We start from the raw sequence: 49,809 nt of genomic DNA on the forward strand, positions 1-49,809 counted from the left end.
TAACCACTTGATTGTCCAATGCCATCGGGTTGATCATTTCTGTCTCCTTTTGTCCTTCGTTTGTTTGGTCTCGCTCACCATCGGATCACTCAGGTGGTCACGACGGTGGTGCGAGCCGCTTGATCACGGCATCGCCATGGGCCAGATGGTGCCCGTCCTGATTGAAGATCTCGCCCTGTACAAAAACCAGTTTGCGTCCGCCCCCGACAATGCGCGCGCGGGCCGTCAGCGTGTCTCCTTCGGCCGCCGGGGCGACGAAACTGGTGGTAAGCGAAAGCGTAAGGCAGCGATGACCGGGGCGGCCATCCCCCGCGTAGGACGCGCAAAAGGTGACCGCGTTGTCCAGCATGGTCGCGTAGACACCGCCATGCACCGAAAAAGCGCCGTTCAGGTGATCGCGTCCGATGGGCAACCGCAACTCGGCTTTGCCACCGGACCACGAGACGAAGCGCACGCCGAGCAATGCGTTGAACGGGGCGGGGATGTCCGGTCTGCCGTCTTGTGCGCTCATATTACGCTTTCTCCTGCTTGGCCGAGACCATCACCAAAGCGACCGCCACTGCCGCCATAGCGGCACCTGCGCCCACCGCGCCGAGGATCGGAACCGCCAGACCCGCGTTCGAGGGAAAGGCGAAGGCCAGACCGGCAATACCAAGAAGGACGCGGGCGATTGTTCCTGGCAGCCCGGTTTCGATCCGCCCGACGCCAAACAGATACCCCTGAATACCGGCGCAGATCAGCAGAATGCCGAGACCGGCGCGCAGAACCGTAAGCAGGCTTTCGAGTGGACCGGCTTGCAGGATGAACGCCGGATCAAGGACGAAGAAGAAGGGAATTATATAGACGATGCCTCCAAGCTTCATCGCTTCGAAGGCAGACGCAAAGGGTTTGGCCTGGGCGATGGCCGCCGCGGCAAAAGCCGCCAGCGCGACCGGGGGAGTGATATAGCTCAGCATGCTCCAGTAAAGGATAAATAAATGGACGCCGATCGGATCGAGTCCGCCGGCGACCAGGGCGGGTGCCAGCGACACCGCGAGAATCACATAGGCGGCGGTCACGGTCATGCCCATTCCAAGAATGAAACTGGTCAATGCCCCGAGCAGCAGAAGCAGAAAGATGTTGCCGCCCGCGATGAACAGCAGATCGTTCGAGATTGTCCCGGACATCCCGGTCACCGCCAGCCCGCCGACGATCAGCCCAACCGCCGCAAGAATGGCAACCAGTTCGACGAACAAACGTCCCGTGGCTATCAGAAAGTTCATCAGCTCTTTTCGCCCCCAGCGTGATTTTGAGAGCAGCTGGTTCAGGAAAAGAAGCAGCGCGGTCGCATAGAATGGAGCGATCGCCTCGCGCTTGAGGTAGAGCAGCATCCAGATCAGCAGCCCGAAGACGGCGAGAAAGTACCAGCCTTCGCGCAGCACCTTGCCGATCCTGGGAAGGTCGGCGCGCGGAACGCCTTTCAGTCCGTTGCGCGCGGAGTATGCGTCGATTTGTGCGAACAGGCCGAAAAAGTAGAACAGCGAAGGAAGCACCGCCGCCAAAACGATGTTGGTGTAGTCGGTCGCCAGGAATGTCGCCATGACAAAGGCCGTGGCGCCCATGATAGGGGGCATCAGCACCGCCCCCGTCGACGCCGCCGCTTCGATCCCTGCCGCATAAGTGGGCCTGAACCCCACCTTTTTCATCGCTGGAATGGTAATTGATCCGGTCGTCAGCACATTGGTGATCACGCTGCCGCTCATCGAACCGGTCAGCCCGCTGGTCAGAACTCCTACCTTGGCCGGCCCGCCCCGGACATGTCCGAGCGCGGCAAAGGCGATGTCGATAAAAAACGGACCTGCGCCGGTATGTTGCATCGCGACCCCGAAGATCATGAACCCCACGACAAGATTGACAAAGCTGCGCATCGGTATGCCCAGCACACTTTCGCCGCTCATCGCGTGGAAAATCGCCGTCTCGACGGGTGAGCGCTGGAAGCCCTGGATCGGGCCGGGCGCATAGCTGGCGACCATGGGGTAGATGGAAAACACTAGAATTACCGCGAAGAGCATCCAGCCGCCGGTGCGGCGCGCGGCCACGAGCAGCAGGAACCAGAAGGCGAAGCTGGCGATCACGGCATTAAGAGGAGCGGCGAAATCCCACCCTTTGTTCACCACGCTGCGCCCGTAGTAGGCAAAGAAGGCGCAGGTGATCAGGGCCAGCAGGGCCAGAAAGTAATCCCACCACCGCGTCGATCCGTAGGAATCTGACTTTGAACAGGGAAAGACAAGAAACACCAGCGGCAGCGTCAGCAGAAGCATCACATAGAGGTAGTGAATTTCAAGCAACCGGACGTTCATGAAGAACCCCAGATTGAAGAGGTGATTGACCGAGGCCGCGGTCAACAGCACTGCCGAGACGACGAGCAACCAGCGAACGAAGGCGGGCAGCGTGCCCATTTCGGTCGGTTGCGCCGGCGTGTCCTGCGATTTTGGTGTCATGCCCGTACTCCCGTTCTGTGCTGCGTTTCATCCGGCGCGGCGCCCCTGGACGCCGCGCTGTGTCGCATCAGCGAAAGAAGACTTCGTGGCCGGCCTCTTCCAGTGCGGCGGCACGGGCTTCCATCCATGCAGGGGCAAATTCTTCTTCACCCTCGGGAGCGCCGTCGACAAATGCGTTCCAGGCCTGGAGGAGCACCTCTTGCCGTTCCACCAACTTGTCTTGGTTGGCCTGGGCCTCCGGGGTCCAGAGGCCCTTTTCCTTGAAATACGCAACGCTGCCATCGCTCCACGGCATCACCCAAGACAGGATCTGGCGATCGATCGCATATGCATTGGCACCGGGGGCGGCATCCTTGTAATCGTCGAACCCGGCGTCAAGCGCGGCGACGATGTTGCGCACCTCGCTGGTATTCTGATCGGTTTCAGTGACGAGAAGCGGATAGGGATACAGCGCCATGGGCAGAGGCGAGTCGGGGTCGATGGCGGGTCCCACCGACACCATGTGCGGTGTCACGAAGGGCGTCACGCTGGTATAACGCTGCCACGCTTCGTCTTGGTCCGCGGGTGTTTCAAGCCATTTGAGACCGCGCGGGCTCGATTCGATCTGATAATTCACGGTCGTCGTCGTCAGGGCAAACGCCGCATCCACGCGATTTTCGAGAATACCCTTGAGAGAGTTCACATAGCCCGAAAACTCCACGGTTTCTACGTCGTCCCATGTCAGGTCGCCAAAGGCCAGCAGTCCCTCCATGTTGTTGCCAATCGCGGGAGAACTGACGGCACGAGCGACCCGTTTCCCCTTGAGATCCGCGATGGTTTCGATGCCTGCATCGGCGGCGACAGCGACACCCAGTCCGTAATCGCCGACGGCCTGAAGAACTGCCCGGATTGGCTGCGGCCCCCATTCAGGCGCAGCAAAAAGGAAAACCCCTTCGGCGGCGAAATATGAGGCAATGCCGCACAGGCAGTAATCGACCGTCCCGTTTTTGAGCGGGGTCATCCGCGAGACGTCGTTTCGCCCCGGAAGCACGCGGACCGTCGATCCGTATTTGCTGCGCATCATGTTACCGATGGCTATGGAATGTGCATGACCGGCTGATCCCGTGTCATAGGCCGACCAAGCGATCACGTCAGGCAATTCGATTTCCTGGGCATTGGCCGACGCGGCAATCGCCAGAAAGGCAGCAGCGATACCAGTTGACTTGAAGTTCATGATTTTCTACTCCTTGTTGGTTCTTACTCCGGGAATTCGCATTTTCGGATCAAAGCTCCGAAAATGCGACATCCTTGTCGACGCGTACTTCGGGCGGCAGCCCGAGAATGCGTTCTCCGATGATGGTGCGCTGGATTTCGTCCGACCCCCCGGCAATCCGGTTGCCGGGCGCGGTCAGGTATTCGTTGCGCCAGCGCGCCACGTCATCCCCGACCTTGGCCGATATGCCCGCCGAAGTTCCCGCCAGATCCATCCCGAAAGCGCCCATTTCCTGCCGCAGCTTGCCCAGCAACAGCTTGCCGATCGAGCCCTCTTCACCCGGTGCCTGGCCGCGCGAAAGCGACGTCATGACCCGGTAAGAGGTGAATTCCAGTCCGCGTTGACGCGCGATGAAATCGGCAATGCGCGCGCGCACCTCGTCGTCCTCGATGGCCGGGCGACCGTTCCGTTCGACACGGGTAGCCAGATCAATCAATTCCTCGGCCCGCGCACCGCCACTGGCCCGGCCGACGGAAATACTGAACCGTTCGTTCATGAGTGTGGTCAGCGCCACCTTCCACCCTTCGGATACACCGCCCAAGCGGGCGCTGTCTGGCACGCGCAGGTTGTCGATGAACACTTCGTTGAAACTGGAGCTGCCCGAAATCTGGCGAATAGGACGGGTTTCGATGGCCGGGTCGGACATGTCCACAAGGAACATGGTCATTCCCTTGTGCTTGGGCACCTGTGGATCGGTGCGCGCCAGCAGGATGCCGTGAGTGGAATATTGCGCCCCCGAGGTCCAAACCTTCTGACCGGAGATCACCCATTCGTCGTCTTCGCGGCGTGCACGGGTGCGGATACCGGCCAAATCGGACCCGGCGGCGGGTTCGGAAAAAAGCTGGCACCAGATGTCTTCGCCCGTGAGAGCCCGGGGCAAGAATCTTGTTTTCTGGTCTTCGGTGCCGTGGATCATGACCGTAGGCCCAACCAGCCCGATCCCGATCAGAAAGACGTTGGGCGGGACGGCGTAGCGCCCTTCCTCTTGATTCCAGATCACTTGCTCGATCGGAGTGGCGTCACGCCCACCGAAAGCACGGGGCCATGTCAGCCCCGCCCAGCCTGCGTCGGCCTTTCGTGCCTGCCAGTCGCGCGCACGGGCAACTTCGTCGGCGTCGCGGGCCATGAAATGGTCCTGGGCCTTTTCGCTTCCATTGCGGCGGGTCGTGTTGGCATCAAGCCAGTCGCGCGCCTTGGCGCGGAACGCGGCTTCTTCCGGGCTGTCGCTGAAATCCATCTGCACTTTGTCCTTGTCAGTTCGCGGCCCTTTGGCCGTCCGCCAGATTGCAAAGCAGCCGCTCGCGCCACAAATCGGCCAGGCCGAGTTCGGCCTTCAACTGCCATCCTCGCCGCAGAAACAAATGCGGGTCGGCCGCCCAGGTGAACCCGATCCCACCGTGAAGCTGCACCGATTCCTCAGTGGTGAATTGCACTGCATCGAGAGCCGCGAGGCGTGCTACCGCCGCCGCTTCGGACAGCCGTTCATCCCCGCTCGCCAGCGCCCAGGCGCCGAAAAAAGCATTGGACCGTGCCAGCTCGATCTTGGCGAACATGTCCGCGAGCCGGTGCTTGACCGCCTGAAAACTGCCGATCTGGCGTCCGAACGCCTGCCGCTCGCAGGCATAGTCTCTGGTCAGGAAAAGCGCCCGCTCGGCCAGGCCGATCTGTTCGAAGGCGGCCAACACTGCGGCGCCATCCAAAAGAGTCCGGATCGCTGCGGGATCGGAACCGGGAAGCAGTTCAACCGGCGTGTCGTGAAAGACAATCTCGGACGTCGGACGGGTGCGGTCGATCGCATCCAGCGCGCTGATCGACACCGAGGGGTCCGAAAGATCCGCCAGATAAAAGCGCGCGGTGCCGCCTTCGTCCAGGGCGGCGACGATCGCGAATGACGCATCGGATGCGAACGAAACTGGCGATTTCCTTCCCGAAAGGCGATCCTGCAGTACTTTTGCCGAGACCCGTTCCGGTGCAGACCCTCCATCCTCGGCAAGCGCGGCGGTAACGATCATGCGGCCTTCGGCGATCCGGGGAAGCAGATTTTCCCTTTGGCTTTGCGTGCCCAAGTCCTGAATCGCGGGGATCGCCAGGCCAAGAACCGGGCCAAAAGGTATGGCGGCCAGGCTACGGCCGATCTCTTCGGCGACAATGGCCAGTTCGATCGCCCCCATCGCCGCCCCCCCGTAGTCTTCGGCAATTGCAAGGCCCAGCCATCCGCCGTCCGCCAAGGCGGTCCAGGTTGCGGAATCGAACCCGTCGGCAGCCTCAAGACAGTCATGCGCCACCGCGAGAGTGGCGTGATCTCTCAGCATTCGTGCCAGCGTGTCGCGTATGGCATCGTGTTCGTCGGAAAAGCCGAAATTCATGCTGGTCCTCTTCGGGTCATGGCATTTGGCGCCTGTTCACAAAAGGTAAGGCCCGCGTTCGGTATGTCCCAACCGCTATCCGGCCCCAGCCGCGTAAAACCACATATGTGCTGCGGCGTGGAAAAAGGGGCCAATGGAGCTAAGAATGCGATTCATCAAGAATGTGCTCAATCGACGTGAAAGCCGCAAAAACGAGGCAGTCGATTGATTGCTGCGGAGCTTGCCGCCTAGCGTGAAGGAACCGGGGCGTGTTCCGGGCGCAGGACATGTGGCCGAACCCTCTCAGAAAATGGAACTGATCAAGGGATTTTTGCGGAATGGAAACTGTAGGACTCGGGTTTTGTTACGAAGATTTGCCTGTGGGGCGCAGGTTTCGGACCATTGGGCGCACCGTGACCGAAACCGATATCACGAATTTTGTCAGCGTCACCGGCATGCTTGAGGTCTTGTTCATCAATCGTGACTTCCAGGAGAAGGAATCCAATATCCCCGGTTTCGCCGCGCCCGGTGCGCTGGTCTATACCTTCATGGAAGGGCTCTTGACCCAATCCACAATGCAACATACAGGCTTTGCCTTTCTGGACATGGAACTGAAGGTCATGGGACCCACATTTGCCGGGGACACCATCCATTGTGAGGTCGAGGTAACAGAATCGCGCCGGTCGAAGAGCCGTCCGAACCGCGGATTGGTGCGGACGCGAAACAAGGTGTTCAAGCAAACCGGAGAACAGGTATTGGAGTATACGCCGCTGCGGATGATCAAGGCCCGCACGACGGATAAAGAGCCAGGAAAGGCATAGGCCTGTTCCGGATAGCGGCACTGGAGACATGACTATGAAAACCGCGCAATCTGACCCAGCCGAAGCCGCCGGGCGCACATCGGAAGGGCCCCGGTCCTTGACGCGTATCCTTGCGTTGTTCGATCTTTTGGCGCGCTGCAAACGTCACATGTCTCTTTCGGAACTCAGTATCGCGATTGATTGCCCCAAAAGCAGTTTGCTGGTGCTGCTTCGGCCCCTCACCGAGAAGGGGTATCTGATGCGCGAGGAAGACAATTACTTTCTGGGTCCGAGGATTTTTCAGTTCGCCCAGTCAATTCTGACCAACCATCCGTTCGAATCGGTCCTGCGCGGGGTGATGAATGATGTGGTTAACCAGACCGGTGAAACCATCCTGTTTGCTGTCCGGGACGGCGAGAAAGTCATTTATTCGTCGGTCATCGAAAGCCCCCAGCCCGTTCGGTATGTCGCCCAACAGGGGATCAACCGGCCATTGTTCTGTTCGGCATCGGGGCTGGTCATGCTGGCCTTTGACACGCAGCAGGAACTGGACGATTATTTTCGGCGCACTGAATTAAAGCCGCTGACGCCTAATTCGATCACCGATGAAAATGAACTGCGCGGGTTAATTTCGGAGATTCGCAAGACCGGGTATTCCAGTACAGCTGGAACCGCGCATGTAGATGCAGCGGGGTTCGGGGTTCCGGTCTTTCGCGCCGACGGACACTTGGCAGGGGCATTGGTGATTGGTGCTCCTCTGGAGCGCGCCAAGCGTAACAAGAAGCGATATGTTGCCGCTGCCAAAACGGCCGCTGAACAGCTCTCCCGAGCACTCGGCTATCGTTCGGAGGTTGGGGAAACCGGCCGACACTAGACGTGTGCCGCCCGCCGTTGTTGTCATTCCGCAGGCGGGATCATCTCAGTCCGAGTCCCCGCGCAATGATACCGCGAAGAATTTCGCGTGTGCCGCCGCGCAACGAAAACGACGGAACGGCGAGTTCCGTATACGCCAGAACAGCCGCATAGCTATCGCTCCCGCCAGGCACCGCCGGGCGCGACACAAGACTTCGGGCCAGGCGCGGAATGTCCTTTTCGAAAAGCGCTCCCAGATCTTTGACAATGGCGGCCTGAAGTGACGGGTTCTCTCCTTCGTTCAACATTCCGGCCACCGATCGTGACATCTGCCGCAGCACCATCAGATGCGCGGACAAACGGCCAATCTCGGCCTGCTGCGCTTCGGTTGCGTCGTCGCGCAGCAATCGGATCAGTTCCTCGATAAGGGCAAACGACGACAGGAACCGCTCGGGGCCGCTGCGCTCGAACGCCAGTTCGCTCATGACCTGTGACCAGCCCTCGCCCTTTTCGCCCAGCAGTGCATCGGAGGGCAAAAAGGTATCGTCGAATACCACCTGGTTGAAATGATGCTCGCCGCTCAGGTCGATGATCGGGGTGATCTGAATGTTGTCGGTGGCCTTGAGATCGACCAGAAATTGGCTCATCCCGCCGTGGCGGTCGTCGCTCTTGCCGGTGCGGCAGAACAGGATCATGTAATCGGCGACATGCGCATAGGTCGTCCAGACCTTCGTGCCGTTGATCCGGAACCCCCCTTCGACCTCGGTGGCCATCGTGCGCGTCGCCGCCAGGTCCGAGCCGGAATCCGGCTCGCTCATCCCGATGCAGAAACACAGTTCGCCCGCGGCGATGCGCGGTACGATCCGGCGTTTCTGATCATCGGTGCCCTTGGCAAGTATGAGCGGACCGCTCTGCCGATCTGCGATCCAGTGCGAAATCACCGGGGCACCGGCGGCCAGCAGCTCTTCGGACACGACATAGCGCTCCAACGCATTGCGCGCGTGGCCGCCGTATTCCTTGGGAAAGGTCATGCCGACCCAACCGCGCTGTGCGAGCTTTCGTGAAAAATCGCGGCTGAACCCATTCCACGATTTCGCGCGCTTTTCGGGGGGGAAATCGGCCAGCTCTTCGGCCAGGAACGTGCGGACCTCCTGCCGGAGGTCGTCAAAATCGGTACCGGGCGGGGGTGGCGAAAAGGCGGTGAGTGTCATGCCGGGGCCCCTTTTGCCGCGCTGTCGGTGATGAAATGCCAGAACGTGTCGTGGGGGCTCGACAGGGCGGCGCGCCCAAGTTCCCTGGTCCAGTCAAGCTCGGTACCGAAGTCGTCACGCCATCCCCAGATCCGTTTGGTGAAATGATGAAGCGCGTGTTCCTGCGTATAACCGATGGCCCCGTGAATCTGGTGGGCCAGGGCCCCGACCTTCTCCGCCGCTTCTCCGGCGCGGGCCTTGGCGGCGGCAACGGTCAGCGCAAAGGCCGGTGTGTCATAGCTGCCGGCCGCCATTTCGGCGGCCGTGCGCGAGGCAGCGGTTTCCCCGGCCATGGTCGCCAGATTGTGCTGGATCGCCTGAAACTTGCCGATTGGCCGTCCGAACTGCACCCGGTCGTTGGCGTATTGAATGCTCATCTCCAGGATGGTCTCCATCGCGCCGGCGGCGGCAAGACTGCGGATAAGAGCGCCGAGCTGGCGCATCCCGCCCATGGGTCGTGGTAGGGGCACCGCATCGGTCTCTGCCAGGGTATGATCGAGCTTGATGTCGTCGCGCGGCATCCCGGCGAGATCCTGCGCCGGGGCAACGTTCAGAACCTTCACCGGCAGGGACAGGACGTGATCGGTACCGTCCAGGACGGCAATGGTCACGATGAGGCTCGCCCAGCGGGCAAAGGGCACCAGTGTCAGATGCCCGCTCGCATGGACCCTCTTGCCGCGCTGTTCCAACCGCAGGGCTTCGCCTTCGGCGATGGTCAGCCTGCCACCGGGAAGGGCCATATTCGCGGTCGCCAGCACGGCATTTGCGATCAGGGTTTCAGCCAGAGGCAAGGGGAGGCCATGCGCCCCGGCAATACGCAAAAGTCCGAGCGCCTCGGCGGGTGGCACGCCGAAACCGCCTGCGTCCTCTGGCACCAGCGCCATGGTTAACCCTGCCTCCTCGATCTGCGTCCAGAGCGCCTCGGGGCATTGTCCCGAGGCGGCGTCTTCGCGCATGCGGTGGGTGACATGGTCGCGGAACAGTCGCTCTGCCATGTCATGAATCATCGATTCCATCAGACGGTCCTTTCAGACGGTGTTTGATCGGCGCTGGACATTTCCTTCACGGGCTTGTCCTGCCGCGCATGGTTTTTTTGCCCGTCGGGGGCCGACGCCTCTCGCAGTGGCGGCAGATGCAGCCGCGTGCGCAGATCCCGGCGGAACGCACTGGCAGAGGGCGCCGCGCCCCCGTCCCTGCGATATTTTCCGAGGCAATCGGCGATTTTGTCGCCGATCGCGGCAGGGGTTGCCGGATCCGAGGGAGAGCCGGGGTGCGCCGCGACCGAGGTTTCGGCCAGGGTTACGTTCCCTTTGCGCAGGCGGACATGGACCGTCCCATGGTCCACGCCAGCGTGATCCCGCCCCGATTCCGGTGTTGTTTGGATACTGATCATGTCCATAAGCCGGCGCACCGCGGGGCGATGGGGGTTGTCCCCTTCGAAATCCACCAGCCCGACCTGGCCCTGCTGCAGGGCCACGGCGAGCGTATAGGCGGCACAGAACTTGGCCTGCATTCCATCTTTGGGGTCGGTGACGTGCAACGGGACCATGACGCTTTCGGGCACTGTCATTTCAATCACCGATCCTTCGGGCACCGCCTCGCCGCCGCGTTCGGCGTGAAGGTGCCGCCCGGCGGCGATCATCCTGTGGGTGAGGTAGCAGCAGGGATACAGCTTGCGGGACACCGTGCCCAGATCGATCCGCGGTTCCACCGCTGCGGGGTCGGCCGCAATCCCGTCCGGGCCGGCATAAAGGTCGAAGAAGCCGCGCGCCGCGAAGATATCCGGGGCGCCTGTGATGCCGGCCTCGGCCATCCGGGTGGCCCGCAATCCGACAAGGGCGGCGTTTCCGGCCTGGATCGGTTTCGCCATGGCGCCGAAATTGATCTGCATCCCCCCGGCCAGCGACGCCGCGAGGGACAGAGCGTTGCGAACCGCGTCGTCGCCGAGCCCAAGCTGATGCGCGACCGCTGCCGCCGATGCCAGAACCCCAATGGTCGACGTTGCGTGCCAGCCCTTGTTGTAGTGGTCAAAACCCAGGATCTGACCGAGCGCGACATTGACGGCTGTTCCGACCGCAAGCGCAGGGGCAATGCGATCGACCGTATCCGGCCGGACATCCGCAATGGCCAGCAGCGCCGGCACGATCACAACACTGGGATGAGTGACGCTGACCGTGTGGACATCGTCAAAATCGAGCGCATGCCCGGCAACCGCGTTCAGGAACGCAGCCTGTTCGGGGCTGCCACCTGCAGTATTCCCCGCTGGGACTGCCGGTCCACCTGCGTCGAGCGCGGCCAGCCGGCGAACCACCGGCTCATGCCACCCGCCATAGATGGCGGCTATGGTATCCTCAACGCAAAGCGCGGCCTGCTCGGCGTCCGCATCGCTCAGCCGGTGCGGCGCGGCAACGAACCGCGACAAACGGCTGGTGAAATCGCTGACCATATTGTCCTTCACTGCACTGCACTGCACTGCACATTGCCTGATAAAGGAAGACGCAATCAACTCTCGGCGCAACACTTTCGCACATATGTGTTGGAACAGGATTTCGTATTGTGATACTTGCGGCAGTTGGACATTCTGGATGTCGAACTTCCACCCGTATCGGCGCTGAATCGGAAATTGACCCTGACCAGTAAAGCTTCGGAAAGAATGGCAAATCTGGCTGAGGGTGGTGGCGTATAAGGTCCAGAGGACTAGCGCGCGATTGCGAATAGATATTTCGAGGTGCCGTCGTGTCATTTTTCGCCAGACGATGTATCCTCGAAGACCAAAGAAAAATGCGGTCGGCTCCGACGAGAGTTGTTTCGTGCCATTCCCGCGTTCACGAGATCGACGCCCTGCGTGTCACAGCTTGTAGGGTGCAATAGTCGACCTCGCATTTGCTCCGCGTTCTTGCCTTGAGCGAACTCAGTTGCCGTCGCCTCGCAGACATGAGGGACGCTTTCGGAACGGTGGGGCGAGTTGTTGTCCAATAAATCCGTGAAGCCTTCCGCCACGCGCATTACTGCCCTATGTCTGCTGATTTGTCTCGGCGCAGCCATCGTGCAGGGCGTTTTCTCCTCCAGCATTGCGTCCATTGCAGCCGTGCCGTTCTTCGGACTCTATCTCGTTATTGCATCTCGCTATATCGCCCGCATCGGATGGGTACTGCTTTTCTTTTCCCTCGCGATTGCCCTTCTGGCGCTGGCAGACGGGATCCGAGCCGGCATCTTTGTCGAAGCGGCCGGGCGTGTCGTGTTCCTGTCCGCGCTGCTCACGGCTGTCGCCTTCCTGCGCATCGCGGCCACCCAAGACCCGATCGTCGAGGTTGCCGGTGAATTCCTGACACTGCAGCCGCCGACCCGTCGCTACGCCTCTCTGGGTGCGGGCGGGCATCTGTTCGGGGTGCTTCTAAATCTCGGCGGGCTTGGGGTGATGCTGGAGATCATAATGAAAGGGCTGGCGGCGCATCGGCACGAGATGGACGAATTCGTGTTCCAGGCTCGCAAGCGCAGGATGGTAAGCGCCTGTATGCGGGGGTTTTCCTCGATCGCTTTCTGGACGCCGTTCGGATTCGCTCTCAATCTGATGATTCTCACAATACCGGGGCTCGAATGGACGAAGCTAGCGCCTTACGGGATTGCTCTGGCCGGGATTCTGTTTCTTCTGGGATGGCTGTTCGACACGGTGGAATGGTGGCGCCCGCCCTCGGCGCGCGGCCGGGCACCGGCCCTGACCGGTGACTTGCCGGACTGGAGCCGCTGGGCCGTCCTGATCGTGTCCGGGCATGTGCTTTTTTTGGGCGCCGCCGTGATCACGCTGGACCGGTTGACCCAGTACAGTTTCCAGACCGTCCTGATCACCATCGTGCCGATCTATGCGCTGCTCTGGTCGGTTATGCGCAGCGGCAGTGGCAGCCTTGCCGGTATATCGCGCCGGTTTGTGACCCAGGCACCGGGTTTCGCGACCGAAATGAGCGTGATCGCATCGGCGGGATTCATTGGTCTTGTCGCATTGGAAGTCGCCCCGGTCGAATGGATTGCCGACCATTTGGGCTGGATGGCCACGCGGCCGGTCACGACTGTTGTGCTGTTGATCATGACGGTGTTTCTGACGGGGCTGCTGGGCGTGCATCCGATGATCTCGGTGGTCCTGCTGGCAGAGGTGGTCAACCGCGTCGGCGTGGAAGGTTTGTCGCCGCTTGCTCTGGGCCTTGCGCTGGCTGGTGGCTGGAGCAGCATCATCTGCATGGGACCGGCCATCACGGCGGTGGTCTACGCCTCCTCCATCGTGGGCGAGCGGCCGCTGACCATCGGCTTGCGGTGGAACGGGATCTTCGGTGTTGCGAGCATCCTCCTCATCACGCTCATCGTTGGCGGCGGTGTCGCGGCAGGGTGGTTCTGACCGGTCTCAATTGCCTGTGAGGGACCGGGCGCAAGCATTTCCACATATGTGTTCGATCAGGCTTTGCGCCAGTCGGAAGGTGATGGACCCCATAGCGTCAACTAGGATTGGTCAGCGCAATCACTATCGGAGTGTCACGCCCAACGATGGAAGGCCAAGCGAAACCCACACGTCGCAGCAAGGTCACAGGCCTGCAAGACGCAGCCCGGCTGGCACGAGGCGCTTTGGAAGAACGCCCCGAGCTTTGTCTCGGTGGTCTGTTCAAGCAAAGCCGCCCTGTCGCACTGGTGCGCGCGTTGCTGGCCGCGGGCGCAGATGGTCTGCATGTGTATTCCTCGCCGGGCGCGGGGTATGATGTCGACCTGATGATTGCGGCAGGCGCGGTCGCACAGGTCTTTATTCCCGGCGTTACGCTGGAAAACCGGCTTTGCCCGAACTTCCGCCGCGCGGTCGAGGCAGGGCAGGTGACCGCGCACGCGCTGGATGCGCTGACCGTGGTGGGCGGGCTGATGGCGTCGGCTCATGGCGTGCCGTTCCAGCCAATCGACGCGCTGCGCGGATCGGACGTTCTGAAGCACAACCCGCTTTTGCACGAAATCGACTGCCCGTTCTCCGGCCGCCGTATTCACGCCGTCGGGCCGATCCGCCCCAGAGTGACGTTCTTGCACGCGCAGGAAGCCGACCGTTGGGGAAACCTGCGCCATCTCAGCACGATGGTCTACGCCGATCAGCTGATGGCACGCGCGTCTGACATGGTCATTGCCAGCGTGGACCGGATCGTGCCGGACGAGGTCGTTCTGGACGATCCCTCGCGGGTTACCGTGCCTTCTAATTATGTCGATGCCGTGGTCGAGGTGCCCTATGGCGCGCACCCAACGGCGAGCTTTCCCAACTATGCGATGGACGAGGAACATATTGATGCCTACGCCGATCTGGGGGATGCCGCCCGGACCGGCGACAGCACGGGGCTGGACGCCTATATCACCCGCCACCTGACCGAGCCGAAAAACCAGAGCGACTACATCGAAGCGGTCGGGGGAACCGGGTATTTCGCCGTGCTCGAAGCCGAGGCACGGAACGAATGAGTGCAGCGGTTTCCCCAATTGAACAGATGGTCGTCGTGTTGGCCCGCGATCTGGCCGACGGAGAACTGGGTGCGGCGGGTGCAGCCGCGTTGGTGCCGATGGCGGCCATTGCGCTAGCCCGCGAGCTGCATGCACCGAACCTGACGGTCGGCGGCGAGATGTTCTTCAACCCCGAGCCGGGGCGTTTGTATCCGTCGATGCTGGACGATCGTGCGCTCGGCCGCTGCGAGGCCGCCGAGACCTTTATCGAGTTGTTCGGCCACAGCCATCACGGGCTGGATTTTTTCTTTCACAGTGGTTTGCAGCACGATGTGTACGGCAACATCAACCTGCACCACGTCGGCGGCACACTGCACGCACCAAAGATGCGCGGGCCGGGAGCGGCGAACCTGTCATACTGCCACACCTCGTCGCGGTATTACATTTGCCCCACCGTGCACACGGCGCGAAACTTTGTGGAAACGGTCGATTTCATTACAATACCCGGACATCTGTCCGGGCCTGCCGCGAAACGCGACGCCGGGTTGGTCAATGAAGGGCCGCGCCTGGTGGTGACGCCGCGAGCGGTTATGGAATTCGACAAGACGACGCTGCGAATGCAACTGAAATCGGTGCATGGGGGCAATACGCCCGAAGAGGTCCAGCGTCATACGGGGTTCGATCTGGCGATCAGAGGCGAGGTGCCGCAAACGCGGCCACCAACGGAGGAAGAATTGCGCGTTCTGAGAGAGCGGATCGACATATCGGGGGCCTTGCGTGCTTGAGCGGCCGGGCTGACGATTCTCTTAAAGTCAAAAACGGGAGGATAAAATGTTCCAACACAAGTTGACCGGGTTCCGGGCGGCGATGGGTGCTATTTCGGCTGTGGGGGCGATGGCCCTTGGCGGCGCGGCATCTGCCAAGGATCTCACGATGGGCACGACCAGCCCGACGTCGAGCCATTTCACCATTTCGGTTGCGATGAGCAAGGCAATCGAGACCGGTATGGAAGGCACCAATGTCAGCGTGATCGAAACCGGGGCCAGCGTGGACAATGTGCTGCGGCTGGCGCGCGACGAGATCGACCTTGGGCTTGCCACCACCGACATTCTGATCTCCGCCAGAAACGGGACCGGCAAGTTCGAAGGTAACGCAATCCCAGATACGGTTGCGCTTTATCCTTACAGCGCTTCGATCCTGCTGATCGCGGTCACCGACGAGTCTGGTGTGACGACGCTGGACGAACTGGACGGGAAGAAGTTCAATCCCGGCATCCGCGGATCGGCGGCCGAGACGTTGACGACCGGTGTCCTGTCGATGTTCGATATCAACGCGGACCTGGTGCATGGCGCCGTTGGGGACGCGGTGGAAGGCATCAAGAACCGCCAAATCGTCGGTTACAGTAAATACGGGGCCGCAGACTCCGTCGATGCAAGTCTACAGGAATTGATGACCAGCACCAAGATGCGCTTGATCGGCTTTACCGAAGAGCAGGAGAAAGCGGCGACTGGGGCTATGGAGGGCGTCGGTTTCACAACTCTTCCGGCAGAACTCATTCCCGGCTCCGAAGCAATGCGCGTTCCGAAGCTCAACGTTTTCTTTCTGACCCGCACCGGTGTCATGGATGACCAGACCGCCTACGACATCGCTCGCAGCATCCACCAGAACATGAGCCTGCTGACCGAAGCCTGGCCACAACTGGCGGACTATGACATTGCCGCCGATGCCGTCGCCACGATGGAGGCAGGAATTACCTATCATCCAGGTGCGGAACGTTACTGGAGAGAGGCGGCCGGAAGCTGACCGGAATCGCGGGCCGTCACGACGGCGGCCATAGGCTGATCCAGACGGGGTGCTGCGGGCACCCCGCCGTTACCGCTCTCGGAGAGAACATGACGCAGACATCGACCGCAATACCCAATTGGGAACGGCGCGGAGAGCAGGCGCTTGGCGTATTGTTCGCCGCATTCGTCGCGCTGCATTTCTATAATGCCCTCTTCGGACAGTTCGAACCGCTGGTTCAGCGACCGATTTTTGTCGGTTTCGGTATCGGCTGCGCGTTCTTTCTCTATGCGGCGCGGGCCTCGCGCACCGGTGCGCGAAGCGGGATTGAACGGGCTGTGGACATCATGCTGGGACTACTGGCGTTCGCGGTTTGCCTATATGTAATCGTGAACCGGGATCGCTTTTCGGATATCATGGTGCGCTACGGGCCGCTCGACAAGGCGGCCGGTCTGTTGGCTGTTCTGCTGACTCTTGAAGCGGCGCGCCGGGTGATCGGCTGGTTCCTGCCGCTGCTGGCGCTTTGCACTGTGATCTATTTTTATTTCGGCCATGATCTGATCGAAGGGGCCTGGCGCCCACCGCGTGTGTCGGCCCGTACGGCGGTCGAGACTTTCTACAGCTCGACTACTGGCCTCTTTGGCTACCTTGCGGATATCGGGGCTCGGGTCATCGTGATCTATGTGCTTCTGGGGGCTCTGCTGTTATCCACCGGGTCGACAGATTCCTTTATGAAAATGGCGACCTGGATCGCCGGGCGCTCTTATGGCGGTCCGGCAAAGGTCTGTGCCCTGTCATCGGCGATGTTCGGGACGGTGACCGGCTCGGCGGTGGCCAATGTCATGGCGACCGGGTCGATTACAATCCCCACGATGAAGCGACTGCGCTATCCGCCGGCCTTTGCCGGGGCGGTTGAGGCAGTCGCCTCCTCCGCCGGCCAGCTTACGCCGCCGGTGATGGGGGCGGCGGCTTTTATCATGGCCGAGTTCCTGGCCATTCCCTACACCGATATCGTCATCGCGGCGATCGGTCCGGCGTTTCTCTATTACCTTGCGGTATGGTTCGGCGTGGATCTCTATGCCCGCCGCACAGGGCTTCAGCCGACACCAAGGAGCGAAATGCCCGAACCGGCGGAATTCCTTGCGCCGGACAAGTCGATCCCGCTGTTCCTTCCCATCGCGGCGATGGTCTATTTCCTTTTCAACGGTTACACGCCAAGCTATGCAGGGGCGGGTGCGATCATCGTGCTGGTCGTGGCCTGTGGTCTGGTGCGTCCCTTCGCACGCGACGGAAAAAAGCAGGGTGTGCTGGCCTGTTGGGCCAAGCTGGCCCGCGACATCTATGAGGGGATGGTCGAAGCAGGGCGGGCGCTGGTGATGATCGCGGCGCTGCTTGCCTGCGCCGCCATCGTCGTCAAGGTTCTGACGGCGACGGGTGCCGGGGTCAAAGTCTCGAACCTGTTGTTCTCTGTGTCCGGTCAGGGGTTGATCGTGGCCCTGTTGCTGGCGGCGGTGCTGGCGATCCTGCTGGGCATGGACGTGCCGACGACGGCCTCCTATGTGCTGGCGGCGGCAATCGCCGCGCCCAGTCTCGTGCGGCTTGGCCTACCCGAACTGACGGCTCATCTTTTTGTCTTCTACTATGCGATCCTGTCGGCCATCACGCCACCGGTCTGCGCCAGTGTCTATGCCGCCGCCGCCCTGGCAGGGGCCAATTTCTGGCGGGTGGCGGGTCGCGCGCTGATGCTGGCCGGAGCGATCTATGTGGTGCCATTTCTGTTTGTGTTTCGGCCGGGCATACTGGCCCAGGGCGGCACGGGGCAAATCCTAATGGATATGGGCGTTGCCTCCGCCGCGGTTTTTGCCGTCAGCGTCGGCACAAGCGGCTGGTTTCGTGGAAAGGTGCCGGTCATCGGCCGGTTGCTGTTCCTGTCGGCTGCCGCCTTGCTGTTTTACGCCGCGCCTGCGGCCGACATCATTGGCGGGCTGGCGCTGGCCGGACTCTTGGCGTGGCGGTTTCTGCACGGAGCACCGCAGCCCGGCCGCGCCGGGTGACCTCCGAAAAGCGAAGAGCCACCGCAGATACCCTCTGCGGCGGCTCTCCTACATTCGACCCCGAAGTGGCTATGCCACTGGCCTCAGGTCAATTTGAAGTAGGGAAATGTCACTTCGTCGTTTGCCTTGACGAACGTCACTTCCACCTTGGCCCCGATATGAACCTTCTCGGGATCGCCGGTCTGGATCCGGCTCATCATCCGGGGGCCTTCCTCCAGCTCGATCAATGCCACGACATATGGCACGTCATCAGCGAATGCCGGCCCAGCCGGACGGCGCGCGATGGTGAAGGTATGCACCTCGCCTCGCCCGCTGACGGTATCGAAGTCGAGATTGTCGGAATGGCAATGCGGGCAAACGGATCGCGGATAGAAATGATGCTTGCCGCAATCGCCGCAGAGCGGGATGTCGAGGCGGCCCTGGCGCGCGGCCTCCCAGTAGGGGGTGCTGTCATGGTCGATTACCGGAAGCGGTTTTTCTGTACTCATCGGTTCAGTCCTTTTGCAAAATCACGGTCGCGCCAGAGGACAGCGTGCCCCCGGTTCCGTGTACCAGCGCGGTCTCGGCGCCCTTGACCTGGCGTTCGCCGGCCTCGTCGCGAAGCTGCCGGACCGCCTCAATCAGCAAGAACATTCCGAACATGCCTGGATGCAGCGCCGAAAGGCCGCCGCCACTGGTGTTCATTGGGAACGCTCCGCCCGGTGCAGTGCGCTGGCCCGACACGAAATCCCCGCCCTCGCCGATCTTGCAGAAGCCGAGAGCCTCGAGCGAGAGCAGCACGGTGATGGTAAAGCTGTCATAGATCTCGACCAGGTCGATATCCGAATGGCTCACCCCGGCCATTTTCATTGCGCGTTCCCCGGCCTTTTGCGCGGGAAGCAGGCGGGCGAGGTCCGGCATTTCGCCGATGGCCCAGTGGGTATGCGCCTCGCCATAGCCCTTGACCGCGACGGGACGGGTGTTGAGGTCCTTGGCCCGCTCGGCGGTGGTCATGACGATGGCGCCGGCCCCGTCGGTGACGAGACAGCAATCGAGCAGGTGCAGCGGCTCCGAGATCATCGTGCTGGACAGTACGTCGTCGATCGACAGCGGATCGCGCCGCGTCGCCTCGGGATTCAACTGTGCCCATTTCCGGGTCGCGACGGCGATTTCGGCGAGGTTTTCGGACGTGGTGCCGTATTCGTGCATGTGGCGCTGCGCGGCCATCGCATAGCCGCCCACAGGCGTGGGCATCCCAAAGGGTGTTTCATGTTGCATGGACAGGACCGAGGGCCGGCCCCCCAGGTTGCGGCTGCGCAGGGATTTCTGGTCTGAGCTGTAGACGATCAGCGCAACCTCGCAATAGCCTTCGCGAAGCGCCATGGCAGCATGTGCGACATGGGCCTCGAATGCCGAACCACCAATATTCGTGCCATCGACGAATATCGGCATGATGCCCAGATATTCGCCCAGCGTCACCGTGGCCAGTTGGCCGGGGCCGGGGACACCCCACATGCCGGCGGTCAGCAGGCCGTCGACATCGCTCAGTTTCAGTCCGGCTTCTTCGACGGCGGCTTTTGCCACCAACGCGGCATGACCAAGGACCGAAGCCTTTGTGACGAACTTGCCGTCCTCCAGCGGCGCATCGGCAACGCCGACGACCACCGGTTCTCGTCCGTTCTTCATATGCTCTTTCTCCTTCTTGTCGGGCTGTCCCGCTGCGCCCCGAACTGTCAGCCCGGGCGCATGGTCTTGGCGATGAGGGTGCGCTGAATCTGCGAGGTTCCGCCGCCGATGGTGCTTTGCATCCCTTCGCGGAAATACCGCTCCATATCTGCTTCGGGCAGCATCGAGTGGCCACCCAGGATCTGCATTCCGTTGCGCGTCACCGTCTGCAGCGTCTCGGAGGCATAGAGCTTTGCCATCGAGACCTCTCGCGTGCAGGGCGTCTTGGCTGCGGCCAGGCTGGCGGCGCGATAAACCAACAGCCGGGCGGCATCGACCTGGGTCTGCATGTCGGCCAGCATGTGGCGGATCACCTGAAAGTCGAAGATCGGCTTGTCGAACTGAATCCGTTCGTGGGCGTAGCGCAGAGCATCGTCTAGGGCTGTCTGGGCATTGCCCACATAGGCGGCGGCCACGGCCACGCGTTCCAGTTCCAGATGGTCGGTGATGATCTTCCAGCCATCGTTTTCCGTGCCCAGCAGCGCATCGGCCGGCAGTTTCACGTCGTCCACGAAAATCTCGGTGGTGCCGGTTGCGCGGCGCGCCATGGTCGGCAGCTTGCGGATGTCCAGACCTTCGGTGTCATTGGGGATCAGGAAAACCGACAGCCCCTTGTGTTTGGGCGCGTCGGGGTCGGTCCGGGTCAGCATGGCAAGGATTGCGTTATCGGCCGCAGCGCCCGAGCACCACAGTTTCTGCCCGTTGACGACCCAGCCGTTGCCGTCGCGCCGCGCCCGGGTCTTTGTCGATGCCGCATCCGACCCCGCGCCCGGTTCGGAAATCGAGATCGAAAAGCGGATGTCGCCATCGAGGAAGGGCTGGATGTACCGCTCTTTTTGCTCGGGCGTGCCGAATTTCTCGACATTCATCGCGGTGAACGTCGCCACCATCAACCCGGTCGAGAAGTCAAAGCCGTATTTGGCCAACCCTTCGCACATCAGGGCATAGTCCATGATGTCACCGCCAAGACCGCCGCTCTCTTCTGAAAACAGGATGCCGAGCCAGCCCTGCTTGGCCACTTTTTCATAGGCTTCGTAGGGGTATTCGCGCTCGCGGTCGCAATTGCGGATATAGTCTCGGCCGATCTCTTCCTCGACAAAACGCTCGACGGTCGCGCGCCACATCTCTTGCTCGGGTGTCAGAAAGTTCATGCGCTCTCTCCTTGTGTTTTGTCGCGCGACGCGTGGATTTTGGCCGGCTCTCCGGGGCGATCCAGACGCGACTTGCGGATCAACAGGCTGAACTCGCAGCGCAGGACCGTCTCGTCCCGCTGGTTGATGCCTTCCAGTTTGCTGGTCACGACACCGTGCTTTTTGTCATGGTCCTTCAGGTCGATGATTTCGGTTTGGGCCCAAAGGGTGTCGTTGATAAAAGTGGGCCGCAAAAAGCGCAGCTTGTCACAGCCATAGAAAGCGGCCAGCACAGAACTGTCGAAGGGGATCATCGCATTGACGATCGAGAACACGAGGCTGCCCTGCACGAGGCGCTGGCCATACAGAGACGATTTGGCGTGCTCGACGTTGGAGTGAAGTTCCAGCCAGTTCCCAGTCAACATGCAGAAATTGACGACATCGGTTTCGGTCATCGTCCGACCACTCGAAATGCCGGTCTGGCCAAGTGACAACTCTCCAAAAGGGTGACGTATCACGTTAATTTCTCCTGTTCGTCCGCGTTGGAAGACAAGACGATCAAGGCATCGGCGGCGACCAATCCCTTCCCGTCGGCCCGGACCATCACAGGGTTGATTTCAATTTCCGAGATCAGATCGGCGTTCTCGGCAAAGAAAACAGATATGCGTGAAATCAGGTCTGCCAGGGCACCTTTGTCGGCCGGTTCAGCGCCGCGTAATCCTGTCAGCAACCGCGCCCCCGGACCCGATCGCACCATGGCCTCGGCAGTTTGCGGCGTGGCGGGCGCAAGCCTGATTTCGGCGGCATCAATCAGTTCCACAAGGATGCCGCCAGGACCGGCCAGAACGATCGGACCAAAGGTGTCGTCGCGTTTGCAGCCGATGATCCATTCTGCCACGGACCCTTCTTCCATTTCCTCGATCAGCGCCGTGCCGCCCGCAAAACGTTCCGCCATTTCCGCGGCGGCCTGTTTCGCCTCTTCAGGGGAAAGACCCAAACGGACGAGCCCGTGATCGGACTTATGCGGATAGTCATCGTGGCACAGCTTGGCGGCACAGCGCCCGTGGTCGGGGTCACGTCGGGGCACCGGGATTCCGATCCGTTGCAGCAGATCCTTCGCATCGGCCTCGTGGATCACCGTGCGCCCGGCACGCTGCCAATTTTCCAGTGTTTCTCTTTGGGTCATGCCACTTCTCCTGTCGCGACCGCGAGGGCGGCGAGGCCCGATGCCGCCCGAGCGGGCGAATCATAGACAGGAACGGCTCGTTCGCGCAGCGCCTCGCCCGAGGCATTGCTGCGCGCCGAACCGGTCCAGACGATCAAGATTGGCTTGTCTGTGTTGTCGAACGCCTCGGCCAAGGCCTCGATGAACTGCTGATCTGGCACAAATGTGATAATTGCGATGGCAATATCCACGCCCGGATCGGCGGTAACGGCCTCCAGACAGCGTCCGACATATGTTGGATTCGCCAAAACCACACCGGTCAGATCGACCGGGTTTGTCACTGACCCATAAAAGGGCACATAGCGCGACAGCGCCGTCTGCGTCGTTTCATCCAGCACCGGAACTTCGAAGCCCGCGCTTTCGGCCAGGTCGGTCATTTCGACCCCAAGCCCGCCGGTGACAGAAATGATCCCGACCCTGTTTCCGGCCGGTCGCCGACCCGCGGCGAGCGCCGTTACGGCATCGACGGCTGCCACGGACTCACGGGCACGGATGACACCGGTTTCGCGAAAGACCGCGCTGATCACCCGGTCGTCCCCGGCCATGGCGCCGGTATGAGATTGGACCGCGCGTGACCCGGCGCGGCTGCGCCCGCTCTTGACCGCGACGACATGCTTCCCCGCCCGGGTCAGCCGCTGGGCCGCTTCGGCAAAACGGCGTCCATCACGCAGTTCCTCGACGTAGCAAAGAACGACCCGCGTCTGGGGGTCATTGCCCAGATAATCCAGCAGGTCCGCTGCGGTCAGGTCGGTTTCGTTGCCGCTGGAAACGATGGCGTTGATGCCCACGCCGCGTTCGCCCAGACGCAAAGCCATAAGGCCCGCAAGTGCGCCGGACTGGGAAATCATGGCCACGGGACCAGGCCGAAGATCGTTGAACATCGGGCTGAAAGTCAGTTGCAGGTCCGACGCGGGGCGCACCACACCTTCGCAGTTCGGCCCAACCAGTCGAAAGGGCGCGTCTTGCATGATCCGGCGCAAGCGCTCTTCGTTTTCATGCCCATCTTCGCCGGCTTCGGAAAAGCCCGAGGTGACCCCGACCACGACCTTGACATCGAGCCTGGTGCAGGTCTCCAGAGCGTCCAGCGCGACCCCGACCGGCGTTGCCAGCACAACCACGTCGATCGGGCTGTCGATCTCGTCCAGGCTGCGCACAGCCGGAAGGCCTTCGATCTCGCCGCCCGAAGGGTTCACGGGGATGATCCTGCCGCTGTAACCGTTGCTCTTCAGCAGGGCCAAAACGGCCTGCCCCAACTTGCCCTTGGTGCGGGATGCGCCAACCACCGCGATGGTGCGCGGATCGAACAGCCCGTCCAGAGCTTGGCCAACCGTGGGGCGGGGTGTCGTCATTTGATTCGTGTTCGGCTCTGGCACACTTTCCTCCGTCAAGTGAAAAAACATTGGTCCCTTTCGGAGATCTAACGGCTGTTCGATTATTCTCGCAATAGATTCCGGTTCCGAGCAGACTGAGGCTTTCAGAGCCGCAAACTAGGGCTTGACGTCGGAAAATTCGCAGAACGAGGCAGATACGTGAAAATGGATAATGGACCACTGAGCGATGTCAGGGTGATTGAACTGGGGCATGTGATCGCGGCACCGATGTGCGGCGCATTGCTGTCCGATTTTGGCGCTGACGTGGTCAAGATCGAGCGTCCGGGGATGGGTGACATGCTGCGGGTGCTGAGCGCGCGGACCAGCGATGGCGTGGGCGCCTGGTGGAAGACCCTGGCACGAAACAAGCGTCTGATGGCGCTGGACTGGAAGAGTGAAGATGGCCGCGCCGTTCTGCGGCGGCTGGTCGAAAACGCCCATGTGCTTATCGAGAACTTTCGACCCGGTGTTCTGGAACGGGCAGGGTTGGCCCCAGAGGTCCTGCATGAGTGGAACCCCGATCTGGTGATTGTACGGATATCGGGTTACGGCCAGACCGGACCGCGCGCCTCGTGGCCCGGATTTGGCCGCGCGGGTGAAGCAATGAGCGGGCTGGCCCACATAACAGGCTTTGCCGACAATGCGCCGATGCACCCCGGGTTCCCCGCGGCGGATTCGACCACAGGCCTCATGGCGGCTTACGGCACGATGATGGCGCTGCACGCGGTGCGAAACGGCAGTGCTCGGGGGCAAGTCGTGGACCTGGCCATTTTCGAGCCGCTCTTGCGCTTGATCGACTACCATGTGCCCACGCGCACCGGCGCGGGGATTTCCGTTGACCGAAATGGGCTTCAGGCCCCCAATTCCTACGCCCCTGCGGGGGTGTTCCGCGCCCGCGACGGTAAATGGATCACCGTCAGCGCGGGCAGTGCTGCAACCGGGCGGCGCCTCCTGGAGGCGGCAGTCGGCAAAAAATGGGCGGAGCAGCCGCAGTTCCAGAGCCTCGACGGCTTTGCGAAGCATATGGACGAAATCGTTGACCGGCTCGGGGCATTCGTTGCGCAGCATGACGCGCAGAAGGTTATCGACATTTTTAGCGCCCACGATGCCGTGGCTGCGATGGTCTATGACGTCGATGACATCCTGGCCGATCCTCAGATCGCCGCGCGGGGGGACATTGTCGGGGTGGAGGGCGACGACACCAAGGTCGTCGGGCCGGTACCAAAGCTGGACAAGACGCCGGGGCGGCTGCGCTGGCTTGGGCGCAGCGAACTGGGTGCCGACACCCGCGCAATCTTACAAGAGCTCGCGTACGACACCGGGCAAATCGACACCCTAATCGAACAAGGCACTGTGGCCGAACCGGGCCGCTGAGCCCGGTCTGCAAGACGTGAGGAGAAAATCATGACCTATCAGATGACATCCGAACAGCAGGGAATCCGCGATGCGATCCTGCGGATCTGCGAGGAATTCGACGACGAGTTCTGGCTGACACGCGATCGCGTAGGCGGCTTCCCGCGAGAGCTGCATCAAAAGCTGGCCCGCGATGGTTGGCTGGGGATTGCAATCCCCGAAGAGTACGGAGGTGCCGGTCTTGGCATCGTCGATGCCGCGATTATGATGCAGGCCATTGCGGAATCCGGCGGCGGCAACAGCGCCGCATCGGCGATTCACATGAATATCTTCGGTCTGAACCCAGTCGTGAAGTTCGGCACCGATGACCAGAAACAGAGATACCTTCCGCCTTTGGTGGCAGGCGACGAACGTGCGTGTTTCGGGGTGACCGAGCCGACAACCGGCCTGGACACCACCAAACTGAAAACACGCGCCGTGCGACAGGGTGACCGGTATGTGGTGCACGGCCAGAAAGTCTGGATTTCAACCGCTCAGGAGGCCGACAAGATCCTGTTGCTGGCGCGCACGACCCCGCTTGAGGACGTCAAGAAACCGACAGAAGGATTGAGCCTTTTTTACACCGACCTTGACCGATCTTTCGTCACCGTGCGCGAAATCGAAAAGATGGGCCGCAAATGTGTCGACTCGAACGAACTGTTCATCGACGGGCTTCCGATCCCTGCCGGGGATCTGATCGGCGAAGAAGGCCAGGGATTTCGTCAGATCCTGCACGGGCTGAACCCCGAACGGGTTCTGATTGCCGCTGAAGCAGTCGGAATCGGGCGGAATGCGCTTCGGCGCGCCGCGGATTACGCCAATGAGCGCGTCGTTTTCGGCAGACCAATCGGTCAGAATCAGGGTGTACAGCACCCCCTGGCCGCCAGCTGGGCGGAACTGGAGGCGGCCAACCTGATGGCGATGCACGCCGGCGCACTCTATGACGCTGGCAAGCCCTGCGGTAATGAAGCCAACGCTGGCAAATACCTAGCGGGCGAAGCGGCGGTGAAGGCGACTCAGACCGCGCAGCTGACCTTCGGCGGGTTCGGATACGCCAAGGAATACCATGTCGAGCGTCTTGTTCGGGAAGCCATCCTGTTCCGCATCGCGCCGGTCACCCCGCAACTGGTGCTTTCGTTTATCGCGGAACATGCCCTCGGCCTGCCAAAGTCCTACTAATTACGAACATCAAAGGAAGTCCAATGCGAATTCACGGAATGGATGCCATTTTCAAACCTCGCTCAGTAGCTGTGATTGGCGCCTCAAGCGACCCCAAGCGCATCGGTGGAAGGCCGGTGGATTTTCTCAAACGGCACGGTTTCGACGGCCCGATCCTGCCGATCAACCCAAAATCGCCCGAGGTGCAGGGCCTGACGGCGTATCCGTCGATCTCGGAGGCCCCCACGACACCGGACCTGGCTGTGATCGCGCTGCCCGCGCCGCTGGCCGTTCAGGCGGTCGAACAGTGCGCGGCCCAGGGTGTGCGGGGGGCGGTGATCTTCAGCTCGGGTTTCTCGGAGGTCGATGCTGACGGGGCCGCCCTTCAGGCGCGCATGGTCGACATCGCGCGCGAGGGCGGTATGCGGCTTGTGGGGCCGAACTGCCTTGGTATCGCGAATGTGCGCCATAACCTGTATGCAACATTCACACCCGGGGTCGAGAAGCATCTGCCAAAACCCGGCGGCGTGTCGATTGTCAGCCAGAGCGGCGCGTTCGGCTCGTATTGCATGACGCTCGTTCGAATGCGCGGACTTGGGGTCAATACCTGGGCGACGACGGGCAATTCCTGCGATGTCGATTTTGCTGATGCCGTGGCCTATTGCGCACAAGATGACGATACCCGCGTGATCATGGGATATCTCGAAGGTGCAACCGATCGCGACAGGCTGGTCGAGGCACTGGAGCTGGCGCGTGCCTGCGAAAAGCCGGTGGTCATGATGAAAGTCGGGCGCAGTGCGGTCGGGGCAGAGGCCGCGCAATCGCATACCGCCTCATTGGCTGGGGCAGACTCGGTCTATGACGCGGCTTTCCGGCAGTACGGCGTTTACCGGGCGCAATCGGTCGATGAAATGTTCGATGTGACTTATGCCTGCGCCGAATCCGCGGCGATGATGCAGGGCGACCGGCTGGGCCTTGTGACAGTCTCGGGCGGGGTTGGGGTGCTGATGGCCGACGAAGCCGAAAAGCTGAAACTTGACGTGCCTGCGCTTCCCGATCATGCACAGAAAAAGCTGAAAGAGGTGCTGCCATTTGCCGGTGTCCGAAACCCGGTTGATGTGACGGCGCAGCTGGTCAATCAGATCGACCTTCTGGAAACCAACATGGATGTGTTGTTCGGCGATGGCGACATCCACGGAGCAATCATCTTCATGTCGACGGTCGGTCTGGTCGCCGACCTGAACGAAGCCATTCGAAGCGGTCTTGAGCGCATCCGCGCGAAATATCCCGGTCGGCCAATGCTGTTCTGTTCGCTGACAGAGCCAGAGGGTCGCGCCGCATATGAAAAGTCGGGGTTCATTGTGTTCGAGGAACCGACCCGCGCGGTCCGGGCTATGGCCGCGTTGCGCTATTTTGCCCGTTCCTTCGCGCGGGCAGGAGAAAAGGACCCGATCCCCGAACTGTCCAACCTGTCGCCGTTGCCGGACGGAATGGTGAACGAGATCGAGGCCAAGGCCCTGCTTGCAGAGGCCGGAATCGGGATCGTGCGCGAAACTCTGGCCACCACCCCCGAAGCGGCGGCCCAGGCAGCGCAAGAAATGGGATTCCCGGTCGTGCTGAAGATTGCCTCGCCCGACATACTGCACAAATCCGACATCGGGGGCGTAGCGCTTGATTTGCATTCGGCCGAAGATGTCCGCTCTGCCGGGGCACGAATCCTGGACCTGGCGTCCGAGAAGATGCCCGGTGCGCGGATCGACGGACTGGTCGTGGCGGAACAGGCAGCACCTGGACTGGAGGCTATACTCGGCGTGACCCAGGACCCGGCTTTCGGCCCGGTGGTCATGTTCGGTCTGGGCGGGGTGTTTGTCGAGGCCCTCGAAGACGTGTCTTTCCGCGTCGCACCATTTGGACCTGCCGAAGCGCGCCGTATGATTGACGAAATCCGCAGCCGCAAACTGCTGGACGCATTCCGAGGCGCACCCGAGCGCGACCTCGACGCTCTCGCCAACGCCCTTGCCCGACTGTCTGCATTTGCCGCCCATCACGGGGCCGCGCTTGAGACTATTGATGTCAATCCATTGATCGTCGGGGCAAGCGGGCAGGGTGCCGTCGCCGCTGACGGTGTGATTATACCCGCCATGCGAGGAGACCACTGACAACCGGACCCGAAATCTTCCCTGATCCCCAAGTCGCTTGCGGCGTGCTCCCGGCGTTTTCTAACAGTTGACAGAATTCACAAGCGCGGCCATCCTTTCGCGTGGAACGCTGTGCATATAACTGCACGCGGAGGGAGGAGATCATGGAAACCACGCAACAGATTTCAACAAAATCAGGCGGCGATCACATTGTGAAATCGGTGGCGCGCACCTGTCAGACTTTGGTGTACTTCGATGAAGTTCGGCGACCGCTGTCGGTCGTGGAAGTATCCAAGGAACTGGGGTACCCGCAGTCAAGTACCTCGGCGCTGCTCAAAAGCTTGGTTAAGCTTGGATTTCTGACCCACGATTCCCGAAAGAAGAGCTACTTCCCCACCGAGCGCGTTCCGCTTTTAGGGTCATGGATGAATCCAGATCTGTTCGGCGAAGGCACGATCCACCGGCTGCTCAAAAACATCTCGGAACGCACGCAGCATGTGGTGGTTCTGGCAACCAAGAACGGGGACGAAGCTGAGTACGTCCAAGTTATCCTTCCGAAAGATTCGCCGATCCACCACATATCGCTCGGGACACGTCGTCCGCTGGGGAACTCCGGTGTCGGGCGCGTTCTGATGAGTCGTTTCAGTGACGACGAAGTGCGCAGTTTGTTCCGCAAAATCAACGCCTATCGCGCACCCGACAAACCGGCAGTGGACGTGAAAGCTTTCGTGGCCTCGTTGGCAGAAACCCGTGCCAAGGGCTATTACCTCTCAACCGATCAGGTGGTTCAGGGGAGCGGCTTGATTTCCATGCCGTTTCCTAACCACCTGAGTTCGCGGCTTTTTGCTGTCGGGGTTGGCGCTCCAACCGATGTAATCTTGCGATCCGAAGCAGAGATCGTAGGGATCATGCGCGAAGAAATCGTTCGAAATCTGAAGAAGATGGATCAACAGTCCCTGACTTCCTGATCGTCTGCATCAGCCAGTGCCGTAACAAAATGGCCCGGCTTCATGAAAACGGGACTTGGGGGTCGCGGACCAAACGCGCCATTTGCCGATTTCAGGGTCCATTTTCAGGCGGCGGAAATAGCCTCTTCGCGTCAGGCTCAAGGTTGAGCCTGACCGGCGGGGCGTCGTTAGCACCGGCATCCCCGAAGGCCGGGCGGTGTAGGATGCGCTGCCCAGAGCAGTGCGACCACGGTTTCGGCCCGCCCCAAGAATACCGGCTTGAAGAGAGGCGCCGCGAAAGAGGCCGACCATCATCGTGTTGATCGTAAGCGGCGTCTACGCCCCACCGGAGTTCAGCTCGACGGCTTGAAGTTCCAGGGTAGCAACTCGTCGATCCGGTTCGCGGGATGCCCTGCCGCGATCGCCTCGAGCGTCGCCTTGAGATAGACAAAGGGTTCGATTTCGTTGATCTTTGCTGTGGCGATGAGCGAGGCGATGCGGCCCCAGGTCCGACCACCTTCGTCGTGGCCGGCGAAGAGTGCGTTCTTCCGCGTCAGGGCGATCGGCCTGATGAGATTCTCCACGGCATTGGAGTCGATCTCGACGCGTCCGTCCTGCAGGAAGGTCTGTAGCCCGTCCCACTGCCGGTGGATATAGGCGAGTTTCTCACCGAGGCGGGACTTGGCGGAGATCGGCGGCGCTGGCTCTGCAACCATTCGCCGAACTCGGCCACCAGCGGCGCGGTGCGTGTCTGTCTCGCAAACAGGCGCTGTCCCGGTCCCATGCCGCGGATCTCGGTTTCGATCCGGTAGAACTCGGCGATCCGGCGCAGCCCCTCGGCGGCGATCTCCGATCCATCACGGTCGAAGACTTCCTTCAGCTTCCGGCGGGCATGTGCCCAGCAGTGCGCAACCGTGATCGGCGCGCCGCCCTTGCGCGAGGGGCGCGTCAGCCGATCGTAGCCGGGATAGCCGTCCAGCTGCAGGATGCCGTCGAAGCCCTGCAGGATCTGCTCCGCGTTCACGCCGGCGCGGCTCGGGCGGTAAGTGAAGACCACGCCGGGCGGGTCATCGCCGCCCCAGCCCCGATCATCTCGGGCCAGCGCCCAGAGGAAGCCAGTCTTCGTCCTGCCTCGCCCGGGCTCCAGAACCGGCGCCGTCGTTTCGTCCATGAAGAGTTTGCCCAAGCCCTTCAGGTGCTCGGCGAGCCGGTCGACCACCGGGGCAAGGTGGAAGGCCGCGGTGCCGACCCAATCGGCGGGCGTGCTGCGCCGAAGGTCGATCCCGGAACGCGCGAGGATCTGGCTCTGGCGATAGAGAGGCAAATGGTCGGCGAACTTGGCGACGAGCACATACGCAATGGCGCCCTCGGTCGGCAGCCCGCCCTCGATCAGGAAGGCAGGGGCTGGCGCCTGGGTGACCCCTTCGGCGTAGGCACGGCAGGCATACTTGGGTCGAACCGTCACGATGACGCGGAGCTGGGCCGGCACGATGTCCAGCCGCTCGCTGCGGTCCTCGCCGATCCGGTGCATCGTGCCGCAGCCGCAGGGACACTCCAGGCTGGCCGGCTCGATCATCTGCTCGATCCGGGGGAGGCTCCCAGGCAAATTGCCCCGATTGCGGCGGGCGACCTTGGATCGCCGCGGACCGGACGAGGCCGTGGCGTCTTCATCCTGCTGGGCCTCTGCCTCGACGACGGCAGTTTCCAGATCTTCGAAGGCCAGATGCCGCTCGTCCTCACTCAGTTTCTCGGACCTTTTGCCATGCACGACCTGGTTCAGTTCGGCGACGAGGTGCTCGAGGCGCTTGTTGGCTTCCCTGAGTGCATCACGCTCGCGCAGGACGGCCAGAACAGCGTCACGCTGGTCTTCCGGAATGGCCGACAGGTCGAGGGATAGGGCGCTGGACATGGCGGCATCATATCCCGCTCCTGCGTTTGTCAGGCCGGCTTTCCCCGCCCTGAGTCACTCTGCCACAGCGGGGGCGCGCGTCTCCAGAGACCGCACCCGCCGCCAGTCCAGCCCGGCGAACAGCGCCTCGAACTGGGCGCGATTCAGGGTCATCGCACCATCCCGGATCGCGGGCCAGGTGAAGGTGCTCTCCTCCAGCCGTTTGTAGGCCATGACGAGACCGCTGCCGTCCCAGAACAGGATCTTCATCCGGTCTGCGCGATTCGCCCGAAAGATAAAGACCGTCCCGGTGAACGGATCTTCGGTCAAGGTCGACTGCACCAAGGCTGCCAGTCCATCATGCCCCTTGCGGAAGTCTACCGGCTTCGTCGCCACCAGGATGCGGACCCCTTGAGACGGCATCAGCATGCAGGCGCTTCCAGAGCGCGCACGATCGCGGCGATCTGACCTGCCGACGTGTCAGAAGACAGCTCGATCCGGGTTGTTCCCTTGACGATCCGGATCACCTGCTGGGGCTTCGCGTCGGAAAGCTCGGGCGTCTCAGTCGGATCGCAAATGACCAGAGGCGCGAAGACCGGCTCTCCGAGTTCCGCCGGAGGAAGAACCAGCTGGCCCTGCTTTGCCAGACGCCGCCAAGCCGAGAGCTGGTTTGGGCGGATGTCATATCGCTCGGCAATCGCATTCACGGTCGCTCCCGGCTCCAAAGTCTCTGCCACAGCGCGAGCCTTCACGTCGTCCGGCCAGCGCCGATGACCTGACCCGTAGATCTCGACGCCCAGAGATCTGAGAAACGAATTTGTCGCGCACATTGCGAAACACACTCCCCATCATGAGATGGATATCACCTCGCAGTGCCGGAGCTCATCTACAACGTGGGGCGCAGCCGCCGCTTACTGTTGATCGGCAGGCCACGGAATCCTTTCTTTCGGCCGTGAAAGCGCTGGAGATTCCCACCCACGATTGGCGTTCGATCTTCTCTGTTGCGTCGCCGCGGATTCAGTTCGCGTATTCGCATATATGTGTGATCTCGCGACAGTTGCGCTCCCGGCCACCCATAAACATTGACCGGTTCACCGCACCATGGTGCGCTGATCGACAACGCCACAGGGAGGAAGACTGCCATGACAAGAAACACAAAACTCGATCGGTTTGCCGCAGGGGCGGCGCTGGTGATCGCGGTCGGAACGATGCCGCAAATTGCGGCGGCCGAAGTGACACTCAAGGTTGCAGATACCTTTCCGCCCGGCCACTACATCGTCGAGACCGGCACCACCTACTGGATGGACCGCGTAACCGAGCTGACCGATGGCGAGGTCAAGTTTCAGTATTTCGGTGCCGGTCAGTTGGGTTCGCTGCGCGATATGTTCTCGATGGTGCAGACAGGCGTGGTGGACATCGGCTATGTTCCGCCGGCCTATAACGGGGGCACGATGCCGCTGGCGGGCGTGCACACGCTTCCTGGCCTTTTCTCGCAGAGCGTTGTCGGGACGCCCGCTTTTTTTGAAACGGTGACGTCGGATCCGATCCTGCAAAACGACTTCCTGGCCAACGGGATGCGCCCAGTCTGGGGTGTAATGACCTCGACCTACAACCTGTTCACCCGCGACCAGGATGTTAGCGGCATTGATGACATCAAAGGGCTGAAACTGAAAACCATTGCCGGGAACATGGCGGAGTCGGTCAAGGCCCTGGGGGGCGCGCCGGTTGATATTCCCAGCCCGGAAACCTATCAGGCCATCCGCACCGGCACCGTCGACGGCACGATCTTTCCCACCACCAGCATCTATTCCTACAAGCTGGACGAGGTAATCGATACCGCCGTTCTGGGTCTGGATGTTTTTGTGTATTGGGCGCCCTACGCGATCCGCGAGGAGGTCTGGCAGGATCTGTCGCCAGAGCATCAACAGGCCATTCAACAGGCGTCGCAGGAGGCGATGCAGCGAGTTGCCGAAGAAACCGACCGATCGGCCGCCGAGCTTGAGGACAAGATGCGGGACAGCGGTATCGAGGTCATCGTTCTGGATGAAGCGCAGCGCGAAAAGGTCAAATCGGCCACAGCGCCGGTGTTCGATGCCTGGGTCTCTGGTCTGCAAGAGCGCGGACTGCCTGCGGGCGAAGTGCTGGAGATGTTTCGTGCGAACATCGAAAAGCACCAGACGCAGTAAGGCGCGCAACCGTGTCCCGTCACGATCTTGATCCCCGAGAGGACGCCGTGCCGTCGCCGAGAGTTGGATTGCACGGTCCTCTGGGCCGAGCGATGGACCGGGTGGATACCGGGATGAACTGGCTGTCGCGCGCTGCGATGATGGTCATGCTGGTGCTGATCCTCATACAGGTCTTTACGCGCTATATCCTGAATGACCCGATCGAAGGGGTCATTGGCGCTACAGAGCTATATCTGATGCCCATCATCGTGTTCGGAAGCCTGAGCTATCTGGAAATGTATGATGGCCACGTGCGAGTGGGGATAGTGTTTGATGCTCTGCCCGAAGGGCTGCGGGCCGGTTTCAATGTCGTCTTGCGATTGGCAGCGGCCGCGTTTTTTGCGCTGATCTGTTACGGTGCCTCGCGCGAGGCGCTTAAGGCGTGGGACTTCGGATATCGCACATCCGGCGACATCGACGCGCCTCTCGTCACCACGCTTGTGATTGCGCCGATTGGCTGCGTGCTGATCGTTCTGCGCCTTCTCGTAAATGCGGCGGGTGACGTTCAGCACCTTCGCGGCGCTTCGGATCGGATTGGCTGAGTATGGAATTTCTTGCACCTGTGTCGCTATTGCTGGCGGGGCTTCTCGTCGTCGGGATGCCGATAGGCTTCGCGATGGGCATCGCCGGCACCGTCGGCCTGTATCTGATCGGCGGGCTCAATCTGGCGCTCGGCATCCTGTCGGTGGCCCCGTATCGCAACACCGCCTCTTGGCTGTTGACCGCCATTCCCTTGTTCATCTTGATGGCCGAGATCCTGTCGGCCAGTCGGATTTCGTCGGACATGTTCCGCGCCGCCAACAGGTGGGTGGGCCATTTGCCCGGCGGACTGGCCGTGGCCACGGTCTTTACCAGCGCAGGCTTCGGGGCGGTTTCGGGCTCGTCCACCGCGGCGACGGCCACGATGGCGCGCACCGTCGCGCCCGAGGCTGAGAAATATGGCTATGACCGCGGCATGATCGTAGGCACGGTTGCGGCCGCCGGGACGTTGTCGATCATGATCCCGCCTTCGGTTGTGCTGATGGTTTACGGTATCATCACCGAAACCTCGATCGGCGGGCTGTTCATTGCCGGCATTCTGCCGGGTCTCATTACCGCGCTCAGCTTTGCCGGGATCACGATGGTCTGGGCGACGCTGAACCGCGATCTGGCGCCACCAGTGCAAAGCCATGGGTGGCGTGAGCGCTTCGCGTCACTGCGCGACATCTGGCCGGTGGTTCTGCTGTTCGTCTTTGTCGTGGCCGGGATTTATTCTGGCGCTGTCACCGTGACCGAAGCCGCCGCGGTCGGCTGCTTTGGCGCGATCATGATTGCCGCCGGGTTGCTCAGACGTATGGGCTGGCGCGAATTCATGGGGGCGCTCGAACGTACAACGCGCCCGACTGCAATGATCTTCACCATTATTATCGGGGCGCACATTTTCGGCTATTTTGTCACCCTGACCATGGCACCGCAGGCGCTGGTTTCGTACGTGCAAGGGCTTGAGATCGGGCCGGGCGTGGTGATTTTAATCCTGATCCTGATCTACATCCTGCTGGGCTGCGTGATGGATCAGCTGGCGATCCTGATCCTGACCATGCCGATCGTCTTTCCAATGGTCATGGAGCTTGGCTATTCGCCGATCTGGTTCGGCATCCTGGTGACCAAAACGGTCGAAATCGGGCTGATTACCCCCCCAATCGGAATGAACGTTTTCGTCGCCAGCTCGATCACCGGCGTGCCTCTTAAACGGGTCTTTGTCGGGGTGCTGCCTTTCGTGCTGGCCGAGTTCGCGGTCTTGGCCCTGATCGCATTCTTTCCCGAGATCGTAACCGTGTTCTCGGGCGAATACTGACAACCTGAAGGAGCGTAACTTGGAACTGGGACTAAAGGACAAGGTGGCTATCGTCACCGGATCGGGTCGCGGGATCGGCGCAGTGACCGCCCGCGCGCTGGCCGAAGAGGGGGCGAAGGTGGTGATCACCGATATCGACCCCGAAACCACAGAAGCCACCCGCGCCGCTCTTGAGGCCGACGGATACGACGCGATCGGCGTGGTCTGCGATGTCACGAACGAGGCACAGGTCGAAGCCCTCGTCTCGCGCACGATCGAAGCATTTGGCGCCGTCCACATCCTGGTCAACAATGCCGGATTTCCGCGCGACAACTACATCACCAAGATGCCCGAACAGGACTGGGACGCTGTTGTGGGCGTGATCCTGAAGGGTGCCTATACCTGCTCGCGCGCCGTGGTGCCGTACTTCATGGAACAGAAGTGGGGCCGGGTGATCAACATCTCCTCTCGCGCCTATCTCGGCAATCCGGGACAGACCAACTATGCCGCCGCCAAGGCCGGCATCATCGGCTTCACCCGGGCGCTGGGGATGGAACAGGGGCGCTTCAATGTCACCGTAAATGCCATCGCGCCGGGGTTCATCGCCACCGAGATGATCGAGGCGCTTCCAAACTACGACCGGATAAAGTCGCGCGCTCTGGCAATGAATACCGTGCAGCGCCTTGGCAACGAACGCGACATCGCCAACGGCGTGGTGTTCCTCGCCTCGGATGCGGCGGAATACATCTCGGGCGAGACGCTTCACATCACCGGGGGGCGATATGGCTAAACATGTCCCGGCCTCCGCCTGTGTCGAGGATCAAGAGACGCGGATGCTGCGAGACAGCATCCGGGGCTTCATGGCGCGCGAGCTGACCGAAGAGCGCATCTCGCAATGCGAGGCGACGGGCGATCTGCCCTGGGCGATAATGGGCGAGCTACGCCAGTTCGGCTATCTTGGCGGGCTTCTCTCGGAAGAGGCCGGTGGCTACGGCCTCAGCTATCGCACCTGGGCGATGATGATGGAGGAAGCAGGATACCGCTGGCTTTCACTCCGGGTTCTGCTCAACACCGTGAACATCGTGATCGCACTGTTCCACCACCTGGGCGATGCGCGCCAGAAGGAAAAGTGGCTGAAACCCGTCATGGCTGGCCAGATGCCGGTCTGGGTGGGGATCACCGAACCCGACCACGGCTCTGATGTTGCCTCGGTGCAGACCCGCGCCGAGGACAAGGGCGACCACTGGCTGATCAATGGCGGCAAGCTGTGGACGACGAACGGCGTCAACGGCCGGGTCGGAATCCTGGTGGCACGGACATTCACGGAAGGCTGTGATGGCGATCTGAGTCTGTTCATCGTGGACCTCGAGGAGACCGATTTCGAAGCTTCGCGGGTGGGCACGATGTTCATCAAGGCCACCGCGACATCGCAGCTGGCCTTTCAAGACGCAAAGGTGCCAAAGGAAAACCTGTTGGGTCCTGCGGGAAAGGGCCTCAAGGCGATCCTTACGGGGTTGAATTATGGCCGGCTCAACGTGGCGGCGGGCGCGGTGGGCGCGGCGCAGCGGTCGTTGGACCTGTCCACCGATTACGTCAAGACGCGCAAGCAGTTCGGCAACGTGATCGGAAGCTATCAGCTGGTGCAGAAGCTGATCGTCGACATGACCATCCGCACCGAAGCGGCGCGCGCGTTGACTGACCGTGCCGCCCAAGCGCTGGACGCGGGTCTGCCTGGGCGCAAGGAATGTTCGATCGCCAAGCTCTATGCCAGCGAGGCGGCGCATGAGGTGGCCTCGATGGCGCTGCAGGCGCACGGCGGGCTGGGCTATTCGACCGACTACCCCGTCGAACGGTTGTTCCGCGACACGCGCGGCGGGCTGATCCCCGAAGGCACATCGGAAATCCAGACATTGATCATAGGGCGCGAGGTTCTCGGGATCTCGGCCTTCACCTGAGGAGGCGGCTAAGCCGATGACCTTTCTCTATGCCCTCAGGCTGAATGCGCGGCGGTTTCCGACGAAACCCGCAGTGGTATTTGAGGGACGCAGCCAGACCTACACAGATTTCCTTGACCGGGTGGAACGGATGATGACGGTGCTGGCGCGGCGCGGCATCGGACCGGGCGACAAGGTGGCGGTGATCTCGGAAAATCATCCCGATTTCCTTGCCGCCTATGTGGCGGTGACGGGGCTAGGCGCAATTCCCGCACCGATCAACTATCGCATCGCGCCCGAAGTCATGGCCGATGTGGTTGCCCGCTCGGACAGCAAAACCCTGCTGCTGGGCGATGCGGCGCTGGATCATGCCGATCTGTTCCGGACCGTGGTGGACGACATCGTCACCATCGGCGACGGGGCCCCGCAAGGACTGCCGCGCCTGTCGGACCTTCTGGCAGACACACCGCCCGATCCGCCGCAAGGGCAGGACGGCACCACGATCATGCTGCACACGTCGGGGACCACCGGCAAGCCCAAGGGCGCGCTGCGCAGTCTCTTCGGCATGGAGGAACGCGCCATCGAGCAGCGTTTCCGCCCCGACGACCGGGCGCTGTCGGCGCTGCCGATCTGCCTGTCGGCCGGCTGCACCTATACGCTGCTGCCGCTTTATCTGGGTGCCAGCGTCTATCTGATGCGCCGCTTCGACGGGGCCGCCGCGCTGCGGCTGATCGAAGACGAGCGGCTGACCGCCACCATGCTGCTGCCCGCCATGCTCCAGCGGATGGTCGAGGCCGAGGGGTTCGCGAGCGCCGATCTGTCGTCGCTGCGGACTTTGCAATCTGGCGGCGGCGAGATGTATCTCGACCTCAAGCGTGCCGCGCTCGACAAGTTCGGCGATGCGCTGATGATCTATGCCGCCTCCAGCGAAGCAGGACCCTATGCCAACCTGACCGCTCGGGATCTGCGCCGCAACCTTGCGGGCAACTGCGTCGGCCGCCCCTTCTTCGGGGTGGAACTCAAACTGCTCGACGACGATGGAAACGAGGTGCCGCAGGGCGAGGTCGGCGAGATCTGCACCCGCAGCGAAAGCCGCTACGACGGGTATTACAAGGATGAGGCGCTGACCGCTGAAACCCGGCGCGGCGACTATCTGACCGTGGGCGATCTGGGCCGGATCGACGACGAAGGGCTGCTCTGGTTCACGGGTCGCAAGCGCGACATCATCAAGAGCGGCGGCATCAATGTCTACGCCCCCGAGATCGAGGAGGCGCTGGCCGGCCACCCGGCGATTGCCGAGGCGCATTGCATCGGCCTGCCCGATCCGCACTGGACCGAGGCGATCTGCGCAGTGATCGTGCCCGCGCCGGGCGCGCAGCTGACAGCGGCCGATGTGATCGCCCATGCCGAAACCCGGCTTGACCGATACAAGCGCCCGCGGCGCGTGGTCTTTATGACGGCGGTGCCGCGCAACCTGACCGGCCGCGTTCTCAAGGCTGAACTGAAAGAGGCAGTGCTAGCGCTGCCAGAGGAGGAAACCCAATGACACGGCCCGATCTTTCGGCCCTCAAGGGCCAGCAACTCTACTGGGAGGACCTGAACGAAGGCGACCAGTTCGATAGCCCCACCCGTACCATCACCGAGGCCGACGTGGCGAATTTCGCCTGCCTGTCAGGCGACTTCAACCGGCTGCACGTCGATGCCGAATATGCCGCCGATTCGGCCTTTGGCCAGCGTATCGCGCACGGGCTTCTGGTGGTGTCGGTGATGTCCGGGCTGACCACGCGGATGCTGATGAACACGTTCCTGGAACCCTCGCTTCTGGGGTTGCTCGACATGCAGTGCAGCTTTCCCAACCCCACCTTCATCGGCGACACGATTGGCGTGCGCGTTACCGTAGCCGAGAAGCGCGAGACTTCGAAACCCGAACGCGGCATCCTGTCGTTCCGGCGCGAGGTCATCAACCAGCGTGGCGAAACCGTGGTGGAAGGGGTCTGGAAACTGCTCGTCCGGCGGGCGCCGCAAGGTGGCTAAGCCGGTGGTCGCCCGCGACTTTCCCGATCTTTCGCGGCTCTTGTCGCCACGCAGCGTGGCGATCCTGGGCGCCAGTGAAAGGCCCCGTAGCGTGGGCAGCGACACCTTGCTGAACCTTGCCGAGCATTCCGACTTCGATGGGCAGATCTTTCCGGTCAACCCCGGGCGTGAAAGGGTGCATGGTTTGCGCGCCTATTCTGCAATGTCGGCCTTGCCTGGCCCCGTCGATGTGGCGGTGGTGTGCCTTCCAGCCGATGCGGTGGTGGGCGCCTTGCGCGATTGCGCGGCAGCAGGAACGGGGTTTGCGGTGGTCTTCACCTCTGGCTTTGGCGAAACCGGGGATGAGGGCCGTGCCGTCGAAGCCGAGATGGCTGAAATCGCCCGGCAAAGCGGGATGCGCATCTACGGGCCGAACTCGCCAGGGCTGAGCAACATCAACCGCCGCCTTGGGCTGACCTTTTCACCGGTATTCAAGAACGACACGCTGAGCGGCGGCATTGGGCTTGTCACCCAGGGCGGCGGACTTGGCCGCGCCTTCATCCAGGCAAGCGAACGGGGTATCGGCGTTGGCCTGTGGTGCTCTACCGGCAACGAAGCGGACCTGACCATGGCCGATGTCGTGTACCACATGGTGGGCGATCCCGACATAAAGGTAATCGCCCTTCTCGCCGAAGGCTTCCGCGACGGGCCGCGCTTTCTGGCAGCTGCCCGCGCCGCTGCTCGCGCCGGCAAGCCGGTGGTGGCGATGAAGGTGGGCAAGTCGGACTATGGCGTTGCTGCCACCCGTTCGCACACCGCCGCGCTTGCCGGATCGGCGGCGGTCACCTCGGCACTGTTTCGCCAGCATGGCATCGTCGAGGTGGAGGATCTGGACGAATTGATCGATACGGCGGCGCTGTTCGAGCGCGCCGGCATCGCCCCGCGGCGGGGGATCTGCGTCTATTCCTTCTCGGGTGGCACAGCGGCGCTGGCCGCCGATATGGTGGGCAGCGCCGGGCTGATCCTGTCCGAACTGGCCCCCGGCACCCGCGCGGGGTTGCGTGCGCTGGCCCCGTCTTATGCGGCGGTCGATAACCCGGTGGACCTGACCACCCAGGTCTTCACCCAAGACAAGCTCAACCGCGATTGCCTGTCGCTGGTGGCGCGGGACCCGGCCACCGATGTTGTGCTTCTGCCGATTCCCGCCGACTACGGCCCGATCACCGACCGGTCCGCCGACGACATGGTCGCGCTGGCGCCGGACAGCCCGGCTCTGCTCCTGCCGGTCTGGATGAGCGGGCATCGCGCCGCTGGCTATGCCACGCTGAACGCGGCAGGGCTGGCGCCTTTTCGCAGCCTCGGCAAGGCAGTGACGGCGTTGAAGCGGCTGATCTGGCGCGGCGACTGGAGCCCCTCGGGGACCTCCACGCTTGCTCTACCCGCATTTCCGCCCGGCGAGCTTGACGAGGCTGCCGCCAAGGCGGTGCTGGCCGACCTGGGTCTGACCGTGCCCGAAGGACGGGTCGTGACCAGTGCCAGACAGGCAGGCGAGGCGGCGCGCGGGATCGGCTTTCCGGTGGTGCTCAAGGCGCTGGTGCCCGGTCTTCTGCACAAGACCGAAGCCGGGGCCGTGGCCGTCGGGCTGATGGATGAGCAGGCGCTGGCGGCGGCCTGGGGCGCGATGATGACATCGCTTTCAGCACAGGGGCACAGGCTGGAGCGCGCTCTGGTTGAGCGCATGGAACATGGGCCGGGCGTCGAGGTGATGGCGGGACTGCACCGCGATCCGGTGTTCGGCCCGGTGGTGAGCTTCGGCCTCGGCGGCGTGATGGTCGAGGCGCTTTCTGACGTCACGCACCGCGCCGCGCCCTTTGGGCGGGACGAGGCGCTGGCGATGATCGACGAGATCCGCGGACGCGCACTGCTGGGTCCGCTGCGCGGCCGCCCCGGCGCCGATCTGGGCGCGCTGGCCGATCTTCTCGTGATCCTGGCCGCCCTGGGTGCGCGCGGCGACATCGCGGAGATGGATCTCAATCCGGTGCGCGCCGGTCCGGCGGGTGCGACGGTGCTTGACGCGGTGATCCTGCGCGCTCCGACCGAGATAGAAGGAAAGGCAAGGCAATGACGGCAAAGACGGACATCGGTTTCACCACCCGCGACCGCATCTATGTGCGCGGGCGCGATCTGGCCGATGAGATCCTGGGCAAGATGGATTTCGTCGACATGATCTATTTCACCGCCACGGGGAAAGAGCCGGATGCCCGCACCCGCGCGATGACCAACGCGATCATCGTCACCGCCACCGATCACGGCCTTACCCCCAGCGCCATCGCCGCGCGGATGACCATTCTCGGCGCGCCGGAATCGCTTCAGGGTGCGGTGGCCGCGGGCTTGCTGGGCGCGGGGAACCATTTTCTCGGCACCATGCAGAACGCCGCGGCCTTTACCCGCGACGAGATCGGCGAGCTGTCCGACAGCGACGACGACGCAGCCTATGCCGCCCGCGCGCAAGAGGCCGTGCGCGCCTTTCGCGCGGCGCGCCGGATCGTGCCAGGCCTCGGTCATCCGATCCATGTCGACGGCGACCCCCGCACGCCGGTCCTGCGCCGGATCGCCGGCGAGAATGGGTTCGACGGGCGGCACTGGCGCTTCATGGCGGCCGTCGAGGCCGCCGCCCGCGAGGAATATGGACGTCTGCTGCCCATCAACGCCGCCGGCGCGGTCGGGGCCACCGTTTCGGACATGGGGCTTGCCCCGATCTGGGCGCGGGCCTTCGCCCTGATTGGCCGATCCGCCGGGCTTCTGGCGCATCTGATGGAAGAGCTCGAAAATCCGCAGGGTCAGAAGATCTGGGACATGATCCTGGAACAGGACGACTCGGCGGAATGCGCCGGGATTGCCGACCCGGACCGCGCAGACAGCACGGGAGAGCAAAAATGACTGGCACTGCACCGCTTTCGGGGCTTCGCGTTCTCGATCTGACCGAGCTTCTGCCTGGGCCCTATGCAACGCAGCAACTGGCCGAGATGGGGGCCGAGGTCATCAAGGTCGAACGTCCCGCGGGCGACGCCGCGCGCGCCATGTTCCCCGGCCTCTTTGCCGCCGTGAACCGCGGCAAGAAAAGCATCGCCCTGAACCTAAAGGATGACACAGACCGCGCGGCTTTCCTGCGGCTGGCCAAACGGGCGGACGTCGTGATCGAGGGTTATCGCCCGGGCGTGACCGCGCGGCTGGGCATCGACTATGAGACGCTTTCGGCGCTCAATCCCGGCCTCGTCTACTGTTCGGTCAGCGGCTATGGTCAGACCGGGCCGGCGCGCGACTGGCCGGGGCATGATCTGAACTACGCGGCGATGGCGGGCGCGGTGGCGATCTCGGGCGCGCCCGACGGACCGCCTGAATACACGACGGGCGTGCCGATCGGGGATCTCTCGGCAGCCATGTATGCCATCATCACCATTCTTGCTGCGTTGCGCGGACGCGACGCCACGGGGCGGGGCCAGTATCTGGACGTGGCGATCACCGACGCGCTGGCCAGCTGGGTCGCCCCGCGCTACGGTGTGTGGGACGCCGGACGCCAGGCCGGGCGCGAGATCACAAAGGCCGATATCCTGCGCCGCGCCGCCTATGGTATCTTCGCGACCGCCGACGGTAAATACATCACCATCGGCGCGATCGAGACGCATTTCTTCCGCCGCCTGATCCGTGCCACCGGGATGACGGGCTTCGACGATCCTGCGCTTGACGACTTCGCCGCACGCACCGACCGCACGGATGATATCCGCGCCGCCCTGACCCCGCTGATCGCCGCGCGTCCCTATGCGCATTGGGCGGAGATCTTCGAGGCCGAGGATGTTCCCTTCGCCCCGGTCAACGGGCTGGAGGATCTGGCCCGGGACCCGCAGCTCAAGGCGCGCGGGATGGTGCGCTCAGCCGGCGCGGCCCAGGTGATGGCCTTCCCGGTGCCGATGGCTGGGATGAGTGATCCGGCGGGCCACGTCCCGGCAGTGGGCGAGCATCAGGCCGAAATTCTGGACCAAGCCGAAAAGCTGGAGTGAGGACCGATGCAGTTTGAGCTGGACGACTGGCAGGAAACGGCGCGGCGCAGCTTCCGCAAATACCTTGACGCCGAGGTGGCGCCCCTGGTCGAGGCGCACGAGGATGCCCACCGTCCGCCGCCGCCCGAAGTGTTGCAGAAGATGGGCGAGTTCGGCCTGCTGGGCGGTCTTTTGCCAGAGGCGCAAGGCGGTGCCGGGCTTGATTATCTGACATATTGCGCGCTGCTGTGCGAGCTGTCTCAGGTATGGCCGTCGCTGCGCAGCATCGTCAGCACGTCGAACCTTGTCCTGATGATCGTCGCGCAGCATGGAACGCCGGAGCAACAGGCAATGTGGCTGGGCGATCTGGTTTCGGGTCGCAAGACAGCCTTTTTTGCGCTGACCGAGCCGAACGTCGGCTCGGACGCCAGCAACGTGGAAACACGGGCCCGGCGCGACGGTGATGGCTGGCGGCTGAACGGACGCAAACTGTATATCTCCAACGGGACCGGGGCCGATCTCGGGGTGGTTTTCGCGCGGTCGGGCGACGGCGAACGCGCGGAGGTATCGGCCTTCGTGGTCGAGGCGGGAACAGCAGGGTTTTCAACCCGAGAGGTCCGCAGCATGGGCATGAATTCATGCCCGCTAGGCGAGCTGCTGTTTGAGGACGTATTGCTGCCCGCAGACCACCTGATCGGCGCCGAGGGCGAGGCGTTCGCCATCGCCAAGCATTATCTGAACGTGGGGCGCTGTTTCGTTTCTTTCACCTGCCTGGGCCTGTCAATTGCCGCCTATGAGGCGGCGCTGCGATATGCGGGCGCGCGAGAACAGTTCGGACGCAAGATCGGCGGGTTTCAACTGGTCCAGCAGATGATCGCAGATATGTTGACTGGCGTGGAAACCTCGCGGTTGCTGGCGTGCCGGGCCGCTGACGCGCTGGATCGCGGGGCACCGGATCGCGGCCGGGCCTGTTCCATGGCCAAGCGTCACAACTCCGATACGGCTCTGCGGGTTTGCGAGACTGCCCTGCAAGTGCACGGCGGGGCCGGATACACCCGTGATTTCCCCGTCGAGCGCTATTATCGCGATGTGCGACATCTCACGATCGCTGAAGGCACCAACCAGCTTCAGGCGCTGCTTCTGGCACAGGGGGCCCTGGGCATCTCGGCGCTACGGGGCTGATCGGTCCGCAGTTTGCGCACGGTCTGTCGCCGCTGCCGGTCTGAATGGCAGGCGGAATGCGGGCACAGGGCGGGTCAGATTCCCAAATACGAACGGCGCACGTGATCGTCGTGGCGCAAGACGTCAGAGGCTGCGGCGAGGGCGATTGTCCCGTTTTCCAGAACATAGGCGCGGCTGGCGAAATCCAGCGCCATGTAGACATCCTGTTTCACCAGAAGAATGCTCAGGCCGGTGCGGCGCCGACCGTCGAGGGCCTCGTACATCTGCTCGACCATCAGAGGCGCGGGGCCGAGCGACGGCTCGTCGAGCATGATCATGCTGGGCCGGGCCATAAGCGCGCCCGATCGCCAGCATCTGCTGCTGACCGCCTGAGAGCCCTCCGGCAAGTTCGCGGGCCTTCTGGCTCAGCATCGGAAAGGGCGTCCTTTCGGTCTTTCGCGTCGAGTGCGGCGCTCGCACCCACGATCAGATTTTGCTCGACCGTGAGTGACCCGAAGACGTGCCGCGCCTCAGGAACATGGACGAGGCCGAGGCGCGGAATCTCGCTGGCGGCAAAACCGCCGATTTCCTTGCCATCGTGGCGGATCGCTCTGGAACGGGCGGCCACAAGGCCCGAAATCGTGCGCAGAAGGGTAGATTTGCCCGCGCCGTTCGGTCCGATCACAGCCACGACCTCGCCCTCGGCCGATCTCGATGCTGACGCCGTGGAGCGCGTCGAGCAGACCGTAACCGGAGACGAGAGACTCGATCGACAGCTTCATCTTGGGCCCCGGTTATAGTTTTCGCATCAGTTCAGAGGATTGGGCTCTTCCACAGCCACCTCTGGCGGCCAGATCGTGACCTTTTTCGTGCCGCCGTTCTTCCATTGCGCGATCAGGTTCTGCGATCCGACGTTCCTGCCGTGTTCGTCGAATTTGATCCGCGAGAACGGCGAGATCAGCTGATCGCCGGGGATGTCGATCTTAAGGATGGCGGCGCGAAGGTTCTCGGTCGTCAGTTTCTGGCCGGACTCAAGCGTCTTCTCCAGCACGGCCTTCAGCGTGTAGACACCGCGGTTGCACATCGACGCATAGCTTGACGGCACGATGCCGTGCCGTTACTCGTAAGCCTTCACAAAACGCTGGGCGCGGTCCATGTCGGGATTTTAGTAGTCCACCGTGCTGAGATTGACGTCCTCGACGAAGCCCCTGTCCACCAGTTGCGGGGTGCGCACATCACCCGGACCGCCACTGATTCCGACAATGTAGGGCTTGAAGTCATGCTGCTGCATTGCCTGGAGCTTGGTCACCACATCTTCGGTGTAGCCGGCCCAGATCACCATGTTGGCACTCGATGTCTGCACCCGCTTGACCGGCGGCAGAAGGTTGCGATCGCTGCGCGAATACGGCGCGCTGGCGGCGATCTCGATGCCCCGCTCCTCCAGCAGAACTTCGATCCGCTCGATGGTTCCGGCGCCGCGCGGGCTGTCTTCATAAAGCAACGCCGGGACGACGTCGCCTTGCGTCATCAGGTGTTCGAAGAATTCCACGACCGTGGCCGCCTCGGTATCGGCTGTGATCTGATCGGAGAAATACCATTTGTAACCGCGCTCGAGGAGCTCGGCCGACACCGCCGGCGAGTTCAGGTGAGGAACCCGCGCCTGCTCGGCGAACTGCGCCGCAGCCGATGTGCCTGCGCTGATCTCGCAGCCAAGGATGACCGGAGCCCGCTCGAGGCGGGTCAACCGCTCCATCACCTGGCGCACCACCCCGGGATTGCCCTGTGTGTCGTAAAGTTGGATCTTCAGCGGCCGACCGGCGACGCCGCCATCGGCGTTGATGTGCTCAAGGGCAACTGCGATCCCCTTTTGCGCATCCTGTCCGGTCACGGCGATCGCTCCCGACATGGCGACGATCGCCGGCATCACGATTTCTTCGGCTTAGGTGTTTGATCCCACGGTTTAATGGTGTGATCCTTTCGCAGGAATGGAAGGAGGCCCTATGGGACAAGTTCGTCACGGAAGCGCCACGACCACGCACGCCGTCAGAACAGCAATACAGCGATCGCAAGCTTCGCTCGCGGCGCTGAGCCCTTGGGTCGCGGGTCGACTGACCGCCAGACTACGGCGCGCATTGCTGACTCGAAGGGTGCGATACCGCAAAGGGAAAAGAAAATGGACAGTCAGCCGCAGCAGCCAGCCGAGGGGGACGGACCGCTTGCGGGTTACAGGGTGCTTGATCTTTCGGTCAACGTGCTTGGACCGGTGGCGATCCAGATCCTCGGCGACATGGGGGCCGACGTCATCAAGATCGAGTCACCCGACGGCAACTACACACGCCAGGTGGGACCGTCGCGCAACCCGAAGATGGGGGCACTGTTCCTCAATACAAACCGCAACAAACGCTCGGTCGTGCTCGACCTGAAGAAACCCGACGCGCGGGCCGCGCTCCTTGATCTGGTGCGTTCCGCGGACGTGCTGGTGCATTCGATACGCCCCGGCGCCGCCGAACGGCTGGGCGTCGACTACGAGGCGATCCGCGCGGTCAATCCCCGCATCATTCATGCCTCGTCTTCTGGCTTCCGGCTGGATGGCGAGCGCCGCGACTGGCTTGCTTTCGACGATGTGATCCAGGGCGCCAGCGGCGTAGCCGGGATGATGGCCCGGGCCACCGATGAGCCGCGCTATTACCCACGGTAATCGCCGACAACTATGCGGTTACATCCAGGCATCGTCCATCGCGATGGCCTTCGTCTGGCGCGAGCGCACCGGCCACGGGCAGCAGGTAAACGTGCCGATGATGGATGCGATGGTCAACTTCAATCTGATCGAGCATCTCTGGGGCGCAACGCTCGACCGGCCCGATCTGGGCATGGGTTACAGCCGGGTATTCTCGCCCCATCATCGGCCTTATCCAACGCAGGACGGGCACATCTGTGTGATGGCGGCGATGGACAACCAGTGGCTGCGTCTCTTCGACGCCATAGGCCGGCCCGAGCTGCGCGACGATCCACGATTTGCCACAGCAGAGTTGCGCACCGATCACATTGACTAGTTATATTGGTTCCTCGCCGAGGCAATCGCGGGGAATACAACCGCCGAGTGGCGCCGCCGGTTCGACGCGGCCGACGTGCCGAATGGACCGGCCAACAGCCTGGAGGATCTGCTGGTTGATCCCTATCTGGTTCAAACCGGGTATTTCGAGCGCCACGAGCACCCGACAGAGGGCGCCGTCGTGACGCTCCGGATACCGGTCCAGTTCTCGGACAGCCCCGGCCGGGTGCGCCGGCTGCCACCGCGGCTGGGCGAGCACACGGAGGAGGTTCTGTCCGAAATCCGCCTTCCGCGTGCCGACGCCTGACGGAACCAGGCCAGGCGGGCAGCCGGTGCCCGGCTGGCCAGGATCGGTTCGCGGCCAACCGGACCCGCCTGTCCCAAGCTTCCGGCTCCGCCCATTTTGCTGCGCGGTATAGCCGCCATCGACCACCATTTCGGATCCGGTCATATAGGATGCCTCGTCGGACGCCAGAAACGGCACCGCCCCGGCTACTTCTTCCGGTTGGGCCGGGCGCTGCATGATCGTTGTCCCAAGTATATCCTTCTGACCGTCCGGGTCAGCCAGTCTGAAAGGAACCATCGCCGGAATCAAATGTGCGGAAGATCCTGTACGTTATCCATCCAGGATTTCTTTCGAGATGGTCATTCATGCGTCCTTTCGATGAAGCATGGACCGGATCAGTCATACACAAAAGGTCGGACACTCTCGCTGCCGCCCATCTGCGCCATATCGCCGAAACCCAATTCGCCCGCGCCGTTCGCGCATCAACTCGTCGCCGAGATCGGGACCGGCGAGGCGCATCTACGCCAGATCAATGTGGCCGAACGTATGCACGGCTCGCCCGGACTTCAGCTGCATAACGGACGACCAGGCTGAGTGTCGAAGGGCAGGATTCAGATGCACCCACCGGCTGACTTCTGCGCGTTTTTGGTGGCCTGGCCCGACACAGGAGCCGGGCCGTCCACGATCTGGTATCAGTTCCTTTTCAGCGCGGACCGGAAGGCTTCCAGGATCTCGGTTCCGGGCTTGCCTTGGGCATCGAGTTGCTCGGCCCATTCGGACCCAACCGTCGACAGGATCTGGTTCAGCTTTTCGACATCTCCGGCGGGCAGGTCAACGAAGGTCACGCCCGCCTCGGCGATCTGCTGCTTGACTTCAAGGTTCTGGCGGTCGGCAGTTTCGCATCCTGATCTGCCCCCATCGAGTGGTCCGGTTTGATTGTTAGTGCATGGTCGGCCTCTGGTCTATCGAGACGATGCTCTCGGGAGCTGGTGGACGATACCCAAGAGCGCTGTGCGGCCTGACAGTGTTGTAGTGTCGACGCCATCTCTCGATCAGGATTTGGGCTTCGCGTAGCGTGTAGAAGACCTCGCCGTTCAGCAACTCGTCCCGGAATCTTGCGTTGAAGCTTTCGCAGTAACCGTTCTCCCAAGGTGATCCTGGCGCAATGAAGGCCGTCTTGGCACCGACTGCGCCAATCCAGGCCCGCACCTTCTTGGCAATAAATTCAGCGCCATTGTCGGACCGTATGTATTCCGGCGGACCGCGCAGGATGAACAGGTCAATCAAGGCATCCACCACATCGCCAGAATTGAGCTTGCGTTTGACACGGATCACCAGCGCCTCCTTCGTGAACTCGTCAATGATGTTGAGCGTGCGATATACTCGCCCGTCGTGGGTCCGGTCCTGGACAAAGTCATAGGACCAGACATGGTTCGGGCGTTCCGGCCGGAGCCGAACGCACGAGCCGTCATTCAGCCAAAGCCGACCCTTCTTGGGTTGTTTCAGCGGGACTTTAAGCCCCTCCCGCCGCCAGATCCGTTCGACGCGCTTGTGGTTCACATGCCAGCCGCTGTTGTTCAGCATCCCGGTGATCATGCGATACCCGTAGCGCCCAAACTCTCGCGTCAGCGCGATGATGTCATCGGTCAGCCGTTCTTCATCCGGCAAACCGTTGGGCACCTTGCGCTGTGTCGAGCGATGCTGTCCCAATGTGCGGCAGGCCCGGCGCTCAGATACGCCAAGGGTCTGCCGCACATGGTCGATACATCGACGACGGCGGGCGGGGCTCAGTAGTTTCCCCGGGCGGCCTCGGTCAGGATCATCTTGTCCAACGTCAGATCTGAAACCGCGCGCCTGAGCCGGGCATTCTCAGTCTCGAGCTGCTTCAGACGTTTGAGCTGGTCCCGGCTCATGCCGCCATACTCTTTGCGCCATCGATAGTAAGTCTGCTGCGTCACGCCGATCTGGCGAACTGAGCTACCCCCCGAAATTCGGACACTGACATAAGCTATGATTTGCAGTCTGCTGATCTTCGACGAGAAGGAGATCAGAGATGTCGAAACGGAAGCA

48 protein-coding genes and 1 pseudogene (1 of these 49 only partly in view) are annotated in these 49,809 nt (G+C 62.2%); 24 read left to right on the top strand and 25 right to left on the bottom strand.

Features of this window, described 5'->3' with window-relative positions; all coding sequences use genetic code 11:
• The 6 genes from IEV87_RS21900 to IEV87_RS21925 form a co-directional block, all read right to left on the bottom strand.
• Positions 1-37 carry the 5' portion of an SDR family NAD(P)-dependent oxidoreductase gene (locus IEV87_RS21900; RefSeq protein WP_043753055.1) on the bottom strand. 740 nt of this gene lie to the left of the window's left edge, so the window shows 37 of its 777 coding nt (coding positions 1-37); it begins with the start codon at positions 35-37; the stop codon falls past the left edge of the window.
• A 60-nt stretch (positions 38-97) separates the two neighbouring features.
• Positions 98-511: a PaaI family thioesterase gene (locus tag IEV87_RS21905; RefSeq protein WP_043753053.1), complete on the bottom strand. Its 414-nt coding sequence runs from the start codon at positions 509-511 to the stop codon at positions 98-100.
• Position 512: 1 nt separating this feature from the next.
• The gene (locus IEV87_RS21910; RefSeq protein ID WP_043753051.1) at positions 513-2,480 is read right to left on the bottom strand and encodes a TRAP transporter permease; all 1,968 of its coding nucleotides are present in this window, start codon (positions 2,478-2,480) and stop codon (positions 513-515) included.
• A 67-nt stretch (positions 2,481-2,547) separates the two neighbouring features.
• Positions 2,548-3,693, bottom strand: coding sequence for a TAXI family TRAP transporter solute-binding subunit (locus IEV87_RS21915; RefSeq protein WP_048534165.1), 1,146 nt, complete (start codon positions 3,691-3,693; stop codon positions 2,548-2,550).
• 49 nt (positions 3,694-3,742) lie between these two features.
• Positions 3,743-4,969: an acyl-CoA dehydrogenase family protein gene (locus IEV87_RS21920; RefSeq protein ID WP_043753050.1), complete on the bottom strand. Its 1,227-nt coding sequence runs from the start codon at positions 4,967-4,969 to the stop codon at positions 3,743-3,745.
• Between the two features lie 16 nt (positions 4,970-4,985).
• Positions 4,986-6,098, bottom strand: a complete 1,113-nt coding sequence (locus tag IEV87_RS21925; RefSeq protein WP_043753048.1) for an acyl-CoA dehydrogenase family protein — start codon at positions 6,096-6,098, stop codon at positions 4,986-4,988.
• A 317-nt stretch (positions 6,099-6,415) separates the two neighbouring features.
• Between IEV87_RS21925 and IEV87_RS21930 the strand changes: the two genes are divergently transcribed.
• Together IEV87_RS21930 and IEV87_RS21935 are read left to right on the top strand one after the other, a co-directional pair.
• Positions 6,416-6,898, top strand: a complete 483-nt coding sequence (locus IEV87_RS21930) for a MaoC family dehydratase (protein WP_043753047.1) — start codon at positions 6,416-6,418, stop codon at positions 6,896-6,898.
• Between the two features lie 34 nt (positions 6,899-6,932).
• Positions 6,933-7,751, top strand: a complete 819-nt coding sequence (locus IEV87_RS21935; protein WP_081979669.1) for an IclR family transcriptional regulator — start codon at positions 6,933-6,935, stop codon at positions 7,749-7,751.
• 40 nt (positions 7,752-7,791) lie between these two features.
• On the opposite strand, the gene IEV87_RS21940 is transcribed toward IEV87_RS21935, so the two are convergent.
• Genes IEV87_RS21940 through IEV87_RS21950 form a run of 3 tightly spaced genes read right to left on the bottom strand, consistent with a single transcriptional unit; the run spans position 7,792 to position 11,722 of the window.
• Complete coding sequence (locus IEV87_RS21940) at positions 7,792-8,940, bottom strand: acyl-CoA dehydrogenase family protein (RefSeq protein ID WP_043753043.1); 1,149 nt, start codon at positions 8,938-8,940, stop codon at positions 7,792-7,794.
• Positions 8,937-9,995, bottom strand: a complete 1,059-nt coding sequence (locus IEV87_RS21945) for an acyl-CoA dehydrogenase family protein (protein WP_043753041.1) — start codon at positions 9,993-9,995, stop codon at positions 8,937-8,939. Before IEV87_RS21945 ends, IEV87_RS21940 begins: the two co-directional genes overlap by 4 nt.
• Positions 9,995-11,722, bottom strand: coding sequence for an MmgE/PrpD family protein (locus IEV87_RS21950; RefSeq protein WP_229737785.1), 1,728 nt, complete (start codon positions 11,720-11,722; stop codon positions 9,995-9,997). The genes IEV87_RS21945 and IEV87_RS21950 overlap by 1 nt, the downstream gene beginning before the upstream one ends.
• 225 nt (positions 11,723-11,947) lie before the next feature.
• On the opposite strand from IEV87_RS21950, the gene IEV87_RS21955 reads away from it, so the two are divergent.
• The 5 genes from IEV87_RS21955 to IEV87_RS21975 all read left to right on the top strand — a co-directional run bounded on the left by IEV87_RS21955 (position 11,948) and on the right by IEV87_RS21975 (position 18,266).
• Positions 11,948-13,366, top strand: coding sequence for a hypothetical protein (locus IEV87_RS21955; RefSeq protein ID WP_229737786.1), 1,419 nt, complete (start codon positions 11,948-11,950; stop codon positions 13,364-13,366).
• 146 nt (positions 13,367-13,512) lie between these two features.
• Positions 13,513-14,451 carry a CoA transferase subunit A gene (locus tag IEV87_RS21960; protein ID WP_229737787.1) on the top strand — a complete coding sequence of 313 codons (939 nt, stop codon included), beginning with the start codon at positions 13,513-13,515 and terminating at the stop codon, positions 14,449-14,451.
• Positions 14,448-15,215 carry a CoA-transferase gene (locus IEV87_RS21965; RefSeq protein ID WP_043753031.1) on the top strand — a complete coding sequence of 256 codons (768 nt, stop codon included), beginning with the start codon at positions 14,448-14,450 and terminating at the stop codon, positions 15,213-15,215. Before IEV87_RS21960 ends, IEV87_RS21965 begins: the two co-directional genes overlap by 4 nt.
• A gap of 46 nt (positions 15,216-15,261) precedes the next feature.
• Positions 15,262-16,233, top strand: a complete 972-nt coding sequence (locus IEV87_RS21970) for a TAXI family TRAP transporter solute-binding subunit (protein WP_043753029.1) — start codon at positions 15,262-15,264, stop codon at positions 16,231-16,233.
• Between the two features lie 89 nt (positions 16,234-16,322).
• A complete protein-coding gene (locus IEV87_RS21975) occupies positions 16,323-18,266 on the top strand; it encodes a TRAP transporter permease (protein WP_229737788.1) in 1,944 nt (647 codons plus the stop codon).
• Positions 18,267-18,349: 83 nt separating this feature from the next.
• Here the strand turns inward: IEV87_RS21975 and IEV87_RS21980 are convergent, their stop codons facing one another.
• From IEV87_RS21980 to IEV87_RS22005, 6 genes are read right to left on the bottom strand one after another with little or no spacing between them, the layout of a single operon-like run.
• The gene (locus IEV87_RS21980) at positions 18,350-18,754 is read right to left on the bottom strand and encodes a Zn-ribbon domain-containing OB-fold protein (protein WP_043753026.1); all 405 of its coding nucleotides are present in this window, start codon (positions 18,752-18,754) and stop codon (positions 18,350-18,352) included.
• 4 nt (positions 18,755-18,758) lie between these two features.
• Positions 18,759-19,931 (bottom strand): acetyl-CoA acetyltransferase, encoded by a 1,173-nt coding sequence (locus IEV87_RS21985; protein WP_043753025.1) that lies wholly within the window; start codon positions 19,929-19,931, stop codon positions 18,759-18,761.
• A gap of 47 nt (positions 19,932-19,978) precedes the next feature.
• Complete coding sequence (locus IEV87_RS21990) at positions 19,979-21,121, bottom strand: acyl-CoA dehydrogenase family protein (RefSeq protein ID WP_043753022.1); 1,143 nt, start codon at positions 21,119-21,121, stop codon at positions 19,979-19,981.
• Positions 21,118-21,555 carry a MaoC/PaaZ C-terminal domain-containing protein gene (locus tag IEV87_RS21995; protein ID WP_048534163.1) on the bottom strand — a complete coding sequence of 146 codons (438 nt, stop codon included), beginning with the start codon at positions 21,553-21,555 and terminating at the stop codon, positions 21,118-21,120. Before IEV87_RS21995 ends, IEV87_RS21990 begins: the two co-directional genes overlap by 4 nt.
• Before the next feature lie 59 nt (positions 21,556-21,614).
• A complete protein-coding gene (locus IEV87_RS22000; RefSeq protein WP_043753019.1) occupies positions 21,615-22,286 on the bottom strand; it encodes an acetate--CoA ligase family protein in 672 nt (223 codons plus the stop codon).
• On the bottom strand, positions 22,283-23,674 hold the full coding sequence (locus IEV87_RS22005; protein WP_043753017.1) for an acetate--CoA ligase family protein: 1,392 nt from the start codon (positions 23,672-23,674) through the stop codon (positions 22,283-22,285). The genes IEV87_RS22000 and IEV87_RS22005 overlap by 4 nt, the downstream gene beginning before the upstream one ends.
• 186 nt (positions 23,675-23,860) lie before the next feature.
• Here IEV87_RS22005 and IEV87_RS22010 point away from each other — a divergent pair, with 186 nt between their 5' ends.
• From IEV87_RS22010 to IEV87_RS22025, 4 genes are all read left to right on the top strand, one after another.
• Positions 23,861-25,069, top strand: a complete 1,209-nt coding sequence (locus tag IEV87_RS22010; protein ID WP_043753015.1) for a CaiB/BaiF CoA transferase family protein — start codon at positions 23,861-23,863, stop codon at positions 25,067-25,069.
• A gap of 30 nt (positions 25,070-25,099) precedes the next feature.
• Positions 25,100-26,266, top strand: coding sequence for an acyl-CoA dehydrogenase family protein (locus IEV87_RS22015; RefSeq protein WP_043753010.1), 1,167 nt, complete (start codon positions 25,100-25,102; stop codon positions 26,264-26,266).
• A 38-nt stretch (positions 26,267-26,304) separates the two neighbouring features.
• Positions 26,305-28,404 (top strand): acetate--CoA ligase family protein, encoded by a 2,100-nt coding sequence (locus tag IEV87_RS22020; RefSeq protein ID WP_043753007.1) that lies wholly within the window; start codon positions 26,305-26,307, stop codon positions 28,402-28,404.
• A gap of 143 nt (positions 28,405-28,547) precedes the next feature.
• A complete protein-coding gene (locus IEV87_RS22025) occupies positions 28,548-29,351 on the top strand; it encodes an IclR family transcriptional regulator (protein ID WP_043753004.1) in 804 nt (267 codons plus the stop codon).
• A 332-nt stretch (positions 29,352-29,683) separates the two neighbouring features.
• Here IEV87_RS22025 and tnpC read toward each other — a convergent pair.
• The 3 genes and pseudogenes from tnpC to tnpA form a co-directional block, all read right to left on the bottom strand.
• A pseudogene (gene tnpC, locus IEV87_RS22030) lies at positions 29,684-31,239 on the bottom strand (IS66 family transposase).
• Positions 31,240-31,293: 54 nt separating this feature from the next.
• Positions 31,294-31,647: an IS66 family insertion sequence element accessory protein TnpB gene (tnpB, locus tag IEV87_RS22035; protein ID WP_043753001.1), complete on the bottom strand. Its 354-nt coding sequence runs from the start codon at positions 31,645-31,647 to the stop codon at positions 31,294-31,296.
• A complete protein-coding gene (tnpA, locus tag IEV87_RS22040; protein WP_043752998.1) occupies positions 31,641-32,048 on the bottom strand; it encodes an IS66-like element accessory protein TnpA in 408 nt (135 codons plus the stop codon). The genes tnpB and tnpA overlap by 7 nt, the downstream gene beginning before the upstream one ends.
• 312 nt (positions 32,049-32,360) lie before the next feature.
• Between tnpA and IEV87_RS22045 the strand changes: the two genes are divergently transcribed.
• From IEV87_RS22045 to IEV87_RS22095, 11 genes are all read left to right on the top strand, one after another.
• Complete coding sequence (locus IEV87_RS22045; RefSeq protein ID WP_027264365.1) at positions 32,361-33,404, top strand: TRAP transporter substrate-binding protein; 1,044 nt, start codon at positions 32,361-32,363, stop codon at positions 33,402-33,404.
• A gap of 113 nt (positions 33,405-33,517) precedes the next feature.
• Positions 33,518-33,985, top strand: coding sequence for a TRAP transporter small permease (locus IEV87_RS22050; RefSeq protein ID WP_157815108.1), 468 nt, complete (start codon positions 33,518-33,520; stop codon positions 33,983-33,985).
• Between the two features lie 2 nt (positions 33,986-33,987).
• Positions 33,988-35,277, top strand: a complete 1,290-nt coding sequence (locus IEV87_RS22055) for a TRAP transporter large permease (RefSeq protein ID WP_043752993.1) — start codon at positions 33,988-33,990, stop codon at positions 35,275-35,277.
• Between the two features lie 19 nt (positions 35,278-35,296).
• On the top strand, positions 35,297-36,046 hold the full coding sequence (locus IEV87_RS22060; protein ID WP_027264368.1) for an SDR family NAD(P)-dependent oxidoreductase: 750 nt from the start codon (positions 35,297-35,299) through the stop codon (positions 36,044-36,046).
• Positions 36,039-37,211 (top strand): acyl-CoA dehydrogenase family protein, encoded by a 1,173-nt coding sequence (locus tag IEV87_RS22065; protein ID WP_048534161.1) that lies wholly within the window; start codon positions 36,039-36,041, stop codon positions 37,209-37,211. The genes IEV87_RS22060 and IEV87_RS22065 overlap by 8 nt, the downstream gene beginning before the upstream one ends.
• A 16-nt stretch (positions 37,212-37,227) precedes the next feature.
• Positions 37,228-38,736, top strand: a complete 1,509-nt coding sequence (locus IEV87_RS22070) for a class I adenylate-forming enzyme family protein (protein WP_043752990.1) — start codon at positions 37,228-37,230, stop codon at positions 38,734-38,736.
• Positions 38,733-39,224: a MaoC family dehydratase gene (locus tag IEV87_RS22075; RefSeq protein ID WP_027264371.1), complete on the top strand. Its 492-nt coding sequence runs from the start codon at positions 38,733-38,735 to the stop codon at positions 39,222-39,224. Before IEV87_RS22070 ends, IEV87_RS22075 begins: the two co-directional genes overlap by 4 nt.
• Positions 39,225-39,279: 55 nt before the next feature.
• Positions 39,280-41,328, top strand: a complete 2,049-nt coding sequence (locus IEV87_RS22080) for an acetate--CoA ligase family protein (protein ID WP_269902661.1) — start codon at positions 39,280-39,282, stop codon at positions 41,326-41,328.
• Positions 41,325-42,143 (top strand): citryl-CoA lyase, encoded by an 819-nt coding sequence (locus IEV87_RS22085; RefSeq protein WP_043752984.1) that lies wholly within the window; start codon positions 41,325-41,327, stop codon positions 42,141-42,143. Before IEV87_RS22080 ends, IEV87_RS22085 begins: the two co-directional genes overlap by 4 nt.
• Positions 42,140-43,261, top strand: coding sequence for a CaiB/BaiF CoA transferase family protein (locus IEV87_RS22090; RefSeq protein WP_043752980.1), 1,122 nt, complete (start codon positions 42,140-42,142; stop codon positions 43,259-43,261). The genes IEV87_RS22085 and IEV87_RS22090 overlap by 4 nt, the downstream gene beginning before the upstream one ends.
• A 6-nt stretch (positions 43,262-43,267) precedes the next feature.
• Entirely contained in the window at positions 43,268-44,422 is a 1,155-nt protein-coding gene (locus IEV87_RS22095; RefSeq protein ID WP_048534159.1) for an acyl-CoA dehydrogenase family protein, read from the top strand.
• Between the two features lie 74 nt (positions 44,423-44,496).
• Here the strand turns inward: IEV87_RS22095 and IEV87_RS22930 are convergent, their stop codons facing one another.
• The 4 genes from IEV87_RS22930 to IEV87_RS22110 form a co-directional block, all read right to left on the bottom strand.
• Positions 44,497-44,739, bottom strand: a complete 243-nt coding sequence (locus IEV87_RS22930) for a hypothetical protein (protein WP_229737791.1) — start codon at positions 44,737-44,739, stop codon at positions 44,497-44,499.
• Positions 44,736-45,092 (bottom strand): ATP-binding cassette domain-containing protein, encoded by a 357-nt coding sequence (locus tag IEV87_RS23090; protein ID WP_198952313.1) that lies wholly within the window; start codon positions 45,090-45,092, stop codon positions 44,736-44,738. Before IEV87_RS23090 ends, IEV87_RS22930 begins: the two co-directional genes overlap by 4 nt.
• Positions 45,093-45,209: 117 nt before the next feature.
• Complete coding sequence (locus IEV87_RS22105; protein WP_133119767.1) at positions 45,210-45,506, bottom strand: hypothetical protein; 297 nt, start codon at positions 45,504-45,506, stop codon at positions 45,210-45,212.
• Between the two features lie 60 nt (positions 45,507-45,566).
• Positions 45,567-46,325, bottom strand: a complete 759-nt coding sequence (locus tag IEV87_RS22110) for an ABC transporter substrate-binding protein (protein ID WP_043752970.1) — start codon at positions 46,323-46,325, stop codon at positions 45,567-45,569.
• A 249-nt stretch (positions 46,326-46,574) separates the two neighbouring features.
• Here IEV87_RS22110 and IEV87_RS23015 point away from each other — a divergent pair, with 249 nt between their 5' ends.
• Positions 46,575-47,099, top strand: coding sequence for a CoA transferase (locus IEV87_RS23015; RefSeq protein WP_268892969.1), 525 nt, complete (start codon positions 46,575-46,577; stop codon positions 47,097-47,099).
• Positions 47,074-47,454, top strand: coding sequence for a CoA transferase (locus tag IEV87_RS23100; protein WP_198952311.1), 381 nt, complete (start codon positions 47,074-47,076; stop codon positions 47,452-47,454). The genes IEV87_RS23015 and IEV87_RS23100 overlap by 26 nt, the downstream gene beginning before the upstream one ends.
• Here the strand turns inward: IEV87_RS23100 and IEV87_RS23105 are convergent, their stop codons facing one another.
• The 3 genes from IEV87_RS23105 to IEV87_RS22135 all read right to left on the bottom strand — a co-directional run bounded on the left by IEV87_RS23105 (position 47,455) and on the right by IEV87_RS22135 (position 49,769).
• A complete protein-coding gene (locus IEV87_RS23105) occupies positions 47,455-48,036 on the bottom strand; it encodes an SDR family oxidoreductase (RefSeq protein WP_444544312.1) in 582 nt (193 codons plus the stop codon).
• A 395-nt stretch (positions 48,037-48,431) separates the two neighbouring features.
• Positions 48,432-48,584, bottom strand: coding sequence for a hypothetical protein (locus IEV87_RS22130; RefSeq protein WP_156127913.1), 153 nt, complete (start codon positions 48,582-48,584; stop codon positions 48,432-48,434).
• 94 nt (positions 48,585-48,678) lie between these two features.
• Positions 48,679-49,769 (bottom strand): IS3 family transposase gene (locus IEV87_RS22135; protein ID WP_229737795.1). Its coding sequence is split into 2 segments (ribosomal slippage): positions 48,679-49,541 and positions 49,541-49,769, totalling 1,092 coding nucleotides; the frame shifts between segments, so codons are not numbered across the junction.
• Between the last annotated feature and the right edge of the window lie 40 nt (positions 49,770-49,809).

Origin of the sequence: Primorskyibacter flagellatus (assembly GCF_014638275.1) — a bacterium.
GTDB lineage: Bacteria > Pseudomonadota > Alphaproteobacteria > Rhodobacterales > Rhodobacteraceae > Pseudooceanicola > Pseudooceanicola flagellatus_A.

Coding starts and splice junctions, on each gene's coding strand:
- IEV87_RS21905 (WP_043753053.1), bottom strand. CDS start 511: ATGAGCGCACAAGACGGCAGACCGGACATCCCCGCCCCGTTCAACGCA.
- IEV87_RS21910 (WP_043753051.1), bottom strand. CDS start 2,480: ATGACACCAAAATCGCAGGACACGCCGGCGCAACCGACCGAAATGGGC.
- IEV87_RS21915 (WP_048534165.1), bottom strand. CDS start 3,693: ATGAACTTCAAGTCAACTGGTATCGCTGCTGCCTTTCTGGCGATTGCC.
- IEV87_RS21920 (WP_043753050.1), bottom strand. CDS start 4,969: ATGGATTTCAGCGACAGCCCGGAAGAAGCCGCGTTCCGCGCCAAGGCG.
- IEV87_RS21925 (WP_043753048.1), bottom strand. CDS start 6,098: ATGAATTTCGGCTTTTCCGACGAACACGATGCCATACGCGACACGCTG.
- IEV87_RS21930 (WP_043753047.1), top strand. CDS start 6,416: ATGGAAACTGTAGGACTCGGGTTTTGTTACGAAGATTTGCCTGTGGGG.
- IEV87_RS21935 (WP_081979669.1), top strand. CDS start 6,933: ATGAAAACCGCGCAATCTGACCCAGCCGAAGCCGCCGGGCGCACATCG.
- IEV87_RS21940 (WP_043753043.1), bottom strand. CDS start 8,940: ATGACACTCACCGCCTTTTCGCCACCCCCGCCCGGTACCGATTTTGAC.
- IEV87_RS21945 (WP_043753041.1), bottom strand. CDS start 9,995: ATGGAATCGATGATTCATGACATGGCAGAGCGACTGTTCCGCGACCAT.
- IEV87_RS21950 (WP_229737785.1), bottom strand. CDS start 11,722: ATGACACGACGGCACCTCGAAATATCTATTCGCAATCGCGCGCTAGTC.
- IEV87_RS21960 (WP_229737787.1), top strand. CDS start 13,513: ATGGAAGGCCAAGCGAAACCCACACGTCGCAGCAAGGTCACAGGCCTG.
- IEV87_RS21965 (WP_043753031.1), top strand. CDS start 14,448: ATGAGTGCAGCGGTTTCCCCAATTGAACAGATGGTCGTCGTGTTGGCC.
- IEV87_RS21970 (WP_043753029.1), top strand. CDS start 15,262: ATGTTCCAACACAAGTTGACCGGGTTCCGGGCGGCGATGGGTGCTATT.
- IEV87_RS21975 (WP_229737788.1), top strand. CDS start 16,323: ATGACGCAGACATCGACCGCAATACCCAATTGGGAACGGCGCGGAGAG.
- IEV87_RS21980 (WP_043753026.1), bottom strand. CDS start 18,754: ATGAGTACAGAAAAACCGCTTCCGGTAATCGACCATGACAGCACCCCC.
- IEV87_RS21985 (WP_043753025.1), bottom strand. CDS start 19,931: ATGAAGAACGGACGAGAACCGGTGGTCGTCGGCGTTGCCGATGCGCCG.
- IEV87_RS21990 (WP_043753022.1), bottom strand. CDS start 21,121: ATGAACTTTCTGACACCCGAGCAAGAGATGTGGCGCGCGACCGTCGAG.
- IEV87_RS21995 (WP_048534163.1), bottom strand. CDS start 21,555: ATGACCGAAACCGATGTCGTCAATTTCTGCATGTTGACTGGGAACTGG.
- IEV87_RS22000 (WP_043753019.1), bottom strand. CDS start 22,286: ATGACCCAAAGAGAAACACTGGAAAATTGGCAGCGTGCCGGGCGCACG.
- IEV87_RS22005 (WP_043753017.1), bottom strand. CDS start 23,674: ATGACGACACCCCGCCCCACGGTTGGCCAAGCTCTGGACGGGCTGTTC.
- IEV87_RS22010 (WP_043753015.1), top strand. CDS start 23,861: ATGGATAATGGACCACTGAGCGATGTCAGGGTGATTGAACTGGGGCAT.
- IEV87_RS22015 (WP_043753010.1), top strand. CDS start 25,100: ATGACCTATCAGATGACATCCGAACAGCAGGGAATCCGCGATGCGATC.
- IEV87_RS22020 (WP_043753007.1), top strand. CDS start 26,305: ATGGATGCCATTTTCAAACCTCGCTCAGTAGCTGTGATTGGCGCCTCA.
- IEV87_RS22025 (WP_043753004.1), top strand. CDS start 28,548: ATGGAAACCACGCAACAGATTTCAACAAAATCAGGCGGCGATCACATT.
- tnpB (WP_043753001.1), bottom strand. CDS start 31,647: ATGCTGATGCCGTCTCAAGGGGTCCGCATCCTGGTGGCGACGAAGCCG.
- tnpA (WP_043752998.1), bottom strand. CDS start 32,048: ATGTGCGCGACAAATTCGTTTCTCAGATCTCTGGGCGTCGAGATCTAC.
- IEV87_RS22045 (WP_027264365.1), top strand. CDS start 32,361: ATGACAAGAAACACAAAACTCGATCGGTTTGCCGCAGGGGCGGCGCTG.
- IEV87_RS22050 (WP_157815108.1), top strand. CDS start 33,518: ATGAACTGGCTGTCGCGCGCTGCGATGATGGTCATGCTGGTGCTGATC.
- IEV87_RS22055 (WP_043752993.1), top strand. CDS start 33,988: ATGGAATTTCTTGCACCTGTGTCGCTATTGCTGGCGGGGCTTCTCGTC.
- IEV87_RS22065 (WP_048534161.1), top strand. CDS start 36,039: ATGGCTAAACATGTCCCGGCCTCCGCCTGTGTCGAGGATCAAGAGACG.
- IEV87_RS22070 (WP_043752990.1), top strand. CDS start 37,228: ATGACCTTTCTCTATGCCCTCAGGCTGAATGCGCGGCGGTTTCCGACG.
- IEV87_RS22075 (WP_027264371.1), top strand. CDS start 38,733: ATGACACGGCCCGATCTTTCGGCCCTCAAGGGCCAGCAACTCTACTGG.
- IEV87_RS22085 (WP_043752984.1), top strand. CDS start 41,325: ATGACGGCAAAGACGGACATCGGTTTCACCACCCGCGACCGCATCTAT.
- IEV87_RS22090 (WP_043752980.1), top strand. CDS start 42,140: ATGACTGGCACTGCACCGCTTTCGGGGCTTCGCGTTCTCGATCTGACC.
- IEV87_RS22095 (WP_048534159.1), top strand. CDS start 43,268: ATGCAGTTTGAGCTGGACGACTGGCAGGAAACGGCGCGGCGCAGCTTC.
- IEV87_RS22930 (WP_229737791.1), bottom strand. CDS start 44,739: ATGATCATGCTCGACGAGCCGTCGCTCGGCCCCGCGCCTCTGATGGTC.
- IEV87_RS22110 (WP_043752970.1), bottom strand. CDS start 46,325: ATGCCGGCGATCGTCGCCATGTCGGGAGCGATCGCCGTGACCGGACAG.
- IEV87_RS23015 (WP_268892969.1), top strand. CDS start 46,575: ATGGACAGTCAGCCGCAGCAGCCAGCCGAGGGGGACGGACCGCTTGCG.
- IEV87_RS23100 (WP_198952311.1), top strand. CDS start 47,074: ATGAGCCGCGCTATTACCCACGGTAATCGCCGACAACTATGCGGTTAC.
- IEV87_RS23105 (WP_444544312.1), bottom strand. CDS start 48,036: ATGGTTCCTTTCAGACTGGCTGACCCGGACGGTCAGAAGGATATACTT.